The sequence below is a fragment of the Thalassobacterium sedimentorum genome (genome assembly GCF_031127905.1).
In the GTDB taxonomy this organism is placed as follows: domain Bacteria; phylum Verrucomicrobiota; class Verrucomicrobiia; order Opitutales; family Coraliomargaritaceae; genus Thalassobacterium; species Thalassobacterium sedimentorum.
Map to the genome: position 1 here is coordinate 1 of NZ_JARXIC010000003.1, position 57,671 is coordinate 57,671.

Consider the following 57,671-nt stretch of genomic DNA (forward strand, 5'->3'; position numbering starts at 1 on the left):
CTTGCGCCTTCATAAATTACGGCGTCACAGGCCGGCGGGACAGCCTTCACTTTCGCTGCGCTCAAGCGAACCTAACTGGCATGCCAAGCCGTAGTCTTGAGCGCCGCATTTCAATAAAGCTACGGTCCGCCTTCACTTCCGCTGCGCTCAAGCGAAGGCTGGTGCTCCCGGGCAGATTCGAACTGCCATTTGCGGCTTCGGAGACCGCCGCTCTATCCATTGAACTACGGGAGCAAGCACTGAATACTTGCTCAAACCACTCCACAGATGGCATCGGGTCAATGCGAAAACACTTCCAGACTACAGATCCGCATACAACAAATTCTAAGGCGCGTTAAATCAAACCACTTGCGAGTGCCCCTTAAGCTTGCGCGGAATCCACAAATGCTAGCGAGCCATCTGCTTGTAAACGACGATAGTAACACCCTGAGCGAGCCACCCCTGCTTGATTCTTAGTATGACAAGCGCCTTTGCCAGCTGGTGTCACCTTGTAGAGAATGGAGTTTTGCTCACAGTTGACACGAATTTCTTCGATTTTCAAATAATCGCCACTGGTCTTGCCCTTGATCCAAAGTTCATTGCGACTGGTGCTCCAAAATGTAGCCATACCGCACTCACGAGCGGTTTGTAAAGCCAGCTCATTAGCATAGCCCACAATCAAGACCTCTCCCGTTTGCGCATCTTGCGCGATGGCTGGCAGTACGTCAGACTCGCAATTTGCCACTTTACGTAGCTTTGCGAAATCGAGATTGAGAACATTGCCCTCTTCTAATTCTTCATGCGTCATGCCTTCGAGCTAGAGTTATCTGTTTCAAGAGTCGAGTTCTGAATGACCTGAATGAAGTAAATTCATAGGAAAGGTCCTATTTTTCCTTTTCATTACAGAGCATCCGTTCATCTTCTCCGCTTTAGGAAAATTGAAAATTGCCTAACTTAGGCACACAACGAATAAATATTATGCAAACAGAGATCCTCTCCCAAGCAGCGACACAAGCCCGTGGCCTCGCAATCGATGCGATTCACGCCTGTAGCTCTGGCCACCTCGGCCTACCACTCGGCTGCGCCGAAATTGGCGCAGTGCTTTACGGCGCAGGCGGACTGCGCTACAATCCAGCCGCCCCGAAATGGCTGAATCGCGATCGCTTTGTGCTCTCCGCCGGCCACGGTTCAATGTTTCTTTATTCATGGCTACATATTGCAGGCTATGACCTTTCGCTGGATGAAGTGAAAAATTTCCGTCAGCTCGGCTCCGAAACCCCGGGGCACCCTGAATTTGGCGATACCGTGGGCGTTGAGGCCACCACTGGCCCACTCGGCCAAGGCATCGGCAATGCGGTCGGCTATGCACTCTCTGCAAAACGTGCCGCAGCTAAATTTAACACTGCGGAGCATACCATTTTCGATCAACACGTCTTTGCCCTGCACGGCGACGGTTGCCTGCAAGAAGGTGTTGCCAAAGAAGCGATCGCATTTGCAGGTCACAATAAATTAGATAATTTAATTCTGATCTATGATTCCAACGACGTCACCCTCGACGCCATGGCTGATCGTACGCAAAGTGAAGACGCAGCCGCTTATTTCACATCTCAGGGATTTGATACGGTTATCATCGATGGACACGACTTTGCCGCCATCGAAGGCGCAATTGCACAAGCCAAAGGTAACGACAACGGCAAACCCAAAGTAATCATCGCAAAAACCACGATTGGCAAAGGCATCGCCGAAGTCGAAGGCACCTCTGCAGGGCACGGAGAAGGAGGCGCCAAATTTGCCGCCTCCGCACGTAAGGGGCTCGGTCTGCCGGAAGAGACCTTCTACGTATCTGATGCAGTACGCGCCCATTTTGCTGCAGTCGCCCAAGCTGGCGCAAGCGCCTACAAGGAGTGGGAAGCAGTCTTTGCCGCATGGAGCGCAGCGAACCCTGCGCTCGCCTCAGAGCTCAAGGGCGAAGTGCCAAGTGATCTAATCGAGCAAATTCCAGAATTTGAAGCTGGCACCAAAGCTGCAACACGCGCCTCGGGAGGCACGATCATGCAAGCAGTTGCCAAAGCGGTGCCCAACCTAATCAGTGGTTCAGCCGACCTCTATGGCTCCACCAAAAACTACATCAAGGACGGCGGTGATTTTGGCCCCGAGAACTTTGACGGACGCAATATCTGGTTTGGCATTCGCGAACATGGCATGGGTGCCATCTGCAACGGGATCGCCTATGATGGCATTTTCAAAGCCAGTGGCGCGACTTTTCTGGTATTTGCAGACTATATGCGCGGCTCAATTCGCCTCGCATCACTGGCGAAGCTGCCTGTCACTTACATCTTTACCCACGATTCTGTCGGCGTTGGTGAAGATGGCCCCACCCACCAACCTGTGGAAACGGTTAGCGGCCTACGGGTCATCCCGAACCTGGACGTCATTCGCCCAGCGGATGCAGAAGAGACAGCCGGGGCCTTTGCGGCTGCAATGGAACGTGCGGATGGCCCCACCGCCCTCATTCTCACCCGTCAAAACATTCCTGCACAAGACAGCTTAAGTATCAGCGCACGCCGCCAGGGCGTACTTAATGGTGGCTACATCGCCAAAAAGGAAAGCGGCGACTTAAAGCTCATTCTAATGGCAACCGGCTCGGAGCTACAACACGCCATGGGCGCCGCAGAGCAACTCGGCGAAGGTGTGCGCGTGGTGTCGCTACCATGCTTCGAACGCTTCGAGCGCCAAAGTGACGAATACATCGAAAGCGTGCTTCCCAGCAACTGCACAGCACGTGTAGCCGTTGAAGCAGGTGTCTCCAGCACATGGGGCAAATACGTCGGCTTCACCGGCAAGACTGTCTGCATCGACCGCTTTGGGATCTCCGCTCCCGGCGATACTGTAATGGCCCAGCTCGGCATGACTGCCGACAATGTTGCCGCAGTAGCAAAAGAACTACTCTAAATAATAAGCAGTTTTGATTCTAGAACGCCGTCCTAACAAGGGACGGCGTTTTTTTGCAAAAAATAGAAGTACGCTCAATAAACTCACAGCATTTTTAATTGCGAAAGCTGTCTCCGTGGAATGTCTTAGAGCGCACATGTCTATGCCATTGCCCATGCCACTCTATGCCCTATTCGCTAGCCTAGTAATATTCCTTACTGGCTGTAGCGACTCTACAACTACTAAAAGCACGACGAACGACCCTCAGGAGCAAACACATGCCCCACGGCAAGTGTTTCCAGTATCACACGATCCGCAACGACTCGCCAGAACCGGCCCCGACACCTGCATCAATTGCCACGAGCAAGCAGTTTCGGATTGGAAACAAAGTCATCACGCAAAAGCCAATCGCCCCGTCTCCGTCCGTAAAGACGCCACCGCATTTACCCCGACCCGCCGCATCCAAGAATCCGGCGTTACTTATGAGATGGTACAAGTCGAAGACGCTTTTAAACTACGTGTCATCTCAGCAGATGGCGCCACCAGCGAATATGAGCTTGTCGGTGTCATTGGTGAAACTCCGCTGCGTCAATACCTCGCCCACTTACCTGGCGACCGTTTTCAAACAATTAGCGCCACCTACGATGTAATCAACGACAAGTGGGTCGACGTCTTTGCCGGCGAGGATCGAATGCCAGGCGAATGGGGGCACTGGGCAGGACAGGGCATGAACTGGAACGCCAATTGCGCCTACTGCCACACCACCGAATACAACAAGGGCTTCGACTACGAAAACAACCTCTACCAATCAACCTGGATACAACAAGGCATTGCCTGCGCAGAGTGCCACACAGGGCTGGAAGAACACTTAGCTGCAGCACAACACCAAGATTATACCACCGGACTCACTCAGCTCAGCCCCGTGCAAACGAAAGATAACTGTCTGACCTGCCACTCACGAAGAGATCAGCTAACCTCTGACGCCTTCGAACCCGGCGACCACTACGACGATCATTTCTCACTTTCACTCCCCGACCAACCAGGCCTATATTATCCGGACGGTCAAATTCTAGACGAGGTCTTTGTTCACGCCTCTTTTGAAATGAGCCGCATGGGACATGCAGGAGTGACCTGCATGGACTGCCACAACCCACATACCCTGGAACATATCCTTCCAGTAGAAAACAACATGCTTTGCATGCGCTGTCATGAAACCGGGATGCTGGAAGCCCCAATCATAGAACCAGTCAAACACAGTTTTCACGCAGAGGGCAGCACCGGAAACCAATGCGTTGAATGCCACATGTCAGAGACCGTCTATATGCAAGTCGACTGGCGTGCGGATCATGGCTTCCACTCACCGGATCCTTTAATGACCAAAGAACTCGGCATTCCCAATGCCTGCAGCAAATGCCACACCGATCAAACAATCGATTGGGCGGTAGAGCATGCAGAGGCATGGTATGGCGAGAAGCTGGCCGCAAGCCCACAACGCGCCCGCGCTCGTGCGATCAGCAAGGCCTACGCCTATGATCCAGAGGCATTGCCTGCGTTGCTAGAGCTTGCCAAAGAGGAAGTGATCCCTGCATGGCAAGCCACCTACGCAGGATTGATCGCCAACTATTTACCACATCCAGATGCCGAAGCCTACCTGCAGAGCATGCTCGAGCATGAAAGCTCACTCGTACGCGTACGTGCTGCAAATGGCCTCGCCCGCACTGAAGATGGCGGCAATGCACTATTCGATCTGCTCAAAGACGAAAGCCGCTCTGTGCGTATCGCAGCAAGCCGCGGGCTCTCTGCTCGCAACCAAGATGTCGTAGATCCCGTCGCCGCCAAAGAATGGGCCGAATACTTGGGCTTTAACTCCGATCGCCCACAGAGCCTACTCATACAAGCCAATAACGCCACACGTCACAATCAGCCCAAAGATGTCTTAATGTATGTCGAGCGCGCAATCTCTTTAGATCGCCTCAACCCAGAAATGCACCACCAGGGAGCCATCCTCCTCAGCGGAGCGGGCCTCAATAAAGAAGCACGCAAACAACTCTTTGCTGGCTGGGAACTCGCCCCCAAAGACCCGCGCTTCCCCTACTCGCTAGGACTCTTAGCGGCCGAAGCAAACGACCTCGAATCCGCAGCAGGCTACCTCGAAGAAACTGTCGCCATGGCTCCCGACTACTATCGAGCCTGGTATAACCTCTCCTTAGCCTACACCAAATTAAACCGCACAGAAGATGCGCAACGTGCGATGCAAAAAGCTCAGGGCCAATAGAAAGTAGTGGCGACTTCAGTCGCCATTAAAGTCGCAGTGAGAGCAGCAAACAAAGATCGAAAGGCTCCACTGTTGAACCACGCCGGCCCTGCAAGTCTCAAACCTTAGAGCCCTGCGCTCCTGATTCAACGTGACTACCGGGCAAGTAATACCAATTCGAAAGAACTTTGAACCTGGTCGAGATATTTTTGGTAACTTTGGCTCTCAAAACCGGAGAGATCCTCTCGCCCCCAAAACTTAGTTAAATGCGCCCTGCCGGACGCACACAAAAAAACCGACCACTCTATTGAGTGGTCGGTTCGTAGTTAAAGCGTTCGCTTTAGATCGAGCTTAGAGTGCCTCCGGACCAGTCTCGTCGGTGCGGATCCGAGTCGCGCTTTCGACGGGAATGACGAAGACCTTACCATCACCAATCTTGCCAGTTTTTGCGGCCTTAACGATCGCATCGGTCGTCTTTTCCGCGTCGGCATCGTCAACAACGATTTCGACCATAACTTTAGGCAGGAAATCAACAGTGTATTCACTACCACGGTAGATCTCGGTGTGGCCTTTCTGACGACCGAATCCCTTGACTTCCGTGACGGTCATACCTTCGATGCCGATGTCTGCGAGAGCTTCTTTGACCTCTTCTAGTTTGAAGGGCTTAATGACTGCTTTTACCAATTTCATAATTTTTATGTAATCTGTGGTTATTTTTGTTAATTGGCTAGGCGAAACTTAGCGTGAGCTGTTTGCGAAGTCAGGATAGGCTTCTTGACCATGCTCACCGATGTCAAGACCTTCGGCCTCTTCTTCAGGAGATACACGGACACCGATAGTAACTTTCAAGAGACCGAAGACGATCATCGAGAAGATAAAGGCGAAGGCGCCGATGGAAAGTGTTCCGATCAATTGGATTCCAAAGCCTGCAGCATCTCCAAAGAGCGCTACAGCCAGTGTGCCAAAGATACCACAAACACCGTGGACAGAAATCGCCCCGACTGGATCGTCGATCTTAACCTTGTCGAAGAAGATGATCGAGAAGACCACCAGGATACCCGCAATCAAGCCTGTAAGGATGGCAAACTTAGGAGCGATTGCATCGGCACCAGCTGTAATACCAACCAGACCTGCCAGGATACCATTCAAGCCCATGGAAAGATCAGGCTTCTTCAAGAAGATCCAAGAAGTGAAGATGGAACCGAGACCACCTGCCGCTGCAGCAAGTGCCGTAGTGACGAACACCAGCGAAACCAGATAAGGGTCTGCGTTAAGAACGGAACCACCGTTGAATCCGAACCAACCGAGGAAGAGAAGGAAAACACCAATCGTCGCCAGCGGCATGCTGTGACCGAGGATCGGCTTAATGCGACCGTCGACATACTTACCGGCACGTGGTCCGAGGATCAACGCACAAGCCAAAGCAGCGAAACCACCGAAACCGTGAACTAGGGAGGAACCCGCAAAATCGTAGAAACCACGAGCGGACAACCATCCACCACCCCACTGCCAAGAACCAGTGATAGGATAAGCGAAAGTCACCAGTAAAGTGGCAAAGATCATGAAAGAAGAAAGCTTCACGCGCTCAGCAACTGCACCCGAAACGATGGTCGCAGCAGTCGCAGCAAACATTGCTTGGAAGATGAAGTCTGTATACCAAGTGTAGTCAGCATACTCTGAAGTCATCAAATCAACGGACGCGGTAACATCAAACCATGAGCCCATCGCGAAGACACCTGCAGAACCCTCAGCGAATCCAGGATACATTGCGTTAAAGCCCCAAAGCGCATAGGTGATGATACCCATGCTAATGATGAACACATTCTTAAAGAGAATGTTGACCGTATTCTTAGCTTGTCCGAGACCGGACTCAACGGTAGCGAAGCCAAGGTGCATGATAAACACTAAGGCCGCTGAAATCAGCAGCCAAAGGTTGCTAATAGTAAAGAAGGCAGCACCGGGCGTCTCCATAAAAGCCGCATAGGCCTCATCAAATGGAATCGCATCAGCGACAGCTTCGACAGCATCTGCCGCTTCTGCAACCGGTAGCTCCTGTGCGCCGAGCGAGCCGGCCATCAGAAACGCCGAGCTGCCGAGCAACAGAGCGAGAAGGTATTTCTTAATCTTCATTGTATTTTTTTTGTTTAGTCAGGTTGATTGCTTTATTTGGAATTAAGATCGAAGCACCCTTGTAGGGGAGTGATTCGAGCAGGACGCGAAAACGCGAACAACAAAGATTAAGCATCCCACATGCCAATTTACCAAAAAGCCAGAATCAGAACCTAAAATTCACAATAACTTACTAATCAAAAGTCCAAATCTAGCTGAATAACATAGACTTAAAAAATACTGAACAATATTTTCACAAAACAAAAAAGGGCGCATAACTGCGCCCTTTCAAGTGTTTATTATGCCCAAAATAACTCATCCTGGAGGCCACGCCATCGGACGACCGCCCAATAAATGTACATGTAAATGTGGTACAGTCTCACCACCGTTTTTTCCATTATTAATCACGATTCGATAACCACCCACCAACTGTAGCTGTTCAGCCACCGATGACGCCGTTAGCAAGAGATGCCCCAACAAGGCTTGCTGATCCGAATTCGCCTCTGCAATCCGAGGAATCACCTGCTTGGGAACCACCAAAATATGAGTGGGCGCCTGAGGTTCAATATCATGTATCGCTAAACATAGATCGTCTTCGTACTCAATCTTGGCAGGAATTTCGCGATCAATAATTCGTTCGAATAAGGTTTTCATCGGTCTTATGGATTTTGTTGGGTGTAAATGCTCACAAACTCTGACATTAATTCACGCAGTTCTGATTTAATCGTATCCACCTCATTGACATCAGAGCGGGCGGTACGACTCAGCCTAAACGTCGTCGCAACAGTTTTATCCTGATTGCGATCAATAGTAACATGGTCACGCACCTGCAGGATCAGGTCAAATTGTCCTGTCGACACCCGATTGGACGTATCAATCGACAGCACAATTAAAGGGACATTCAGCTCGGGCTTATTTGCAATAAAACTTCGTAGCTCAATATTGCCACGGCGTAACTGCAACTCCATGATATCACTCAAATCAAGACGTTCCATCGCAGTGACCTCAGTCGCAAATGAACCATCAATATTCATATAAAGAAAATTTATACCGCGCAGATGACTTGCATTTTCAACAGCAAACAAGTGCGACTGAAGGCAAACTAGGAGCGGAAGCAAACAAAACAGGTAGCGCATATATCGACAGATTAAACGACGTTACCAGCATTGTAAAGCATGCGCACAGTGAAGCGAGTGAGCAAAATAATACTAATTCGAAAAAAGTTTGCCCCTAATAGATATATCTTTTGTAACCTCGGTTCTCAGAACCGGGGCGATGTTAATCCCTCCCCGAAACAAAGTTTCGAGGCTACGCTAAGGCCAAGCTTATAGATCATATATTCTTAGAAGTGGTATAAGTCTGAGAAGCAACTCACACATCAGGTCTGGACGCGATAATTAATCGCACCTGACTCCCACCTGCCTACCTGCAAGAAATGGGCGGCACTACAACACCACTACCTGAAGACGCGACCCACGGGTTGCCCAGGCACAAGCCAACTCGTCAATCCAATCCCGCACACGTTGATACTGCGCCTCACGGTATTTGGTCCAATACTTGCCAGCCGGACACACTGCCTCTCGTAAACCAGTCACCAATAACAACCCCTCGCGACGGCCTGCTAACTTTTTCATCTCCCCGACGATCGCTTGCCGTATCCAGAGAGGACTAAAATCTTCAAGCCGCGGCACGTGCCAATGAGCAAAGGCAAAATCAGCCACATTTGCAGAGTCGCCAAAATGGAGATCTGCCAATTTATCAACATAATCCCCCAACTGCAAATGTTCCAGATCTTCTGGATGCTCCTGGTATGCGAACTCCAGCGCACGGCGCGCATGCTCCGCCCGCTCCGGGTCCGAGACACGTCCGAGCAATTCATTAAGTGTACGCAATTGCTCCACCGCAGCCGGTTTTGCCTTAGACATTATCAGTTGCTGCTTTTAGCTCGTTAATTTCCTGAGCCAATTCGGCGAGGTCTCGAAAATCTTTATACACTGAGGCATAGCGTACGTAAGCGATTTGATCCAGATGCTTCAAGCGTAGCATGATTTGCTCTCCGATCGCGTGCGCAGGAATCTCATGATCGAACTCTTTCTCCAAAGACGCCAACACATCCGCAATCAGCATTTCAATCTGCATCACATCGATGGGGCGCTTTTCTACAGCCTTTTTAAGGCCCCCCAGCACCTTGCTACGATCAAAGTCTTCCCGTCGCCCATCGCGCTTAACCACTTGCAAATCGGCACGCAGTACTTCCTCGATCGTGGTGAAGCGATAACCACAGTCCAAACACTCACGACGCCGACGGATCGAAGTTTCATTCTTACCCGTTCGGGTGTCGAGCACTTTTGTCTCAATGGAGGCGCATTTTGGACAACGCATAATTATGAAGATAGACGCAATAAAACGACAGGAGTGGAATCATTCAAAAGCCAAGCAAAGAAAACTCAAGAATGACGATGAAAGGTTGACTACTAGATATAGTCAACGAGATATGCAATCCCTATATTTAGTGGCAGCACAGCTCTCAAGAACGAGTCAACTCGTCAGGGACCCAACAGGCAGTCTATTAAAGTTTAAGAAAGTTCTCCAACATCTTCATGCCCTGTTCCGTCGCGAGCGACTCAGGATGAAATTGCACGCCCCAAATCGGTAGCTCCCGATGCGCCAAACCCATAATCTCGCCCTCTGCGGTCTCTGCGGTCACTTCCAGGCAATCTGGTAGACTATCGCGCTCAACCAAGAGTGAATGGTAGCGTGTCGCCTGCATAGGATTCGGCAGGCCTTCAAAAATATCCGTATTGCGGTGGGTCACAGGACTCGTTTTGCCGTGCATCAGCCGGTCAGCCCGCACCACTTTGCCACCAAAATGCTGCCCGATACTCTGATGCCCCAAACACACACCTAGTAAGGGCTTCTTGCCAGCAAATGCCTCAATAATGGCCAGACTGACGCCCGCTTCATTGGGCGAGCAGGGCCCAGGCGAAATCATCACACGATCAGGGTCGAGCGCCAGCGCCTCTTCTACCGTGATCGCATTATTGCGAAAAATCTGCTGTTCCTGCCCGAGCTGGCCAAAATACTGCACCAGATTATAGGTAAAAGAGTCAAAATTATCAATAACAAGAAGCATGATGAAAGCAGAAGCCGCTTCTTCGCGAACTGCAAGCTCACAAGCGAGATGAAATCCGAGCGAGCCATCCCCAGATACTAAACATGCATTGCCGCTAGCCACTCGATAGCGTGGCAACCGCCACTCAACCCGTTGCTACACAAAAAAATCATGAAGCACCCAACACACGCGCAGCCTCCTGCACATCCTTATCACCACGACCGCTCAAGTTACCGATAATGATCTGATCTGATGACATTTCGCGGGCGCGCCGCATGGTGTAAGCGATTCCATGCGATGATTCCAGTGCTGGCACAATACCTTCGATCGCGCATAGATCTTGAAACGCTTGCAAGGCTTCGGCATCAGTTGCGTAACCGAAATCGATGCGGCCCTTTTCCTTATAATAAGCGTGTTCAGGACCAACAGCAGCGTAGTCCAAGCCCGCCGAAACCGAGTGCGTCAAGTCGATCTGCCCTTCAGGATCTTGAAGGATCCAAGTCTTTGCCCCTTGCAAGACTCCCAATTGACCGCCTTCAAAACGAGCGGCGTGATGACCACGCTTAATTTCGCGACCTCCGGCTTCGACTCCAGTTAAGCGCACATTCAGATCCTGTAGGAAAGCGAAAAAGATACCAATCGCATTAGACCCGCCCCCCACACAAGCTGCCACCTCATCAGGAAGTCGCCCTTCTTTCTCCATAATCTGTCGACGACACTCCTCGCCAATGACACGATGAAAGTCACGCACCATCATTGGGAACGGGTGCGAGCCAAGTGCAGAGCCAATAATGTAATGTGTAGTACGCACATTAGTCACCCAATCGCGCATAGCTTCATTGACTGCTTCTTTCAGCGTTTTTTGCCCAGCAGAGACGCCTCGCACTTCCGCACCACAGAGCCGCATACGATATACATTGAGCGCTTGGCGACGCATATCTTCCTCACCCATATAAATCACACACTCAAAGCCCAACTTCGCGCACATCGCTGCCGTGGCGATCCCATGCTGCCCAGCTCCGGTTTCAGCAATAATACGTGTTTTCCCCATACGTTTCGCCAACAAAGCCTGCCCCAATGCATTATTAATCTTATGCGCTCCAGTGTGTAAGAGATCTTCGCGTTTAAGATAAATCTTGGCCCCACCACAGTGCTGCGTCAGACGATCGGCGAAATATAGGTTCGTAGGACGTCCCGCAAACTCCCGCAACTGGAAGTCGAGCGCTCGCTGAAACTCGGGGTCCTTGCGGGCCGACTCATAAGCCTCGGTCAACTCGAACAATGGCGTCATTAAAGTCTCAGGCACATACATACCGCCATAAGCGCCGAAATGGCCGCGCGCATCGGGGAGACTAAGTGGATCGACTTCAAGTTCTGACATGGCTGTGTGCATCATTAAATACGGCTGCGCAGAACAGAGTTTGTCAAGCAGTCAAGTGCGAGAAGGCAAGACCAAGCACTCAGATAAATTACCCTCACACAGCTTGAGCCCTGCTCGAAAGGTCATTTTAAAGTTTCTTAAACTGTCCCTTATAGCGCCGGGTAAGTTTCTGCATCCAGTCCACAGCCTCAGGCTCAACTTGAAACCCAATAAAATGTAAACGTGGCTGTATCCCATACTCGCGTGTCAACTCACGCAAGCTGCGCTCAAGTTCCTCCCAAGGCACATCGCCCTGCCGCGGTATATTACGCTGAAAATCGCCATCCGAAATAAGAAATATGACATCCGGCTCCATCTGAAAAGCCACCGTCAAAGCCCCCTGTATCCCGTCTGCAGCGTGAGGCAATTGAGTGGACAGCGACTGACTACGTACTTTTTCAGTCATCCACACCTTAGCTGCTCGCTTATTACGCGCCCCGCCGGCGATCATATAATCTCGAAATGAGCCTATACTTCTGGAAAAAGGCACCAGGGCAAATTGAGTATTGGCATTCAAACCATCGATCAGCACCTCCAATTCTCGAATAAAGCGTGTGGTGCTTACCCCCGCCTTGCTAGCCTTATTCCAAACACTGGCGCTATTATCGAATAGAATCAGGATGCGCTCCCCAGTGTCCTCAATTCCAAAAAGCGACGCGGATGAGCTCCCGGTCTGCAGCCCCTGCAAGGCCCCCAACACCCCGGACTGCCCCAGCAAGGAGTCGGACTGCAACGCCGCTGGATTGCGCTCAATGGGATTAAAATCGCTCTTGGGCAACTGCGGAAGTGATGGCATTGCATCTGGCAATAATGCCTGCGCACGAATACGCTCAAGTTGCATCGCAGAACTGGCGGCATTTTGAAATTCGGCCAGCGCCACCTTGTGCTCCAGCTCCTTTTGCGGCAGATATATTTTCTTTCGTGCCACAAACTCAGGGTCGGATTTAAACTCTGGTACCAAGACCACCACAAAGACTGCCAAAAAAAGTAGAGCGACCTGAATCAACAGTGCCAAAGCCAGCGGCCCGAGCTTCGAACGTCTCGGTGCAGATTCGAGTGGACTATGTGCAGGAGCCATAGGCATATGGCCGTCATATATACAATGCGCGTAGCGTATTGCAAATATGGAATCAATGACTCTCACTGCCTCTGTCGTTTTGACCTCTCTCGTACAATGCAACCACCTCCCAAAATATGGCAATGGCCCAATGTGCTGGCATTTGACGCCGCACTCATTGCCGCGCTCTGGCTGATGACTCTGGAGCGCATGCATCATCTGGAACTAGGCTGGAAGGTGCATACCGTACTGGCACTGTCGGTCTGGCTCACTTATTTGGCCGACCGACTCTGCGATGTCAAATCCCGCAATACGGCCAACTTACTCTCTGTGCGGCATCGTTTCTCAAAATATTATACGCCGCAACTTTGGCGCCTGTGGTTTATCGTGCTCATCATCAACCTGGCAATGGCCACACAACTAACCTGGACTCAGCAAAAACACGGTGCGCAACTACTGGCCGTGTGCCTGGTATACACCCTTCTAAATCAAAAGTTATCACGCCGCTTTTTTCCAAAAGAAAGCTGCGTCGCGCTCATCTACGCAGGTGGAGTCGCGGTCTTCTTACCTCAAGCGATCCCTTGGGGATTCTTTGAAGCGTTCGCATTTTTATGTCTTCTGAATTGCCTCATGATCGGAGCCAAAGAAAGACAAATCGACTCAAAGATGCAGGTGCACTCTCTGGCCACTGTAGTCACCGAACGTTACCTAACACCACTGGCTTTATGTGCAGCCGGTTTATCACTCTGGAGCGAAATTGATCTGGCATACGAATTAGCCTTTAGCTTCATACTAATCGCGCTAATCCACGGCCTGCGTCAAAGGATCTCCATCGAAGGGTTTCGCGTATTATTAGACGCCTCCCTACTGATTGCACCCGCACTCTCATTGGGAATTCGATAAGTGTGCAGCTCTGCTGCGGAATCACTTGAGGCTGGGTGTGTTCGTTAAATATCGCTCATGGCGCGCCAATTGCTCATCCAATGAACTCGCCACTACCACCGATGTGGCAAAAAACATGATAATGGCATTGCTCAAGGCATCGCTGGTAGCGGAAGATTGTATTCGCTTGGAAAAATCCTGATTTAAACCCTCCAGTACCCCGTAAAGCTCCTTGAGATGCTTCAGCTCCCAATCCGCCTCCTCACCTTTGAGTTGCTTAAAATACTGCTGAATTAAATAAGAGCCCACTGTTCGGTGCAAGGTCTCGCGGGTGCTACAAAAAGGAATATGAAAACTAGCCATCGCTCCCAATTCCTTCAAAACGGGACAGCCACTAGTGGCCATCATTAATCCCATTAACGAATTAATTCCCACCTGTAAGTCGCACTCTTCGAAATAACAACGCTCTGCGGTGGTGACTGTCACTTTTACTTGCTCTGTGGATTGATTATCCGCAAAGGCCTCGATCACCTCGTTAATCCGAGTCGCTGCCGGACAATAAGCGCAATCGCTTTCCTTCAGCGGACAACATTCACACTGACGATGACTTAATCGTGCCCACTCAGGATGCGCATCGTCATTAACCTGCCCAGGGCTGGTCGCGACATCAAATTCAATTTTACGGTCCTCAAGTTCAAAGTGATAGACAACATTTTCGGAATCCATGGCGACAACTGTGAACACAGAGTGAGAGAGGTCGACTCCGAATCACATTATATATGTATTAACAAAAAAACTGTATACGCATATCGAACATGCAATGTTTATGCCAATAACCACGTAGCCGCACATTTAGCGGCCGCGGCGAATTTCAGATCCCTTAAATTGCACCCGCACACGATAAATTAATTTAATACGCGTCTTGATTTTAAAAGTCTTGGGGTCGATCGAATCAGGCACCTCTTCGCGATGAACATCGACAATCGCGTGATAACCTCGCTCCGAGAAAATATCTATCAGCATAGCCAGCGCATCGGGATCATGCAGCACCTGATCCTCAGTATTCACGACTGCAGTGCCTGAAATCGCATGACGTTCAATGATCGGAATAAAATCCCGTTTAATCAGCTCGACGACTTGATTGAACAGTGCCTCCTGCCGCTCCACATACGCATCCAAACGATCCACCAAGTCCTGCCGGGCATGCTTGGAAATCGACATCGCGACCGGAATATTCGAAATGCGGTCGTAGGTGGCCTCATCCAATTCCAGCGAGCCCTGATAGCGCAGCTCGTCATCGATGCGCTGACGCACCACTTCCAGTGATCCATGTGCATTGATAAAGTGATAGAAGAAAATCTCACGCAGATCCTTCAAAGCACCATAAGTTTTCTCTTTAAACGTACGATATCGATTCAGTGCAGCCTCCGGATCGAGATCAGTTGGTCGCAGCTCTTCCAGCTCGCCGACGCCAGATTCAATCACCTCTTCGTTATGCGCCTGCGCCTCCATACCACGGTTGAGCTGGCGCTTCACACTCTCTTTCTCATCAATGAACAAGACCACGATGTGAAAATGCGGCTTCTTAAACTGCTCGGAATACAAGGTCTCCTTAAATTTATTGCGCAGATCAATCAGCTTCTGATACAGCAACTTCACGCACTCGACCTGCACCTTGGTGCGTGGAAAACCATCCACCACCGCGCCAGTCTTATATACCGGATCAAGCAACTTACGCAGCATGATTTCAATCACATCGCGGTCCCCAACCAGCATCCCCGCATCCTTCATCTTTTGCGCTTCAGGACTTTTCAATAAGCTACTCACTACCAAGGGCGGTGCCGTCAAATCGCGGTACTGCATGATGAAATCTGTATTGGTCCCCTTACCAGCACCTGGCGCACCATTGAGCCAGAATATCTCCTTTGGGAAACACAGGTTCTCCTCACCCAGCTCGTCCTCAAGACTTGCCCAAACGGAATTAAAAATAATCTGCGCGTCTTTGACCTCAAGGTCTTGAACTTTGCTTTCAGTGGATTTGCTTTCGGCGTGGGCCATATCGGAAGCCATATGAATATTAGTCAGAAGTAGTGGAAAAACTTTAGGAGTGTCGAAATCTCTAGAGGAGATCAAGCCCCATTCGGTGATTCTGGCCATGGAGCACGTGTAATGGAAGGCTCTTGCGTGCGTGGACGGCAAATGCGCTCGGTCGCCCCCTCAAAATCCTCCTCTCCGGAAAGAATATCAATTTCAAGACGTAAATAATACACAGGCACCGGTGGCCTAATGTCATCAAACAGGCGAACTGCATCCTTCTCAGTAGTCACAATCATGTCCAAATCTGCCTGACCGGCTTTACGATATAAGCGCTCAATTTCATAGCGTGTGAAACGATGATGATCCAAAAAGCGTTGATTGTATCGAATCTCAGCACCAAAGGCCCGCAGCATACTTTCAAAGCTCTCCGGCGAGGCAATACCACTAAAGGCTCCAATCTTCGCCCCCTGCAAGGTCTCCAACGGCAGACGCGCCCCCCCATCCACCGCCTGCAAATATTGCGGTTTATGTGCGCACTCAATAATTTCAGCCTTCGGATTATGTTCACGAATCAGCTCCAGTAGAGCCTCATCGCGCGTGCCATCCGATTTGGTCAAAAAAATATAACTGGCGCGCGACAAGTGCTTAATCGGCTCACGCAAGATACCCCGCGGCAGCAAGTGCTGGTTACCAAACGGATTAGTTTTATCCACCAGCAGGAGATTAAGTCGGCCTTTTAAGGGCAAATATTGAAAACCATCATCCAAAATAAGTGTATCACATCCGAAACGACGAATCGCAAACGAGCCCGCCTTGACTCGATTCTTATCACAGAGCACTACCACGCCCGGCAAATTCTTGGCTAGCATATACGGCTCATCTCCCGCCACCTCGGAATCTAGCAATACCGTTTCTCCGTCACTCACGATTTTAGGCGGTGCTTCTTCCCCATGCGACAACTTACGCCATAGTTTTTTGGGCAACGGTTCCTTCTTACTCTTATAACCACGACTAAGGATGGCCACTTTACGACCTCGCTCAGTTAAGGTACGCGCAATTTTTTCGACAACCGGCGTTTTGCCAGTACCACCCACAGTAAGGTTCCCCACGACCACGACCATGCAGCCAAGCGGTTTATTCCGTAAAATGCGATGCTCGTAGAGATACCAGCGCAATTGCACCATGCCACTAAACAAATAGGAGAGGCAGTGGAGGAAGGTCGCCATGACCTCAGCCCCCCGTCCATGCCGGCGATCATAGATCACATCGGCTGTAAACTGGGCAAAATCATCCGCTGCTCGAGCGAGCTTATAACGGATTCTACGGAGTGAAGGCATAGGGCAAAAAAGTCGATTGTTAGTGAAAAGGCGAATCTCAAAAACCAGAAAGAAGGTTGACGCCAGATTTAATCGCCGCTTTCTCTCGAAAAAACAGCAAGCCTCCGTGATCTGCGGAGGCTTCAACGCATCTATAGTTTATGAAATATTTAATCATCGCCGAGAAACCTTCAGTCGCCACCGACCTATCTAAAGCCCTCAGCAAAGAACTTGGTAAATTTACCAAGAAGGGCAAATCGCGTGATGCAACTTATTTCGAAAGCGATCAAGCTGCCATCACTTCTGCGGTGGGGCACCTGGTCGAGCTCAAAATGCCAACCGGGCCCAATGGCAAAAACCTACCGTGGAAGTTCGACGTCCTCCCAGCCATCCCTGCAAAATTTGAACTGCAACCCATCGAACAAAGCGCTGGCCGCCTGAAGCATGTGCTGAGCCTAGCCAAGAAAAAAGAGTTCGACGTCATCGTCAACGCATGTGACGCCGGCCGCGAAGGTGAACTCATCTTCCAATACATAATGGACATCGGCAATATTAAGAAGCCAGTCAAGCGCCTCTGGATGCAGTCGATGACCACAGGAGCGATCCAAGAAGCTTGGGCACAACTCCGCGATGGCGAACAAATGTCCAACCTGGCTGACGCCGCCAAATGCCGCTCTGAGTCAGATTGGCTGGTGGGGCTAAATTCAACCCGTGCCCTGACCTGCTTCCGTTCCCGCCACGGGGGCTTCAACATCACCGCCGCCGGACGCGTGCAGACCCCGACCCTCGCCATCCTGGCCAAGCGTGAACGCGAAATTCAAGCCTTTATCCCAGAAGATTATTGGGAGGTCCACGCGGACTTCGCAGTCGCAAATGGCAACTACCCGGGCAAGTGGGTGGATCTGAACTGGAAAAAAAATCCGGAACAGCCCCACGGCCGCGCCGAACGTATCTGGGACAAAGAAACTGCCAGCACCATCCGCGAACGCTGCGTCGGCAAGCCAGGTATCGTCACCGAAGAAAAAAAGCCCACTAAACAGATCGCACCACAACTCTACGATCTCACCACGCTGCAACGCGAAGCCCCCTTTACTGCAAAAAACACCCTGGGGCTCGCTCAAGCACTCTACGAGCGCCACAAGATGCTCACTTATCCACGAACCGACTCACGCTACCTGCCGGAAGATTATATCAGTAAAGTCCACGAGACGATGCGTGAACTCGCCAGCTCCAATCATTCGGTCGCAGAATGGGCCGCGAATGCCATCGAAGAAGATCGAGTCAACTTCAATAAGCGTATTTTTAACAACGCCAAGGTATCCGATCACTTTGCAATCATCCCGACCGGTCGTGTCGTCAAACTCAACGAACAAGAGTCCAAACTCTATGACATGGTCGTCAAGCGCTTCATCGCGGTCTTCTTCCCACATGCCGAATTCGAAGTCACCAAACGCCTAACTACCATCGACCATGGCACCGATAAAGATACCTTTTTGACCAATGGCAAAACATTGACCAAGCCAGGTTGGCTCGCAGTTTACGGTCGCGTCGCCGGAGTCGCCACCACTAAAGACGAATTGGTCGCGGTCAACGATGGCGAAAGCGCTCAAACCGACTCCATCGAAGTCGAAGACAAAGCCACCAACCCACCTGCCCGCTACACTGAATCCACCCTGCTGGCAGCAATGGAAGGGGCCGGAAAACTTATCGACGACGACGAACTACGCGAGGCCATGGCCGAACGTGGCCTCGGCACTCCCGCGACACGTGCGGCCACCATCGAGGGGCTCCTACGCCAGAAATATATCGCCCGCGAAGGTCGCGACTTAAACGTCTCCGGCAAAGGTCTGCGCCTGATCGAACTCTGCGAGGAAATGGATATTAAAGCCCTCAGCTCGCCTTCCATGACGGGCGACTGGGAAGCCAAACTCAACAAGATGGAGAAGGGCGAAATTAAGCGCGACGCCTTCATGCAAGAGATCAACACCTTCACCGCCGATGTGGTCGAAAAGGCACGCTCGCATATGGAGACACTGGTCAACCGTGTCTTCCCCGATCTAGAATGCCCATGCCCCGCCTGCGGCGCTCCACGACTCAAGCAAACTGACGCCACCTACGAGTGTCGTGAGCAAGAATGCGACTTTCGTATCTCTAAACACATCGCAGGACGCCGATTAAGCGAAGACGAAGCCAAAGAACTCTTCACCACCAAAGCCTTGCCAGAAATTGACGGCTTTGTATCCCGCTTTAACAAACCCTTTAGCGCCGCCCTGAAACTTGCGCAAACCGTGTCTAAAACCGGAAAACTGGGAAAATGGAAAACTGAATTTGTCTTCGAAGACGAAGAGGCCCTTTCAGCTGAAGAACTCAAAGATGACCAAATCATCCAGACCTTCATAATGAAGAATGGCACCGAAGCCAAACTCTACGCGACGGATAAAGCCTACCATCTACCAGAGCTGAAGACCAAAGACTCCCCAGATGGATTCCGCCTCGGAAAAGTCATCTTACAGAAGGAGCTGCAGCCTGCAGACGTGGAAAAACTCTTTACAGAGGGCAAGACGCCATTACTCGACGGCTTTATATCCAAGCGTACCAAACGCCCCTTTAAAGCGCACCTAACGCTTGATTTTGACAGCGGCAAAATTGGTTTTGAGTTTGCTCCCCGCGCAGCGAAAAAAGCGGCAAAAAAAGCGGCCAACTAGCGGAACACTACAATCACTGGATGTGCCCGCCTCGTAGATGTAAGCGGGCACATCACACTACTTAAATCCAAAGAGCTTTTTAATCGTAATGATCGTGCCGGAAGCAATTGTCGGCGTCGGCCCGGCAAGGTCCAACACACGACGGCAACTCTGAGCCTCGAGTAAGGTCGGATTGTAAGCGATCACCTTCACATCCCCCGCCTGACCTTTCAATTGATCCTCCGCAAACCGAGGGGTCCACTCCTTGGGCACCCCATATTGAGTGAATGCAATATCCCAAGCCACCACCGCCCGACCAACAAAGGGCTTCGTAACCAACGAAGGATAGTCCTCCACAAAACCAGGAACCTTGTCACTATATACCCGAATCCGGGCAAAGGCAGGTAAACGGTGCAAATGCTCATATAGGTTCTTGACCTCCCCATGACGGATCGACCGATAAAACGCAAGCGGATCGATACTCACCAGGTTCATACCATTCCAGCTACCATGCTGATTCTTACTGCCAAATTTCTGACGATCATACCATGCCTGAAAATCGCGGGTTAATCGAAAGCCAATTTCAAAATGCACATGTGCACGACTACGCGGAATCGTGTAAGTCGCCGAACGTCCCATAATCCCCAAAACTGTTCCCGCCTCGACCCGTGCTCCCGGAACAATGCCATCCGACACACTTGCCAGATGCGCATAAAGTGTATGATAGCTAGGTACTTCCCGATCATGCTCGACCACCACGTAGCGCCCATAACTGCTATGCCCCGCGACACGGCTAGTGTGCACCACCTTACCAGGCAACACGGCATAAACTGGATCGAGCGCTTCACCACGCCGATCACGCTCCACTGGAAACAAATCAAGTCCCTCGTGAAAACGACTACCACTATTGCGCACACAACCGAACAATCCCGACTCCGCCACCCCCGATACAGTGGGCTGAATGAAGCTCTCGATAGACTCTCCATTCTGAAAGGCTGGATTGGGGGTCGGCCAGATCAAATTTGCATTGGCAAAAAGCGGCACAAGCAAAGCTAGCAGCAGAAAAAACTGTTGTATCTTCATAGCATGAAGCACTCAAAAGCGCTAAAGTATTCCTATTTCTTCGACTGAATTTCTGCCAGAGTGGCCTTCATGTCCAGCACCAGCTGCCCCAACTCCTCATCGTCCACCTCTACGAAGGTATAAAAATTACCATCCCCAATCGCGCCATCGATGCGCCGTGCCCCAACCGCATTTCCATTCACGGTGAGTACAATGCGCGAGCCCATATTGGCTACAGAAGCACGATATAAATCGCGCGCACCTTGCCCACTGACCTGCAGCAATAAGGCCATGCCCATCTCCACCTTAACCATCTCCACATTGAGAATATCAAACTCTGTCACCACTGGATTCGCTTGAATACTAATCACCGTGCCACTCACCGGCAAAGTCAGCGTATCGCCTCCCATCGCTCCGTAATTGACGCCGCGCGTTTCCACCATCAGACGCGGCACACTTAGATTTTCGAGCTCAGTTTCTTTGTCACATCCAACAAATAAACCGAGGCTACTCAGCAAAAATAAATAGAAGAAAGTAATAGGACGCATAATATATATGTATTGTTAAAGGATAATATCACCAATGGTGTCTTGAATTTTCAGCATCAGTTCCATCGAAACATCTACGATGGGTACTTTAAATTCACGCTTCGTTTTGACGTGTAAATAAGTTTGCTCGCCCGAAGTTTGACGATCCCCAATTGCGCGCAGCACACGCTTTCGTTCTAGCATAAGCGAGAGCAAATGTTTCAAGACATCCGCCTCCTCCTGTGCCTGTGCTGGCTCATTATCATAGAGTGAAAAAAAGAAATCTTCTGCCGAGGCCATCGTCTCGCGCGCACTGACACTATCATCATCCGGATCTTTGACCACCCGGGACCAACGCCCCAGCACCGCCCCCGGCAACTCAAAAACTTCGCTCTCATCAGGCCGTAAATCAGCACGCCCAAGTTCTCCTGCCGCATCATCTTTATAAATCAAACACAGCACTCGATCCCCGGGGATAAAGGGCTCTCCACTTAGAGTCGACTTGCGAGCGATTGTTTTAAATTGCCATTCCATAACTACAGAAAAGATAAGCCCGACAGACTGCGTTCCTCCGGACATCTTGCAACTAAAACCCTATAAACAAATTTCGCCCTACACCGGCGGATTCCTTTCGATTATCCTTGCAGGCCAGCCACAGCGGCTAAACCTAGGAACTCACTATGCCAAGAACTATCGCCATCGGAGACGTGCACGGCTGTGCCGATGAATTCGAAGAACTCCTCCAAGCTCTCGAGCTGAAACCAGATGATCGAATCATTCAGGTTGGCGACCTAGTCAACCGTGGCCCAGACAGCCATCGCGCAATTGAACTTGCCCGTAAATACGAGGTGGAAGCCATACTTGGCAACCATGAGCTACGCCTATTGACCGCCAGAAACCAAGAGAAATCCAGTTTACTGAAAGATTACGACCGCGAAACCATTTGCCAACTCACGGAAGAAGACTGGCTCTACCTCGAAGCCATGCCTAGCGTGCTCTACAGCGCACGCATTGAAACGGTCTTCGTGCACGGAGGCTTTCTCCCAAACATCCCATGGCAGAAGCAGGCAATCGAAACCATTACTTCTATCCAAGTCATTGACAAAAAGGGCAATGCAGCCAAACGCTCTGATGCGCCGGACGCCCCGCCATGGGCAGATAGTTGGCGAGGCTCCCCCTTTGTTGTTTACGGACATACCCCACGGCCCAATGTACTGGAACGCCCGGGCTCCATCGGTATCGACACCGGCTGCGTTTATGGCGGTCACCTGACAGCTTATATCATAGAAGATCAATCTCTAGTACAAGTTCGCGCCCGCCAAGCCTACGCTCACAGCAAACGCCTCCCGGATCCAATCTAATAAAACACATTCATTTATTCAGGTAATCTCTATAATCATAAATTCTCCTATGTCCGATCCCATTAACCATCTAGGCCTCCTGCTCATCGATTATCAGGATATCTTCCTCAACACGATCCCCGATCGCGAACAGCTACTGCAACGCACCCATTTCGCACTCAAAGCTGCTGAATTACTGGGCCTATCCATTGCAGTCACAGAACAACTCCCCGGCAAATTAGGCCCCACCACCGAAACCCTTAGCAGCACTTGGGAGATCAATACACCAGTTTTTGAAAAGAGTGCATTTTCAGCATTAGAAGCCGAAGGCCTCCAGCGCTGGATTGAAACCAATCAAATCGAGCATCTACTCATCGCTGGCATCGAAACCCCGATCTGCGTGTACCAAACAGCCATCCAAGCCCTCGGGGAAGACATTGGCGTCACACTGCTTAGCGATTGCATTAGCGAACGCCGCCCACAGGACCGAAAACCCGTGCTGGAGCAATTACTAGCAATGGACGCCCACGTGCTCCCCAGCGAAACGATCTTCTACAGCCTAATGGGCAGTGCCGGACATCCAAAATTCCGCGCCTACACCCAATTGGTCAAGGCTGGCTAACACGGGAACTGCGTTACATTCGCAGCTGCTATGAACCACTCGTCCCATTTACATGCGATACCGCCTCACGTCGCTGTGGATTATCCGCCCGCAGTGCAGCAACTGCAATCACCCCGGACACGATTGCGGCAAAGCCAAACCCTGCCCGATAGGCACCTAGAAATAGCTCTGCCAAACTAAACAAAAACGGCCCCACCGCACTGGCCACCACGATCACCGTCATAAACAGACCGGAAATAGCTCCCAAGTGAGCACGCCCAAAAAAACGCGGATACACGATCGAAGACAGACCACCAAAACAACCGCCAGCCACACCCAGCCCTAAAATATGGAGCCAGCTAATGGACGGATACGCCCCCATCGCCAATGCGATATAACCAAGCATCGCAGAAATCGCCATCACACACAGCAGATACTTGATTCGCACAAAAGCTTGATCGGTCAACCACGCGATTGCAAAACCTGAAATCACACCGACCACCGCCGAAGGCATGAAGAGACCTAATATATAGTTGGTCGATACGCCCAGCTCAGCTCCAATCGCTATGATATGAAAGGCGTAAGCTGTGATTACCAGGCTGTTTAGCCCAAACATCAGTGTAAACACCCAAAAAGAAAAAGTCCCCCGTGCTTCCGATAAGGTATAATCACGATATATTAACGAGTCTAAATTCTCTCTCTGCACCTTCCCCACAAAATTTCCATCCATTTGCAGACCACACTCCTCAGGATTATCACGCGCAAAGATCCAAAATAAAATAGACAGCACTCCCAACAATCCCAGCCCCATCACCTGCCAAGCGCCCTGCCAACCAAATGCGCGAATCAAATACTCAAACCCCATGGGAGCCCCGGAAAACATAAAAGATACCACTGCCCCACTCCAAGCAGTCACAGCCCCTCGCCTACGATTAAACCACTTCCCAAGCATCGCACGTGAACTGAGCGTCACCATGCCCTGTCCGGTAAATCGCAACAAGGCAAAGCCAACCACCAACACCACGCAGGGAGCCAACCACGGTCGAAGCCCCAATAGTGGCAGACGACTCAGCCAACTCGAGAAAAACTCAACAAAACTTAGGCCTAACAATACAAAGCCCAAGGCGGCGACAGAATACACCAAAGAGCGTCGCGCGCCACATCGATCGAAGAAACGTCCCCCGGCTGGTAACCACGCTGCACTCAATAAAGTGCCCAGCATATACGTCACACTCAACTGCATGGTACTCAAATGCAGAGCATCCGCCAGGCGGGCAGTAAACACACTCACCCCAATCGTCTGTCCTGGCATGCTCACCGAAATGCCCAGCGTCGCAAATACAACGATAACCCACCCGTAAAAGAACGGCCACCGCTTTGGCCGCAAGGGAAAATCAGGGTGCCAGAATTTGGTGGTGGTTTTAGAAAAATCGCTCATAGCTAAAGACAGCCATACCAATTCACTCACCCCACCTGCAAGTCAGCAAGCAGATACTGTCCAATAACTCTGCGAGACGCTCGCCCTGTGCATCACTAAAAGAAGGTCATTTGCCTGGACTTAAGTGACTCATCCGACTGTGAGCTGGCCTTCAAGCGTTGCACACGCTCCTGTGCGCGCCTCGCACGATCTGCCTCAATTTCAGCGGAGCGAAGCTGCGCCAGCGCCTCCTTTCGAATACTCTTAGCCGCTCGCTCAAGATCGGATATAGTCGACTTTAAATCGATCATTTCAAATTTCAAATTCCCCGCAATCGCATACTCAATTCCCTCCGTTAGACCTTTAGTCACAAAGCCGTAGGCAATGTCCTGCTTGGCAGCTCTCAACGCATCACGAATCGGCAACAAATGCGCCTTATGATAGGCAGCAAGATCACGCAAGCGAGCTAAGCCGAGTTTTTCACTCAGGCCCCGCTTATCCATATCACAAATGGCTTCGATCCGCAGTAAGCCATCTAAATCATCATTATGATACGCTGTCTGCATCTCGTGCCACCGCTGCTCACGCACCACTTCTTCCAACTTTGAATGATCTGGATGAAGCCGCTTAGCTAGCTGTCGATAACATGATTTCAGCCGAGCATCATGCTGAGCCTTGCGCGAACTTTCCGCCTGGTGCTTCTCTGCCACACCATCCTTCGACCGGCGCTCACTATAAAATCGATCGTAAAAATCTTGTTTCGTATCCTCATCGATTCGAGGCTCACCAGCTGTGTCATCCGCGTCATTGGCCTTAGCTGTAACATGAGGAGGCACATAGCTATGAAGCATACCAGCTTTCTTAAGTCGAAACAATTGCTGATATAAAGCTGGCACGGCCTCCATAGATTCATATGCGCAACGCGATAAGTGATGCAGTATAAACTGATAAGCATTCACCTCCTCATGTAGTTCACGCACCTGAGTTATAGTGGCACCATGCGTACCGTGTAACCAAAGTTGAAATGCGCGACGATCATCTTCAAAACTGGAGAGCAAGGCCTGCTTCTTAGTCAATTCTTTGCGTAAACGCTTACAGGCCGACAATGCCTGCCTCACATACGGAGCTTGATCCACCACCAACAACTCGGCACCTGTTTCCTGCTCCGAGGAACTCGGTGAATGCAACCTATACGAATGAGAGCTCGGACCTAATACCATCGCACGCAGCGTGCAAGCCATACGCCCTGCTTCAATTTAAAAATGGTTTCCAACTGTTATCGATACAAGCAGACATCCAAGACTCAGAATACTAACGAACTTCCGCGACTACGAATTCGCTTAAATCAAATTTTCTACAAAGAAGTAAAAAGAGTCCATTGCAGACTCGACCAGAACCAGTATTAGTCACATCTTAATCTTCATTATGGAAACTTATCAAGTGACTCACCTAGCGAACAAGTCGCGTTTTGAAATTCGTATTGGCACATTGGTCGCCAAACTCGAATATCAGATAACAAACGGTAACATGACGATACATCATACTTTTGTCCCCACAGAACTACGCGGGCAAAAATTAGCTGAAAAATTAGCCGCAGCAGCACTCGAATTCGCACGACAATCCAGGCTAAAAGTAGTCCCTCAATGCAGCTATATTGAAGCATATATCAGGCGTAATCATCCTCAAAGCGGTCAAATCATTTCATAATTTTCTGTAAAACGCTGCCAAGCCATACAGATCAACAAGCAGCCAAAATAATCCCGCCAGTTGTCTACACTATAAGTAAAGACGCGCCTTTGAGCAAAGCTCACCTGAGTCTTCGGTGCCTGTATTACTATCAGAATCGCAGGCACATAAACACGATCCGTATTGCATCGTTAGTACGTACTCATTTTAAAAGAAAACTCCATTCTACACCTAAGATGAGTATCCACATTTTAACGAAGACCCCAGACATTCTGGAGCAACTCACGCAATTGCTGGCAGGCGGGCAACAACCCTTCCATTTTTACGATGACTTGGAAGCACTGATCCTCATACTCCCAAAACTAAAAAAAACTGATAAGGTTTTCTACGACCTACAATTAGAACCAGTGTTAATGGCTTTCGATGCACTGCGATTTGGAAGCAAAAAAACAAATTTGATTGCTTTCGAACAACTCACCGAAGGCTCAAAAAATTCCAATTGCCCCAAAACAGCCAAGCACTACTTTGTATTATCAGACGATTTACATAAATCCAGCGTGCGCTTAAAACAGGTATTGCACGAAGTCGATGTACTCACGATCAAGAAGAAGCGCGCTCGCAAAAAGCTTGCACAGAAAAAGACCGCAGCCGCTACCTCCAGTGACAATCAACGAGCCACCCCACCGATTACACTCTCACGCTACCTAACCGCCAAGAGCGATGCCATGCAGCAACTGCTTGTCAGAATCACCGAATTAGTCAAAGAGCCAAAATTTATTTTCTTAACAGGCGAGGACGGTGCCGACTTTGAACTCACCGCACACGAACTCAACTTCCGCACCAACGGTGATCAAAGCCCACTTTATATCGCCGACCCCATGCGGGTCGAAGTCGACGAAATAAAACGCAAACTTTGCTCACAAGATCAAACCGCTTATTGCTATTTAGGACTCTCCTACGAATTAGGTGCACTCACAATTGCACGTCTGACTCAATACCTGGACCACTTAAGTGTCGCCGACATTCAAGAGCCTAGGCCATGTTTCATCCTAGGCCATGTAGAAGACTCCGAAGCCTACCTAGAGGACGAAGTAAAGGCACTTCTAAATAATTTCCGAAAACTCGGTGAAGTCATCGAGATTCCAACCATGGCAGAACGCAAAGATGACGTAAGTCTCATCGCACAGTCGATTTTCACAACACTGAGAACCGCCCACCCCTTTCTAATGACTCGTATGCTGAGCCGAGGAGCCATTGAATATCTCGAGGGACAATGCACTACAATGAGCTACTCGAGCCTGGTCCGTATCATTCGCAACTCCATGTCGCTCACCGAGCGCGATACCCTGACTGAAAATGAACTCAAAAGCTTTGGCGACGATAGCCCCACCACGTCACACTTAATCGAAAGTCTCGCCGACGAAAAATATTTCAAGAGCCAGACTGGTGCCGCTTAACACACAGCCCCTCATCTCAAAAGAAATCGGCTCACTCTGACATAAGAACCGGTTTGCTCTGAAGTCCACAGTGGACATAGTACACTGATTTAGCAGACCACTCGCAGGCCTGCTTTAATTCTATTCACTCCAAACTATGAAGACTCTACAATACCTCGCCTATGCCTACTGCGCCATCATGGGCATCAACCTCTCTGCTCAGAGTTCTGTTTGGCAGGTGTCCGAGGGCGCACACAGCGTTTATATCGCCGGCACGTGTCACATACTCAGAGCTAGCGACTATCCACTGCCAGTCGAATACGATTCCGCCTACAAAGCCGCTGACAGCCTGGTATTTGAAGTCCCCCCAGAGGATCTCAACGATCCAGCCTTTGCCATGCGTCTGATGACAGCAGGCGTCTATCAGGACGGCCGCACGCTAAAGAGCGTGCTTAACGATGAAGCCTACACCGCCCTAGCCGAAGAATGCCGCCAAGCTAATATGCCGATTGAAATGATCCAAAGCATGAAGCCGGGCATGGCCGTCATGATGCTAACAGTGCAGAAACTCATGCAAGCGGGCGTGTCACAAGCGGGTGTCGACCTACACTACGCCCAGCAAGCCAAAGTGGATCAGAAGCCGATCGCATCGCTTGAAACGACGGAGTTCCAACTCCAACTCATCACTAGTCTGGGCGAGGGCATCGAAAGCGAAATGGTGCTCTACAGTCTAAAGGACTTAGAACGCATCAACGAACTCTTCGAGCAAATGATCGAAGCTTGGCGCATAGGAAATATGGATACAATTGAACAACTCTTTGTCGATGACATGCTACAGTATCCAGAAATCTATAACACCATGCTCAAGGACCGCAACGCCCGCTGGTTACCACAAATTGAAGCCATGTTAGAAACCGAGCCCACCGAATTAGTTCTAGTCGGCCTCGCCCACATGGCCGGCAGCGATGGCCTGATTAAACTCTTAACAGCCAAGGGTTATACCGTCACGCAGCTAAATGCGGACTAAATACTACCTTTAAGCATTTGAACAGATGCACTTAAAGAATTGTGCAGGTCTGCGTATCGTAAAAATCCAAGCAAGCGGAAATAGCACCCACCGCGACAGTGCAAGCCGTCTCCAGGCGCAGCACATGTGCCCCTAAATGAGCTAACTTCCAACCGTTCTTACGAAAGGTATCACGCTCATTGGGCGACCAACCGCGCTCGGGACCCAAGGCGATTACGGCGCTACGCAAGCCCGGGGATAATTGCTGCGGCAAAGGCCCAGCCGCTTCGTAATTATCCAATGCGATGTGCGCGCCCTCACCTTGTAAAAAAGAAATCGCGGACTGCAAATCGGTGTGCATGCCAACCTCAGGCACATGCGTGCCGAAAGATTGCTCCGTGCCGAGGCGCAAGCGCTCTTTCCATTCATCGCTCGTCCATAAACTGCTTTGCGCGTATGAAGGCTCACCACGTTCGGCCTCAAAGAAGTGCAAATCCTGCACCCCCATACTCGCGGCCTCAAAGAGTATACGCTTAGCGGTATGCGGGCGCGGCAAACCGAGTAAGAGACGAATCGGCAAGGGCTTCGGCGCGGCTTCCGTGCCAATCACACGCAAACTGATCGCACCATCGGCCTCCACCAAGGTCACCTCGGCTCGAGCACGCAGACCATTGATAAAGCCTATAAAGACCTTAGTGCCCACACGGGCACGCAGGACTTTAAAGATGTGCTGCCCGCGAGGATCACCTGCCTCCAGCCGCCTGGTTTCGAAGGGAGTATCAAAGAGGATGAGATTCATTAATGGCTACCGACGACGACCAAAACGGCTGCTGCCTGAATTACGCTTGCGGCGACGTGGCTTTTCAGCCGTTGAAGTGCGGATGATTGGCTCATGAAAGTAGTTAAAGCCTTCCAACTTCAACTGCGGAATCTGCATATCAATAAACTTCTCGATTGCGTCCAACTTGGCTTGCTCATCAGGCGCAACGATTGTCGCTGCATCGCCTTCACGCTGCGCACGGCCGGTGCGGCCGATGCGGTGCACATAATCTTCGGCATGCTCCGGCACATCGTAATTAATAACGTGGGTGACGTTGGCGATATCCAGACCGCGCGACGCAATATCCGTCGCAATCAAAATCTTAATCTTGCCGTCCTTAAACTGCTGCAGTGCTTTAGTGCGCGCCTTTTGCGGCAGATTCGAGTGCATCGCCGCGCAACTCAAGCCACGCTCTTGCAACCAGCGTGTGATGCGGTCGGCGCCCACCTTCATACGACAGAAAATGATCATGCTATCGATTTCCATTTGATCGATCAGTGCGATCAGCAGGTCAAATTTCTGCATGGCTCCCACCGGATAAATGACATGCTTCACCGTCTCTGCAGGTGTGAGCTTAATACCAATGGTCACGTCAACGGGATCTTTTAAGCCCTTAGCGACTAAGCGCTTAATATCCTCCGATACAGTTGCCGAAAAGAGTAATGTTTGCCGGTTCTTATTGCACAGCTTCATGATGCGCTGCACATCGTCGATAAAGCCCATATCGAGCATACGATCAACCTCATCCAGCACCAAGACTTCGATGGACTTGAGGTCAAAGTTCTTTTGCTGAATGTGGTCCAGCAAACGCCCGGGCGTCGCGATCACGACATCGGCGCCCGCCTTGATCTCATCAATTTGCTTACCATAGCCCACACCACCGTGGATCAGGCAGCACTTAGGCGCACAGTATTTGCCATACGAATCAAACTGGTCCTCCACCTGTGCCGCCAGCTCACGTGTGGGGCCCAAAATCAAGCAACGCGGTGCGGCGCCTTCGCGGTGCCCGCCGAGGCGATGCAGAATCGGCAGCGCATAGGCGGCCGTTTTACCTGTGCCTGTCTGCGCGGAGCCGATTACATCGCGCCCTTCGAGAATGTGTGGGATCGCGCCCGCTTGAATAGGTGTCGGCTCTGTAAAGCCGAATTCGTCGATAGATTTAAGGATAGACTCGTCGAGTCCAAGTTCGTGAAACGTCATAATTATTTTGCTGTGGGTGAAATGCCCGGCCAACATAATAACGCATCCGGGTCCGATATAAATCCGAGCTATTTTACGCGAAAAGCGGTAATTACTCAGAAAGGAAGTCGCAAACACTGCCTGCATTTCATTGAAGATCAAGGAGAAAGCGTAAGCGCCTAAAAAGGGCGAAAGAAGACGTAGGGGCGTCACTCGTGACGCCCGCCGAGCTTGAGCGCCGAGCCTGGGTGCGTCGGTCTTCATAAATGAAGCCCCGACATTTCGCAACAGTTTATAATACTCACAGCTAAAAAGGGAAGCCGATCGAAAAATGTAGCGCGCCGTCCGAATCGGAATCTCTGGGATTCAAATTGTGCCCATACTCCAAACGCAAGGGCCCCACCACTGTCTGATACCGAAGTCCAAATCCGATGGAGCTCAAGACCTCCCGCTCGCGATCGAAAAAGCCGTCGCGGGCATTCAAAACAGAATCAAAAAAGAACACGGTCGAAAGCTGAGAGTAAATACGCTGCTCCAACTCTAAATTAAGCAAGAGATAACTCTCTGAGCCCACTTCATCGCCCCCGGAATCCCTGGGGGAAGCGCCACCTTCGACGTAACCACGCACTGAATTTTCCCCACCCGAGAAAAAGCGCTCATTAAATGGAATATTATCCTCGGCCGCGCCGGTAGTAAAAATCGTGCCTCCTTGCAGTCCGGCATGGAGCAGTATGCTCTCACTCAACGAAGTATGGTAGCTGCCCCCCAGCTCTAACTTTTGAAAGTTCACGCTTCCGCCCAGCCATTGTCCCGCAGTTTCTAAGCTGGCATATAAGCTATAGCCGGAACTGGGCGCTAAAAAGTCATCACGTCGGTCCAGCGATGCTTTAAAAGTCACACTCGCCACTGTAGCGTCTTCTTCCGATTCAAAACTAACTAGATCCAGACGATCAGCATTCTCTTGCGAAAAACCATACTCGACCGCCAGGCGCAGCCCCGTATCCGACAATTGCATAGAAGTGCCAACGGCCATCCCTTGGGCACGTCGATCAAAAGAAAGCTCTTCCCGATAATTGTATTCAGCATTCAGATACGTCGTCAACTCGGTCCCTAAAAACTGGGGAATCGAATAGGTGGCCTCGCCGAGTGTCGATTTGAAGCTCTGTTTCACTTCGACCTCGTAACGGTGCGCGCGCCCCCAGGGGCTGCGGTGCTCCCAGCGAAAACCTAGCCGGGCCTGTTCATAACTACCCCAACCTGCTCGCAGCTGTAGCTCCTTACGCTGACTCGGGCTGAGCGCATACACCACCGAGCGGGCATCGCCGCTAGTCGGCTCCAGCTGCAGACCGACTTCTTGAAAAATCCCTAAGCCCATCAATTGACGCCGCGCCTCACTCACTGCAATTAAATCCAGCGGCTCGCCTGCCTTTAATTCAACCTGTCGCTTCAAAACAGAACGTTTTGTAGCCGCATCACCGTCGAACTCAATTTGCTGAAGCGTGACAGCCGGCCCGTAGTCCACACGATAGCGCAGATGGCGAAGTATCACACCTGCCTGCTCTTCAGAATCAGCCACAATCTCACTGCTGACTGTCGCATCCGGATAGCCTGCGCGATAAGCTTCGTTACGAAGCGCCGCACGCTCGGCCTGTTCCCATTCGCGGGTGAACACCACTCCCTGCGCAGGCTCTTTGCGCACCTCATCCTCACTACCTGCGCGCGTAATCACGATCTCTAACTCACCAATTTGATATAAGGGCCCCTGCTCAATCTTGAGCTCTACCTGAACGGCCCCGCTCACTGGATCAATGTCAATCTGCTGGTTCACTACTTGCGCGGAGCGATAGCCTAAGTCATCCAAAGCTCGCAGCAGTCGCCCCTGCCGACGCTCAAAATTCTCGTAGGTGAAAACGCGTGCTTTCTTGCCGGAAAACAAGACACCTCCGGGAATAAAAAAGCGCTCCACTTGTTTCGCTTCGATCGCATGCACTCCATCGACCACAACTGTATCGTAGTATGACAACACTCCGGGAGTGATGATAAATTCAACCGCCTCCGCGACAAAATCGACTTCAAGTTGAATGGCATAATCTCCCTGCCAATAAACAGAGCGCTCGGTATCCCCCACACGCATCCGCCCCTCGATCGTGGGCTCTAGATAGCCCTTTCGCTTCATTTGCTCCAACAATAAGAATGCACTGTCTTCCAAGATGGCGGCATCCAAATCAATCGTCACATCTGACTCGACATTATTCAAGAATGACAAGCGTGCATCCATGCTTCGATCTTGAAAAAATCCCAAGCCAGACACCGTGAGATTACTCTGCCCCATTAAAGTGCTGCCCCACAACAGAGCCAAAATTGCAATCGGTAGTAGCCGCCTCATCGCTTAAATAGACTCCAAATTAAATCCAGGTTATACGCATCATACACATCGTAGCCTCCCTCCAGAAACACATCTTCCGATAACTCATAGCGAACCCCGACTGTATTCCGACCGCTACGGCTGGTCTCCTCGCCGACATCGACCGTCAAACGATCAGAAAACTGTTCATCCATTCCGCCCGCACCCAGCAAGCCTTGCCCCAGATACAGCCCGACCGAACCGACACCGCCGCCAGAAGTGCTACCAGTCGTCAGCAGTCTCACGATTGAGGCATTCGAGAGTGTCGGCGTGGATTGAAATTGCACATGTGGATCCTCCAGGGTCTGCGTCACATCCATCGTAATGATGTACGAGGCTTTTTGCGCAATACCGTTGAAACTTAACTGCACCGTATTCGGTTGGCCTGGCTCGATATAAGCTTCGCCGCTAGTGAGTCGCATTCTGGCACCGGGAAAGCGTAGCTCTCCATCCACGGTCCGCACCGTCCCGATCAATAAGGGTTCTGCAAAAGTGCCTCCCAAGTCAAAGTTGGCCGTTAACTGCGTGCGAAAATAGGGACTGCGCACCCGCATAAACGAATCTCCGGCGATTTTAAGATCAAAGCGCCAGTCTGCAATCGCCGGCTCACGAATCGAAAAATAGGGAGGCTTTGACTGCGGTCCACTTTCCACGCTCGGTGCGAGCGGATCAAATTCCACCAGCATGGTGCTCGAGCGTAAGTTTAAATTACCCTGAACGATCGCGCTCTCGTCATGATTGGTATGGCTGGCCTGCACATCCAAATCACTGCGCAAAATCATATCTGTGGTTCGTACAAAAGGCACATTCAGCCCGTGCACGTGAAACTCCCACAGCGGACGATCCAGATCGCCTGCATCCAACCAACCGGTAAAGCTCACTGGACTGCCCCCCACTTGCGCCGAAGCCTCTTTTGCCGTAAAGCGACGTTCCGCCAACTCTAGCTCGCCACGGATCAAATCCACCGAAGGTAATGATTCTGTCGGGCGCAGGGCGAAGTCTTGAAAGGATAAACGCCCCGTCAAATTCCAATCGGGCTGCAGGTCTAAGGAACCGCTCACACGTCCGCTACGCCGCATGATCGGGGGCAAATAATCCACCCAGTTTTCGGCTTGCCAATCCCTCAGCTCGATTCGCCCACTTCCTGCCGAGAGCCATGCCTTGCGAGCCTCCAAGCTCCCGGTGAGTGCAGTGATCAGCCCCGCGGTCGGCACGCTCAAGCGCCCCGTCACCTCACTCTGATTCACGATAAATTTGAACTGCTCAATTTGAACACGATCAGCTTCAGCCCGCGCCACAATTTCAATATGATCAATCTCCGGGACGTTCTCCAACGATGTTTCCAAACTGGCAATCGACACTTCCAGCACCCCCGTAGGCTGCTCCATCCGGCCGCCCACTTGCATGTTCAACGCCGCCTGACTAAGCTTCAAACCGAAATGCTGCGACAACCATTTTGCAAAGCTGGGCGTCACGGAACCGGTCAAACTCGCGGCCAAATCTCCGCGATCTAATACCGTCCAAAATGCTTCACCCGCCACTGGCAATTGCAACCGCACAGGCGCGCGGATCGAACCTTGTAGCAAGGGAGCCTCCGCAAATTGCAACTGCACGGTATCCGCGACGAGACCTTCGGGGCTCAACTCAAGCTCGACATCTACACGCAGGGGCAGCTCCTCGCCAACGGCTCGCGTTTCCAAGTGCACCCCCAAGGACCCCAACAAATGCGGCCGCAAATCTGAAATGGACAGCTCCACCGATTCGATGGTGAGCGAGGGCAAGTCTCGATCCACCCAACGCCCCAAGCGTTGTAATGTAACATTGCGCAAGCCTAGCTCCAAGCCCGTGGCCGGATTCCAGCCAGCTTCGATATCTAACTCTGGCCCCTGCAAGTGAAAGCGCTCAGCTATAAATCGCGATTCTGGAAAATCCGCATCCCCGGAATATCGATAGCTAAAATGTGCGGGCGCCTGCAGCTCTAGTGTCGGACGCACGGGGTCCACCCACACGAAGCGACTGAGATCCAGCGACACACGTCCCTCCTCAAGCCGAGTCACGAAGGATGCCTCGATCACCGCACCCGCGGCTGTCGCCGAGCCAGCCACAGTCCATTGTTGCCAACCCTCACTCTGATAGCTCCCCGACAAGCTGATGGGCGTCACGCCCGGATACTCCACCGTGAGTGGCTCCAAGTCCCCCACAATCATAGGGCGCTGCCAGTCTCCACCAATCCGCCCACGGGTCTTTAACCCATCCGAAAGCGCAAGCGGAGCCACCATCGTATTCAGCCACTCTGAAGCGAGCGCGACACTGTATTCGAAATCAAGCGACAGGGTGGACAGGTCAACCTGCCCGCTCAAGTCCACCACCCCCGCATCCGACGCCAAGGGCTGCAGCACGGCCTCATCCACCCGCAAGACGGAACCTTCCCAGCGCCCCGCCACATCCACCTGTGCCACCTGATAGCGATCGTAAATCAAGTCCTTGGCATTTAAATTGAACAGCACGTTCGGCCCCGCACTCAACGAGGGCGCCACACTCAGACTGGCCTCGATCTGGCCGCCTGCAGGCAAGAAGGCCTGCTGTGATAAGTCGACACTGGCATGAAATTCAGCCCGCTCAGCCACACTGCCATCAGCTAGATTCATTTCCAAAGGCTGACGTAAACGCAACTGCCCCCAGCCCGCAGCCACTTGCAGTACCTCCACCCGCAAGCGTTCTAAATCACCCGAAAACTCCATGCCCCCCGTCATTGTAATCGAGTCCTGATCTCGCGCCTGCACCACACCCTCAAGTTGTAGCCTGCCCATATATCGCCCAGCTTCCCAACGAAAATCAACGCCTGTCAGCGCTCCGCCTTGCCATTGCATGGCCACCGCAGAGGGAAACCATTCAGGATCGATCGCAAACCGCTCCGACTGAAGTGCTGCCCGCACCGGCAACCGCTCCCCCTCCGAAAACGAAACCAAGCCCACGGCTCGCTCCCCCGCGCGACGAAATTCAAAACTCACATCCAACTCTTCCGGACGAGGCTCCAGTGATAAGTCCAACTCTAGTCCCGCAGCGGGAGCCGTCACCAGTGCCGTCCAGTCCGCGTTCGGCTCCAACGCAGCCCGCAGCTCCACCTGATCCAGCAAGTCTGGCAAGCGCACCGACTCAACGACCGCGGCCAGTTGCCAATCACTCAACGTCAACCTAGGCAGCTCGAATATCGCGGCTCCATCCGACGCGTGGACCTGTAAATCATTCAACTTCAGCGGAGGCAGCCATTGCCCATAGGTCCGCAAGGCCTCACGCGCTTGCCGCACCGCGGAAACCACATCCACCGGCTCCGACTCGGCCGGCTCCGCGGATGAGCCCTCGCTCAACTCAACCCGCAAAGTATCCACCTCCAACAAAGAGGCAGACGAAAAATCTCCGCCCAAGCGTTCCCACAAATATTGCTGCAGCGAAGGCACCTCCAAGCGCCCCAGCGAGCAGCGAAACGAATCCCTAGCATAGCCCAGCTCCGTAAATAACAGCCGCCCCGACTCCAAACGCTGCACCGAGCGCACCTCCACATCCCCCCAACGCAGCAAGGTGGGCATAGCGCGAGGGAGCCACCAAATACTGGTGACCCATAAAGCGCAGAGACCAACCAAACCATAAACCAACAGCCGAACCAGTATGCGTATGTAGCGAAATTTCCTCACAAAGACCCAAAGACTAAACAGAGCGCATAATAGCTCAACTTGTTTCACCGGATTTTAAGTTCGGTCAAATTAACTCAATGCCTAAAAAAACGACATCCACCCACACACTAAGCTTGTGAACACAACACATCCCGCGCTAGCATTTGCCTCATGAGTTCGACCTACCGAGGACGCATTGCACCCACACCGACTGGCTATCTGCACTTGGGCCATGCACGCACCTTTTGGATCGCAATGGAACGCGCCAGAGAAGCCCGCGGTCAACTCATCTTCCGCGATGAGAATCTGGATCCACAACGCTGCAAACCAGAATTCTCCCAAGGAGCCATCGCAGACCTGCGCTGGTTTGGCTGCGACTGGGACGAAGGCCCCGATGTGGGCGGCCCCACCGGCCCCTACCGCCAGAGCGAGCGTCACGCATTGTTCCTGCAAGCATGGGCGCGCTTAAAAGACGCCGGCTACATTTACCCCTGCGATAAATCACGCAAAGATGTCGCCCGCGCCGCACAAGCCCCCCACCCCGAAGAAGAGGCCAGCGAGCCCATCTACCCCGAAAGCTGGCGCCCACCACTCGGCACCGGTCAGGCGGCCGACAGCCCCGGCGACACCAATTGGCGCTTTCGCGTGCCCGACGAACGATGCATCGAGTTCGACGATGGTCGCCTAGGCCCCTGCGCCTTTACCTGCTTGCGCGACTTCGGCGACTTCCTCGTCTGGCGAAAAGACGGCGTGCCCGCCTATGAGCTCGCAGTGGTGGTCGACGATGCCGCCATGCAAATCAGCGAAGTCGTGCGTGGCGAAGACCTACTCATCTCCACCGCCCGACAGCTGCTGCTCTACCAGGCCCTCGGCCTAAAAGCCCCCGAGTTCTACCACACTCCCCTGCTCTGCGATACCACCGGACAAAGACTCGCCAAGCGCAACCGCTCCCTCACACTGCGCGAATTAAAAGCCGCCGGACATCAACCCGCAAACCTGCGCACCTCCGATGACTGGTGGTCGGGACTCGAAGACTCCATCTGAATATGCAAGAAGAACTGCAACAACTCGAAGAGCTTAAAAACAAACTGATCCTCTACTTTGTAGAAAACGGCATGCGCCTATTCATGGCCGTGCTGATTCTCATCCTAGGCATTTGGATAGGGAAACGCGTCGCCAATCTCATCCTTAAAATCTGCGAAAAGAAAGAGCTCGACCCCACACTCGCGCGCTTCTTCGCGGGCGCCACAAAAGTCATCATCATCTCCTTCGCGCTGATCATGGCACTCAGCAAGGCAAACATTGAAATCACCCCCCTGATCGCCCTCATCGGTGCCAGCGCCTTCGGTTTAAGCCTAGCAGTCCAAGGCCCCATTTCCAACTACGGCGCCGGCGTCGTGCTGATTATCACCCGCCCCTTTGTCGTTGGCGACACACTCACACTCAATGGACTCTGCGGCATCGTCGATAGCGTCAACCTCGGCAACACCCAGTTAATCAACGAAGACGAAGAACGCATCACCATACCCAACCGCAAGGTATTAGGCGAAATTTTCACCAACTCCTACGAGTTCAAAGTAGTCGAAGCCGTCGTGGGCATTGATTATAGCGCCGATCCCGAACAAGCGATCCAATGCATCGCCACAGCCGTCAAAAAAATCGAAGGCATCGCGCCCGAGCGCGAGCCCGACGTCGGGATCGAAGACTTCGGCGACTCCGCGATCAACATCGGCTACCGCGTCTGGGTGCCCACCCAAACCTACCACCAAACCCGCTACCAAATCAACCTAGCCGTCTTCCGTGCATTAAAAGATGCAAAGATCAACATCCCCTTCCCACAGCGCGATGTTCACCTGATCCCCTCAGAGCCCAAGGAGGGTTAAAGCGGGACCAGCAGTTAGGTAGGACGGTCCGGACACAACCGTCGTCCCGATACAGGCGCATCTGCCTATAATAACGATTCATACCGCTCAGGTGCGCTGTTTTGAACCATGAAAGTCGACATGATGCCTCTTTTGTACTTGTCTTGAAAGATGCCTACTTCTCTGAAACAACAATCCCAAGCTACAGCCTATCTGACGCACAAATATTCGACAATGCAAACGCAACTCCGAATGGAAGTATACAATCAGACGCAAGTAAATTTGCCACCTTCTTAGATGCTCGCGTGCCTCTTCCTAGGATCATCGATATAGAAAGAAGATAAAATGAAACTGCCCATTTACCAAATTGACGCATTCGCCCCAAGAACCTTTCAGGGGAATCCAGCAGCTGTATGCCCTTTAGAGGCCTGGCTACCGGATGAAATACTGCAAGCGATTGCGGAAGAGAATAATTTGGCTGAAACAGCATTCTATGTTGAAAAAGAGAGCGCTTATGAGCTTCGCTGGTTCACACCGACGAAGGAGGTGGATCTCTGCGGACATGCGACACTCGCGGCAGCTCATGTCATATTCGAAAATAACGGTCTAAATAGGAATGAAATCACTTTTCACTCAAAGAGTGGCCTACTTGGCGTGACTAAATGCGGTGAGCTTCTAGAACTCGATTTCCCGATTCAAGCAGGAGTTCCCTGTGAACCCCCAGCTGCATTAATCGAAGGCTTGGGAAAAGTGCCTTCTCAGTGCTTCAAAGGGATGGATTACATGGCGGTTTACAAAGATGAAGCGACGATTCGTTCCCTGTCTCCTGATTTCACAAAACTACGCGAATTAAACCTACGCGGAGTGATCGTCACTGCCCCGGGAAAATCTTCTGACTTTGTGAGTCGCTTTTTCGCACCCAATTTTGGAATCAACGAAGATCCAGTCACAGGCTCGGCCCACTGCGCCATGACGCCCTACTGGGCTGACAGATTAGGAAAATCAGATATGATGGCAACACAGCTCTCAAGGAGGACTGGCCAACTTCGATGCAGGCTCAGCAAGGACAGGGTACTGATCGCCGGAAAAACAATAGCTTATCTGAAAGGTGACATAGAACTGAATCGCGATTGAGACTAAGTCCACATGCCACACATCCTCAGCGCCCAAGTGGCGCCCCAGCGCTCAGCTCCGACGCGCCAGTCATTGATACTATCACAATGATAGAAAATGCACCAAGTTTATCACCATCGATAACCACGGGCGCGAGCCGCCATTCGGAAGACATTCGATGGTAATCAGGGAGGGATTTGTTCCAAGCGAAGCGACAAGACCGAACGCGCAACGGATCGAACCACCCATAGGGTAAAAAGCACTTCCTATTGAGCGGAGCGAATGGTACTCAGGGAGGGATTTGAACCCTCACGCCCTTGCGGGCACCACGACCTGAACGTGGCGTGTCTGCCGTTCCACCACCTGAGCATCTTTCGAGGGTTCGTATTTCGTTGATTAAATGAAGGCTGTCAATGATTTCAGCTCGAAAATTACTGGAAGATTACGGGAACAATGTCACTGCATCTCAAAAACGAGCGCGGTGGTATTATCTTTGCCGTCTGTTTGAACAGCCTCAGACACCAGACGCTGAGCCACGTCTGCCGGCGCATTTTTGGGCGGGTTACGAATTAAACGTTTCATTCCGCTATCCCAGAGCCCCTCAACTAGCCCATCTGAACAGATAAGAAAAGCATCCCCGGCATCATAACCCACCGCCCCAAACTGCGGGCTCAAATTCTGATTCTTCCCCCCCAGCACCTGCTGCAGGGCGTTACGCCCAGGGTGGCTTCGCGCCTGTAATTCCCTCAATTTTCCTTGGCGCTGCTGCCAACCAACATGCGTATGGTCATGACTAACCTGCTGAATGCCTCCCGACGCGGGCAAATGATAGATACGACTATCGCCGACATGGCCAAAGTACACCCACCCCGGACGCACCCAACAGAGACTCAATGTCGCTCCCATGCCGCGCAATTCTTCGTAGCAAAAGCCCATATGTGTGAGCTCTCGGTGAATCTGGTCAAACAGCTCGCCGAGCACGTCTTGAAAACCAACGTCGATTCCGCCAGCCGCCGTACGAAAGGCTTGTGGCAGCAGGTTAGTGATTTTATCCACGGCAATCTGGCTAGCAAACTCTCCAGCGTTGGCGCCTCCCATGCCATCACTGACCGCGAAAATATAGTCATTTTCGATCAACTCCGCATCGCCAAATTTGCCAAGTCGCCGCACTCCTTCACCATTAATTGCTAAGGCTAAAAAGGCGTCTTCGTTGTTTTTGCGATAACGCCCAACATCAGTCAACCCTGACCAACGTATCGCGCTCGCCTCTTGATACGCCTGCTCACTCATCGCCCATTTGCTCCGTTCCACGATTCCACTGACTCCGATCAGCGACCGACTCCATTTTAGGTGATGGCGGATACCCGGGAACCAAAATCGTCGCAAACTCGAAATCAATCACACAAAATCGGCCTAATTGCGCGCTATAAGTGATGTTACGAACCTCGGCATCATCGTGTCGCACGCCATACTGCTCCAATTCGTGAAAAACCTGCTGCTTCTTTCTATCACTGATGCGATCCACGCGCGCCCCACAGTTAGAGGTCACTAAATACAGTTTGGCGTCATCCTTTTCGACGATTTTAGGCACGAAAGTACAACCGTGCTGATCCAAGAACTGCAATACCCTCACCTCATTCTCATAACGCTCGCGAGCTTGCGGTCCTTTAAAGGTTTTATGCACTCGCCCATCATAACCGATATGAACGACCGCTCTGGCTGTATTTTTGGCTTCTTCCATTATTAAAAAAAATTTCAGGGTTTCTCTTGTGCAATGGCAAGATTTCAACAGAAATCTTGCAAGGTTCTATTCATAGAGCGTAAAAAATAAAACACGCGGAGGCAATGGCACGCATTCTGCTAAAATATAATTTCCGCAGGTGGCGCATTTTCTACCACCCGCTGAAACTCAACAGTCAATCAACAACCTGACATAACACAGTAATAGCTATGGCTAAAATCAAACTCGAATACCTCTGGCTGGATGGTTACACACCAGTTCCTAATCTCCGCGGCAAGACCTGCGTCAAAGAAGGCGACGTAGACACTTGGTCACTCGAAGACTGCCCACTTTGGGGCTTCGATGGCAGCTCCACGCAGCAAGCCGAAGGTAGCAGCTCTGACTGCATCCTCAAGCCTGTCGGCCTCTACCCCGACAGCACACGTAAAAATGCATTTTTGGTAATGTGTGAAGTTCTGCTTCCAGACGGCACTCCACACCCATCCAACGCCCGCGCAACGATCCAAGAAGACCAAGGTCTTTGGGTCGGCCTCGAGCAAGAATATTTCCTAATCCAGGACGGTCGCGCATTGGGCTGGCCAGAAAATGGCTTCCCTGCTCCTCAGGGCGACTACTACTGTGGCGCAGGTTACTCTTCTGTGGGTGACATCGCTCGCAGCATCGTTGAGGAACACCTCGACCTCTGCCTCGATGCAGGCATCAACCATGAAGGTATCAACGCTGAAGTGGCTAAAGGCCAATGGGAATTTCAGATTTTCGGCAAGGGCGCCTACAAGGCTTGTGACCAAGTTTGGGTCGCTCGCTACATCCTACAGCGCCTCTGCGAAAAGTATGGTGTCGACGTAGAATACCACTGCAAGCCTTACACAGGCGACTGGAATGGCTCTGGTATGCACTGCAATTTCTCCACAGAATATATGCGTGAAACTGGCGGCAAGGAGTATTTCCTCAAGCTGATGGACAAGTTCGAAGAGTATAAGGACGAGCACATCGCTGCTTACGGTCCCGACAACCACATGCGCCTCACAGGTCTCCACGAAACCCAATCAATCGACAAGTTCTCTTGGGGCGTTGCCGACCGTGGTGCTTCGATCCGCGTGCCACACAGCTTCGTCAAAGACGACGCTTACAAGGGCTACCTCGAAGACCGCCGTCCAAACTCGCAAGGTGACCCTTACCAAATCGTCTCCCGCGTCTCCAAAACAGTCGCTGAAGTCGAAGCTGAATACAAATAAGGCGTTTACACCTCTGGTAGGCCCTATGCAGCTGAAAAGCGAGACTGGGAACAGAGTTTTAAAAGCCCAAATCATTATCATCAACGCCACTCCTCTGGAGTGGCGTTTTTTTGGCTTCCGCTCGCTGGCCAGCCTGAGCATAACGCGAAACTGCAGCCCGACGCGCACCCCAAAGCCTCTTTTAAGTGACGCAAGGCATTCCTTCAGATTAAGAATAGCGAAGCAAAACGATTAGAAAAACCATACACTTCATTACCTGTGCTTATAAAAAAAGGCTCGAAAGCATCGGTAAAACTAGAATATACGCTTAGGCAAAAACATAAAATCCATGTAAAAAGGACTCGAAACGTAACACTCTCCCGATCCCTACAATGCTCACCCCCTTACCTGCAAATCTCGAGATCCTACATGATCGTGACGCGCTCATCATTCGACGAAAGTGGTTTTCAGTATTCGCCTTCTTTCTCGCATTGTTCACCCTAATCTGGAACGGCTTCATGGTAGTATGGATGACGATTGCGCTCAAAAATGGTGCCTGGCCCATGGCTGCCTTCGGCTCGATCCATGCGATGGTGGGCATCTTTCTCGCCTATTTCTGCGTCGCGAGCTTTGTCAACAAAACCGACATCAGCATCGACCCCAACTACCTAAAGGTCCGACACTACCCATTACCTTGGCGCGGCGCAAAGAAGCTGCGTGTTCATGAGATTCAGCAGCTCTATTGCAAAGAGCACATCCACCGTAGCAAAAATGGCATGAATATCAGCTACCACTTACTTGCGATCACCAATAACCGGCGGGAGCAGAAATTACTAAGTGGACTTCAGGAGGCCAGCCAAGCGCAATTCATCGAGCGCGAAATTGAAAATATCCTAGGCCTCAAGGACATTCCCGTCGCTGGTGAACATCGTAAATAATCCACTCGATCCAACAAGATGACAGCATTCGAAAGCAGAGCCTGGCTCCTCGAGGGGGCGAGGAAAAGTATCCCCGGCATGCTCCATTGGGACGGAGATGCCCTGACTTTTGTCGCCTGTGGGCCGGGTAAGTTTAGTGAACACGACATCCAGATGCTGGCGGATCGCTTCGCCATGCCGGACGGAACATGCGCCGCGATTCTAAAAGAACAGCCGAGCCCCCTGCTACGCGCCAGCAAGGGCGAGATCAGCGGCTACAAAATGCCCTGGTATTATTTCAAGGGCGGCATTCACATCACTCTCCGCAATCAAAGCTACAAGTTTTCCTTCATCCGTCCGCAAAACACGGTCGAGCCAAGCTATTATTTAGAAGATCAATACCGCTGGGCAGGAGGCGCAGGTCAGGAAGACGTCGATGTGCTCGGCGGCAAAGCAGCAGGTGCACAATGGAAGCAATTGCTGGAGAAGATTCTGGCATGACTACGTAAGCCCGCGAAGGAAAATCGCCCTGTGGCATTTCAATTTTAATATGTTTAGACGATCTCAATTTCTATTAGCTATCTGCACGCTGATTTTGTGCAGCCTACATGGTCAGGCACAAGAGCCCGCGACTGAAGGCACACGCTACGCCACCGGCATGGTCTTCAATGAGCAGACCTATCGCAGCATCCCGTATAAGGCGCCCGTCACAGAGGAGACGTATGCCAATTTACCGCCCTCGGTTTCCTTGGAAAAATACTGCCCGACTCCTGGCAATCAGGGGCCGCACGGCACCTGCACCGCCTTTGCCTCCGCATACCATATGCGCACCATGCTCTACGCGATTGAGCACGGCTTAACCTCAAAGGCACAGATCAACGCCAACATCTTTTCGCCCTCCTTTATTTATGAGCAGATCCGGCTCGTCACACCGGATCCCAATTGTAAGGAAGGCACCGACATCGCGCAGGCACTCCAGCTCATGCTTACCGTCGGGGCCGCCAAAATTAAGGACGTCCCCTACCAGTGCTCGATCGGCATCGATTCGAACGACATGCTGAAAGCCACCGAATTTCCCTTGGTGGACTACCAAGTGCTCTTCTACGTGAATAACAAACCAGACAATGAATTCAAAGTGCGCTCGATCAAGAAAGCACTCTCTGAAGGGTCTCCAGTATTGATCGGTTTCACGGTCTATCCCTCCTTCCATCGACGTGGCCACAGCGTCTGGACACGTCAACCCGGCGACCTCGAAGCCTCCGACAGTCACGGGGCGCACGCCATGGCCATCGTCGGCTACGACGACAACAAGCACGGTGGCGCCTTTCGCATCATCAACAGTTGGGGCACTGGCTGGGGCGATGGCGGCTATATCTGGGTGCCCTATGAACATTTTGCGCCTGCCTGCTTTGCGGCCATTCAGGCCTATGGTAAGCAACCCAAAGCACAGCCGTATCAGAAGAATACCATTCGCCCGCCCGAAATCCCGCTCTTGCTAGCAGGCAGTGTCGCCTTTCAAGAACGCGACGGCACCCCGATGCCCGCGATTAAAATCGTCGAAGACGGCAAGTCGGCTTCGGGCAATCGCTACCAAGGCTATCGTCTGGCACGCGCCTATCAATCCGGCACGCGCTTCCGCTTCTTTGTGACGACCAATTCACGCGCCTACCTGTATGCATTCGCCACCGATCTGACTGGTAAAATCACTAAAATCCTACCCTTCGACGACAACATGTCGCCGATGATCGGGCGAGACAGCACCATCGCCTTTCCCTCCGAGCGGAAAGTCATCCGTATGGATAACGAACCCGGCACCGACTATCTACTCATGCTTTATTCTGACGAACCGCTCAATGTGCCCTCTCTAATCGAATCCATAGAATCCAAAACGGGCACCTTGTCAGTCAAAGTAAACCAAGCCCTGGGCCCCCGGCTAATTGACCAAAAATACATTAAATACGATTCCGACGGCATTGGCTTCGCCGTGCAGGAAAACACCCGCGGCCATGTCGTCCCGCTCATGGTCGAGATCCTGCATAACTAAACCGAAACACACGCCATGGCTTTAATAACCAGCCCAGAGCTTACTCCAATGTGAAGCTCGAAATATGCCTTCCGCCCACAGCTGCAACCCGACTAACGACTACCATCTATGCGCTTCCTACCTTATTTCTTTTTACTGCTAGGAGTCTCCCTTGCCAACGCCTGGCAGACTGAACCATCCTTGAGGCCTACAAAAAGTCCAGACGATCAAATACTCATCGATACAAGCTCAGACCAGATAAGTCTTTTTGAACGAGAGACTTTAGAGCGCAAATTCGTCATCGAAGGCAGCTTCAATCCACGTTTATTTTCACCCGATGGGCGCATACTAATCTATTCCAACCCGAAACTGGGCCTATTTTCCCTCAATCTGGAAACTGGCCAAACTCGCAATCTAAGCAACACTCCCTACATCACTGCGATCGCCATCTCAGAAGATGGCAGCCAACTGATCAGCACCTCAGCATGGCCTGACACATACGCGAGTGAGTCGATCCAAGTGCATCGTATCGCGACGGATGGTCAAAGCCCACCCGAGTTGCTGTCGGAAATAAAGCCAGACACACTCAAATGGTATGATCAGAGAGCGTTTCTAATTTCTAAAAATGCGGATAAAGCGATCCTTGTGGCGCAAGAATATGGTCCAACCAATGATATATACGATCCAAAGGAATACGGTGATTATGTCTTCACGGAGATTTCTCTGATCGATGGTTCCAGCCAGCGCTTGTCGTCCTTGAGCAAGGATAAAGACTTAGGCTATTTCACGGGAGGCCGATGGGTAGACGAGACACGCACCACACTCGAAGAAACAGGCGGCTACTACTTATTGCTCGATCCATACGCGGGCAAAATAATACGCAGAATCGATCTCCCTAATGTCAGTTTTCTCTTTCACACGGAGGGGCAAATCCTGGCACGACGCACGGTTGAAGAAGAGGGCTCCGAAAAATATTTCCATGACTATTTGCAAAGCGGCAGCTTGAAAACCATCCGCAACGTCGAAGTCCAAAAAGACGACCGCGGCCATTGGCCATCTCCTGAGGAGTCCGCCGAGCCTCCAATCGATTTCCCCCAAGCCCCCCAGGCTTTTACTTACGACAACCTCGCCTTTCACCCAAGCAAGCCTGAGTTTTTCGCAATGGATATAGACGAAAACGTCTATTTTTACCGCGCCACACGCTCCGGCCTTCAATTTCAAGCACGGGGCCAGCAGGCCTTCTGGGCTCAGCACAGCCCCGACGGAGAACAAGTCTTTTTCGAACGGCTCTACGACGCTCCGACCGAGCAAGTTGCCACTGCAAAATTCCCATCAAATGAGGGCATCACCTATCAGGAACCGCCTCTTAAAAATGCGGACCCCGTCTACGCCTCGCCACCGCTCGTCTCCCCAAGTGGGAAATGGCTCATCAAGATCAATAATCGGGCCGCGACACTGCACAAGTTTGGCGAGCCCCCAATCGTCAGCACTTTGAGCAGTCACAATGGGAATTATAATGCCCCTCAACAAGAGTATCGTTTTGCATCCGACGAGAAGGCGCTCTACCGCATAATATACAATTACTCATGGGAGGGGGATAGCCTCGTAGGCTTGCCATTCCTCGAGGCTCTCGCCTTCGATCCGAGCGACAATTATCCGGCAGAAAAATGGTCCATTGAGTTACCGGAAAGAACACCGGTCTGGCTCGACCCGGTAGTCGGACCTTCAGTCCGGATGCTCGATATAAGCTCTGGCAAGCGACTCTCTTTTGACTCTCAAACGGGCGCACTCACGTCGACTTCCGTAACAGGATTCGACCCCGACCTATTTTTAACTAGCATCACGGACACCGAGTTCAGCCCATCGGGCGAGCAACTGTTTCTCGCATGCGGAAAAAACTTAATCACAGTCTCTCAAGATGAGCAGGGAGCTCACTTAAAAGCCCAAAGCCTCGCCAGCGAAATACAATCACTCCACCGCTATGGCGATCAACGGCACCTCGTTGCCCAACTCAGCACCGGCCCTCTGGTATTCCTCGACATGGATAGACCGGATTTACCGATCACCTTAACACTCAAGATTTATGGAAGTGAAAGCGGAGCGTTTCTAGCCTATACTCCAAATGGACAATTCGATGCCACCAGCTCCATCATGGATAGTGGCTTCCTAGTTCAAGGCACTCGCCCCATCCCACTAAACACGATAGCCGCACGCAGTCATGAGCCGGGACTAATGGCCAAAACCCTTGGCGAAAATGCTGTCGCGGCCGACGAATCCCTACAGGAATACATACAGCCCCCCTCCATTACCGCAAAGGACTATTGGGAATCGGCCATGAGTCGAAAAATAATATTCCACTCTGTCAGCCAGCAATATGGACTCGACGAAGTCACCCTTTACCAGAATGGCAAACTGATCGACAGCATCTCCGGCGAGGAGAAATCCGAACTGAGAGGCGAATTCAAAGTCGATCTGCTTCTCGAAGAGAATCGCTTCGAACTCGTCGCCATCAACACAGAAGGAGTCAGTCGCCGGTCCGAGCTCATCGTAGTCAACCCACCAGAAGCTCTGATAGAGGAAGCACGCGCCGCCCAGCGGCCGGCAGAGTTACACATCCTCGCAGTCGGCGTCGACCAGTATCGCAACTCCGAATACAACCTCAATTATGCAGAAGCCGATGCGAGCGCCATCCTCGATAAAATCGAAACGGCCAACCGCGATCTTTTTGCCAAGATCCATCAACATCATCTTAAAAGTTCAGCGGCGACTCGTAGCGGCATTCTCCAAGCCTTCGAAACCGTGCGAGCGACTGCGCTGCCCCATGACGTCTTCGTCTTCTATTTTGCCGGGCACGGTGTCATGTCGAAAGAGAATAACCAGTTCTACCTCGTCCCTCACGACGTGACACGAATCTATGGCGACAGTCAGAGCCTCACGGAGAACGGGATCTCTGCGGACCAGCTTCGGAATATTTCAGCCTCGATTAAAGCGCAGAAGCAGCTCTTCGTCCTCGATGCCTGTAACTCCGGCGGTGCTCTCCAGGCTTTCACCCAACGTGGAGCCAGTCAGGAAAAAGCGGTCGCGCAACTGGCCCGAGCCACAGGCACCCACTGGATTACGGCATCAGCAGATGATCAGTTTGCCACAGAATTTGCCGACCTCGGCCATGGCGCTTTCACCTACACCCTCCTCAAAGCAATCGATGGCGAAGCGGATTCGGGCGACCGGCGCGTGACTGTAAACGAGCTCAAGGCCTACCTGGAGTCAGAATTGCCCGAAATTACAAAGAAGCACAAAGGTTCACCACAATATCCTGCCAGCTACGGCTCCGGTCAGGACTTCCCCATCGCTCTACTACCTTAATTTAACCGACAAATGAACAAAACTTTAAAGTTATGGATCAGTTCACTGCTCATTGGATCCTGCGTATTTGCTCAATACGAAGATCTCTTCAATAACCCTGAATTGATCGAGAAGTCAGAATTTTCAGAGAAACCGAAAGCTGACGCGCCAGCTCCTGAAGTGGTCGAAGCGCAACCGCTCCTTCATCTACTCAGCCCCTCACCGCACCGTGAGCCACTAAGCGGCATCGATGTATCGCCCGACGGGCGCTATGCCCTCACCTACTCCAATCAAGTGCTCAAAATCTGGGATATAGAGCATCGCGCCGCCATCGCAGACTACACGCTGGATAGTGAGAAGCTGCGCATACAATATGCCCGGTTCCGAAGTGATTCCAAGGAAGTCTGGCTGATGACAACTGGTCAAAGATTGGAGGCTTACGGCTTTGATTTTAAAAAGAGAACCGCGGTGATTTCAATGTATGGTTTTCCACAGACCTCCATGGTCATGAGTCATGACCGAACCGCATTAATCGGCGCCAGTTATTATAACAAAAAAAACAGACTGAATATCGAACGTCTCGATTTAAACACGAAAGAACGGACAAAACTAGTCGACGCCCTGATCTTGACTGACTACGGGGTGCCCTTGACCGAGGATCTGAAAATGACTGACTTCACGGTCGACCAAGCGGGTGAATTCGCGACCGTTCGCTTCAAGGCTCAAGTGCCGACACTACTACTCAACCTGAAAACCAAGGAAGTAGCGGCAACGATACCTTGGGATAAGGGAGTCATCGGCTTCCTACCGGATGGTCGATTATTAGCGCATACTTTTGATGGCCAACAAAACAAATATAGTCACTTCAATCCAGTCACCTTCGAAGTTAAGCAGCTCTTTACCCATCCATCTTCGACTGCTATCAGCCCCGTATTACCAGAACGCTTGGATGATCCAATAATTATAAGAGAAGGTGCGGATTCCCTTATCTTTTATGACCTGGAAAGTAATCAAAAGACCGACAATCTAGCAATTGCAGGACGTATTGCTGATGCTCTGACAACAATCCGCGTCCAAGGGCAGAAACGCTACCTCATCGCTCAGCATTCAACAAATAAAAACCAAAATTCAACCGCTTTAACCTACCTCACGACAATCAACAGCGCCAATCAAAGCTATGGCTCCGATTGGCAAATCAGCACCTTCCAGCCAAAGGATCTCACGGCGAGTTTGACCGACTTCCGCTTCCTCATGCACAACGGGAGGAGCCTCCGGGAAATCACCCTCACCGAGTCAGGCCTGCCGACAAAAGAGTTGAATATCGAAGGTATTCACCCTGCGACTACGATTTCCTACTTCGATCAGTCATCCAATCAGTGGCTTTTGTTGGGCAAGAATACCTCGGCTATTTATAAAGCCGATGAAACGACCGGAGTGTATACGGATAAAAAAGTGATTCAGGGCGGCAGTCGTGACTCAGCCAAGACTTATCACTTCGACCTCTCAAGAGATGGCCGGATGCTGGCGCGCTATCACCAGTTAGCAGTCACCGTCACGGATCTAAACTCAAATCGAGTAGTGCGTGAGATCAAAGTGCCTTCCAGTTACGCAATCAGCGACGATGTATACCAGCGCGTAGCACTTTCGCCTGATGGCAGTCACGTCGCTTTTGCTTACTCAATGAATAGCGAAGCAGGAACCATCGATACCGTAGCATGCTATAATGTTGCCAGTGGTAAGCTGGAGTGGACTCAAACCGCAGACAAGGCCTACGAGCGCATCGACAGCCTCAGTTTCAGCCCCGACGGACGTTTTTTATACCTATACGGGCCATCAAACAAAGCGAGTGGGACAAACTCATTGAGTGCGCGCTTTGTGAGCACAGGTGAACTAAACCAAGCCTATAGTTGGTGGGGTAACTCTCAAATCGTTTACAACGCCTCCTCGACCCTCGCTGCCTATTTCACGAGTAATCAGGTCCATGTGATGGCGCTCCCTTCAGGAAAGATAGTGGGCTCGGCACCTCTGGAATTAAGACCGGAAAAACTAAGTTTTATCGGATCAGATAATTTCTTAATCGCTCAATCTGCGACCGATGAAACCATCCGCTTAATCGACATTCGAGAGAACGAAGTCGTGGCAGAGATGAAGCTGTTTGAAGATCCCAACAAGTGGTTGGCAGTGCACCCGCAAACAGGCCTCTTCGCCTCAGATACATCCGTGCAGCAAGAACTCAAATTTATACAAGGCGAGGCGATCACCCCACTCGCGTCTTACTTTGATGAACTGTATCGACCACGCCTACTGGGATCATTAGTCAAAGGTCTCTCCCCAAAGCCACGCATCGCGATTACCGATTTAAAATATGCGCCCAAGTTAACGCTAAAAATCGATGGTCCCTCGACACGCGGCCTTTCAGTCGAAGATGAGTTTGAAACGTTCGAATTACCCAGCTCAAAGGTCACACTTTCTTTGCATGCCACCTGTATTGGTTCACCGGTTACAGACTTACGCATTTACCAGAATGGGAAACTCGTCTCCGGCGCAACCCGCGGGCTCTTCGTAGAAGATGACGATACCTACGTTGAAGAAGAAAACTTCACAAAATCTCTAACACAAACATTTGAATTAACACCGGGCAAAAACCGCTTCCGAGCGATCGCGATCAATGAACAAGGCTCCGAATCGATTCCCGATGAAGTAATTGTTTACGCAAAGGATTCCGGACAAGAAGTTGAGCAAGGTGGCATTGCACTACACCTATTAGTTATCGGCATCAATCAGTATCAAAATTCGAAATACAACTTAAACTACGCACTCAATGATGCCCAATCCGTGCAAGCGGTGCTTGAATCATCGTATAGTGGACTCTTTTCCCGCAAGAACCTCTACACCCTCTTTGACAGTGATGCAACGCGTGAAAACATAGTAGCCACCCTCGAAGCGATCAAAGCCGAAGCAGAGCCGCGAGACGCTTTTATCTTCTACTATGCCGGACACGGAGTCGTTTCGACCGATGAGAACCCGGAGTTCTTCCTCGCGCCTCATGAAATTCGCCAACTATACGGCGAGCGCCGTATGCTACAGGACATAGCTGTATCCAGTCAGGACTTACTCACCTACTCCCGCGACATCGCCGCACAAAAGCAACTCTTCATCCTCGACGCCTGTCAATCTGCCGGAGCTCTCAAAACCGTCGCCGTGCGCGGAGCTTCCGAAGAAAAAGCCATCGCACAGCTCGCCCGCAGCACGGGCACTCACTGGTTGACTGCCACGGGGAGCGATCAGTTTGCCACCGAGTTCGACAAGCTCGGGCACGGAGCGTTCACCTACACACTCCTCGAGGGTCTCAAAGGAGCGGCCGATAGCGGCGACGGCATCGTCAGCGTCAACGAGCTAAAAGCTTACATCGAAGCCCGAGTCCCGGAAGTGACTGCCGAGCACAAAGGCGAAGCCCAATACCCGGCTAGCTACGGCTATGGTCAGGACTTCCCGATTGTCATACCATAAAAGGAGGCCACGGCTCATCCTTATATAACCTCACTGGTGCGGCGAACACTCAAGACGCGGATTCGGCGCAAGCCTCCGGGCGTCGGCCATTCTATATCGTCACCTTCTTCATAACCAAGCAAGCCCGCGCCAATCGGCGTAAGCACCGAAAGTCGCCCTTGATCGAAGTCCGCCTGCGAGGGCAAAGTCAAGGTATAGGCCTCACGTTCACCCGTTTCCAGGTCTTCAATCTCCACCTGACTATTGAGCCCGATCGCTTCGTCAGGAACCTCATCCGCTTCCAAGACAATGGCTCGCGTTAATTCCGCTCGCAAGCGAAAGACAGTGTCGACCTTTGCGCTCAGTCCGCGCAAGAGGTGAGATAAGACACGATGATCTTCTTTAGAAAGATAAATGTTATTTTTGCTCATAATTGAATCAGTTTCTAATGGTTATATAATTGTTTACTTGGACACGCGCTCTAAAGCGCTTTCGAGACGCCACAGGTGCTCATCACTCAGCTCCAACTGAGTCGCTGAAACAGAGGTATGCACATGCCCCGAATGATTACATCCGATAATTACTGAAGTCACATTTGGATGACGTAGCACCCATGCCAGTGCAACCTGTGCGGGTGTCGCGTTCAACTCTTGCCCAACACTCTCGAGCGCGGCGACCACAGAGAAGCCACGCGCATCCGCATAGCGTTCCGCCAACTTTTGTGCACGCGCGGACACATGTAAGCCTTTACTGCGTCCGTACTTACCAGTCAAGAAGCCACCAGCTAGTGGCGACTCCGCGAGTATGCCAACCCGATACTCACGAGCGAGCGCGCTGACATCGGTATAAAAATTGCCTTGGTCCAACAAAGAGAACTTCTGCTGCAGCGATTCGAAGCGACAGCCACGCAAACGATCAGCACGGCTCAAAGTTTCCATAAATCGCCAAGCAGGGAAGCCTGCCGTCCCCGCATAGCGTATTTTACCGGCACGCGTCAGGTTTTCCAAGCCAGTCAATAATTCATCAATGGGACGAACCGCTCCCTTATTAGGCAAAAAGCAATCTCCCCACTCACAAACTAACAAGTCGAGATGAGACACGCCGAGACGACGCAAGGAAGCCTCGCACTGTTCGCGAACTAATCGATCCAAGGACTGTCCCGGTGACTGCAACTGTCCCGAAAACACCATCCGAGTCGACAGCACACAGTGCTGTCGCACACTCGGACGCTGACGCAACCAGGCTCCCAGCGTCTGCTCCGAATGTGTCACTAAGTTTTGAGTCGATGCGACCGTAGAGGTCTGAATAAAATTACCTCCGAGCTCACGATACGTGTCCAGTAAGTTAAAAGATGATGCGGCATCATTAAGCCACCCGAATTGCAAAGCTCCAAGACAGAGCTCGGACACCGACATACCGGTACGACCGAATTTTCTTTGATTCATAAGATGAAAGGGCTAAAAAGTTAACGCCGCAATGAATTGACAAGTAACAAGACTACTGCGACAAACGTAGGAACGAATAGACATGCTACAATTCCCAATCAACGAAGCGCAACACGGCACTTCGCACTCATATTTGTTCTAAGCTCCCCGACCTTGGCTGTTAGATGAGACTTAAGAAATCAAATTCGCTCACACACACGCAGCAACAAGGCCGGGCAAACCTGGAAAGATACCAGGCGCTCCTTGTCCCTTCTTAAATAACTGCTGTCGCATGTGCTTCATCAATACACCATGATCGTGTAATAATATTTTTTGTCAAGCACCTCAGCTTACATTTGCTACGCTTTTCGATGACTGCCCTTGACTCTGACACCGTTTCAGACAAATACTACTGATAGATGAAAACGGAAATCACATCCATCAAACTGGTTCGTGGAACGAACCCATTGATCTTCCTGAATTAAAGGCGGGGTCGACACTCGATGGGCAGCGAGCTGATTATAATTCAGCCACCAATCCAACTTCGAACTTCCGCCGATAAAAAGAACCACTCCAAAGCTAGGAAACTCAGCTTTTATATCTAGTCGCGCCTAGTGCGGACAAGCCTCGCAACAGAGAGAGGGTTCCAAGTCCTGAATGCACACTGCTAATGTGCAAATACCAATCACATCCACGATGTGCCGCGCGCGTACGCCATTCAACCACACACACGTTCAACCTAGAATAGATGACACAATGAAAACAGTATTACACCTAGAAGATCAAACATGCCCACAACCTCCCGTCATGCGCACATTTGCCGCGAAACAAATGCTGCCTTTAGTCAAAAAGGACCCGCGCCTTACTTCAATACGGTTAAGAATCCACAAGCTCCCAGGTCGCAGCGCTAGCGACGTTTATAAAATCAGAGCCACCACCTCTGGTCCTTGCCCCACCAAACGAGCCTCAGTCCACGCAGTCACAGTGCGCAGTGCGCTCCAATCCATCAGGACAAAAATGAATCGCCGCCTCATCCGCCAAGCCACAACTCGCTCGCACCACTCGATCGGCATACAACTCAAAGCATAAATAAAAATGAACTTCAGTGATTTTGATCTCATCGCATGGGTATTGATTCCCGTGCTCATCTTTTTCGCACGTCTGGTCGATGTCACACTCGCGACGCTGCGGCACATACTCGTCTTTCGCGGGATGAAGAAGGTCGTCCCTTTTCTGGCCTTCATTGAGATCCTAATCTGGACCTTAGCCATCACACAAGTCATGGAGAATCTCTCGAATACGGCTGCCTTGCTCGCATGGGCGCTGGGATTTTCGGTGGGCACCTACCTAGGCATGATTATCGAAGAACGACTGGCACTCGGGCACCAACTGGTGCGAGTCATTCATCAAAAAATGCCTTCGGACTTCATCGAGTCGCTCAAGGAGAGTGGTTACGGCGTCACCTCCCTAGGCGCCCATGGCGCTTTCGGGCAAGTGGACATCTCACTGATCGTCTCACCCCGCAAACGACTCGGACAGTTACTCAAGATGCTCAACCAAATGACGCCGCAACCCTTCTACACGGTCGAAGACGTGCGAACGGTCGGCGCAGGGGCAGGCCCGACTTTGCCAGCTAACAGCTTTGCACTCGCGGGGGCTCTAAAAAAGAAATAATACGGTTTTCGCAGAATTTCTCTGTGAAAACTGTTTTAGATCAAGATCCCCAGTCTGCTGCAGTGGTAAAGTGAAGCCTCAATGAGCCAAACGACTCCACCGACCTATCGCCAACTGCTTGCAGCGGGCGAACCTTTCCGACTGCTATTCCCGCTCGGCGTCCTGTTCGGACTCACGGGCGTGTTGCTGTGGCCAGCCTACGTATGGGGCGGCATGGACACCTATCCCGTGCTGATCCACACGCGCATCATGATCGAGTGCTTCCTGGCCGCGTTCGTGATCGGCTTCCTCGGCACCGCCTTACCGCGCCTACTGGATGTGCCCAAGGTGCACGGGCGCGAAGCAATGTTCTACGCGGCGGGGCTGACACTCAGCTTTGCACTGCATCTAATATCCAAGCATACTTTGGGCGACCTACTCTTTCTCCTGACCTTCGGCAGCTTTGTAGCATCCTTGGCAGTTCGGGCGCGCGCACGCAAAGATGTGCCACCGCCCGCCTTCGTCCTCGTCTTAATTGGACTTCTGTGCGCACTGGCCGGCACGGTCAGTTTCTTACTCGCGGCGGTCTGGAGGGGCGGCCCCGAATACCAACTCTATCAAGCCGGCCGCTTATTATTATATCAAGGCTTCTTACTCTTCCCGATCATGGGGGTGGGCGCATTTCTGCTGCCGCGTTTCTTTGATTTACCCAATCAACAAAACTTCCCCGAGTCGCTCACACCTCCCCCAGGATGGTGGCGCAGCGCCAGCTTTGCCTTGGGCTGCGGACTGCTAGGACTGCTCAGCTTCGCGCTCGAATACTTCCAATATTTGTCCATCGCCTACCTACTGCGCGCAAGCGCCCTACTGCTCTACTTTTGGCGTGAGGTGCCCGTGCATAAAGCGAAATTCCGCAACGGAAGCCTGGCTATGTCGCTGCGCGTAGCGCTGTTCTCCATTCCGCTAGGCTACATCGCAATGGCGCTAGTCCCCGCACGGCAAATCACTTTGTTGCACATCGTATTTATAACAGGCTTCAGCTTGCTCACATTGACAGTGGCCACACGAGTCATTTTCGGACACGGGGGCCGCTCGGAACTGTTCCCTCGCACCTTATGGAGCATTCGTGCCTTGGTCGCGCTGATCGTGCTGGCGATGGCCACCCGTGTCAGCGCGGACTGGATGCCTGACGTGCGGCTCACTCATTACGCCTACGCCGCATTGGCATGGGCAGCAGCCGTCATCATTTGGGCCATCCGCGTGCTACCGGGCGTGCGCCAGCCAGACGATTGAGCTCAACGCGTCGCTTCACCGTGAATTAAAAACTCACGCAAGCCCGCTACATTGAGGAAGGAAATACGTTTCCCCTCAATGGATATGAGCGCGGCCTCACGTAGTCGTGCGAAGACACGGGATAAGGTTTCACTCGTGATCCCCAATTGGCTGGCGAGTAAGTGTTTGGCCAGTGGCAATGTAATTTGCGGCGGGACCACCATGGTCTCACCGTGGGACTCCAGTTCGCGTAGTAGCCATTGCGCCACACGGGACTCGGCTTGTTTGAGTTTCAAGCCTTCGACCGTTTCCACCAGATAGCGCAGGTGTGAGCTCATGGAGGCCAGCACGCACATCGCCAAATCAGGATCGCGCTGAATCTCGGCGCGAAAAAAGTCCGTGGGAATCAAGATCACTTGGCTGGCCTCCGTCGCTTTAGCCGAGGCAGGATAGGTGTTATCACCAGCGATCACCACCTCCCCCAGACTTTCGCCAGGATAGAACACACGGATCACTTGCTCGCGCCCCGACTCGGTGACTTTGTGCACATTAATCGCGCCATGATGGATCACATAAAAGCCATCGACCCGTTGGCCTTCGTGAAAGAGATAATTATCTTTCGGCACTTTTTGCAAATGACAGCCACTCGCCAAGGATTCCAAAACCGCACCTGACAAGCCGGAAAACATCG

General features: G+C 51.6%; 48 protein-coding genes and 2 tRNA genes (1 of these 50 running past the window's edge). 20 read left to right on the top strand and 30 right to left on the bottom strand.

Going from position 1 to position 57,671, the window contains the following annotated elements; all coding sequences use genetic code 11:
• Nucleotides 1-159: 159 nt before the first annotated feature.
• A tRNA-Arg gene (locus QEH59_RS02200) sits at nucleotides 160-234 on the bottom strand.
• Nucleotides 235-361: 127 nt separating this feature from the next.
• A complete protein-coding gene (locus tag QEH59_RS02205) occupies nucleotides 362-787 on the bottom strand; it encodes a phosphoribosyl-AMP cyclohydrolase (protein ID WP_308983727.1) in 426 nt (141 codons plus the stop codon).
• A gap of 170 nt (nucleotides 788-957) precedes the next feature.
• Here QEH59_RS02205 and tkt point away from each other — a divergent pair, with 170 nt between their 5' ends.
• Complete coding sequence (tkt, locus tag QEH59_RS02210; RefSeq protein WP_308983728.1) at nucleotides 958-2,931, top strand: transketolase; 1,974 nt, start codon at nucleotides 958-960, stop codon at nucleotides 2,929-2,931.
• Nucleotides 2,932-3,067: 136 nt separating this feature from the next.
• Nucleotides 3,068-5,185: a multiheme c-type cytochrome gene (locus QEH59_RS02215; protein ID WP_308983729.1), complete on the top strand. Its 2,118-nt coding sequence runs from the start codon at nucleotides 3,068-3,070 to the stop codon at nucleotides 5,183-5,185.
• A gap of 330 nt (nucleotides 5,186-5,515) precedes the next feature.
• Here QEH59_RS02215 and QEH59_RS02220 read toward each other — a convergent pair whose 3' ends face one another.
• From QEH59_RS02220 to QEH59_RS02260, 9 genes are all read right to left on the bottom strand, one after another.
• Entirely contained in the window at nucleotides 5,516-5,854 is a 339-nt protein-coding gene (locus tag QEH59_RS02220; protein ID WP_308983730.1) for a P-II family nitrogen regulator, read from the bottom strand.
• 48 nt (nucleotides 5,855-5,902) lie between these two features.
• The gene (locus QEH59_RS02225; protein ID WP_308983731.1) at nucleotides 5,903-7,294 is read right to left on the bottom strand and encodes an ammonium transporter; all 1,392 of its coding nucleotides are present in this window, start codon (nucleotides 7,292-7,294) and stop codon (nucleotides 5,903-5,905) included.
• A 294-nt stretch (nucleotides 7,295-7,588) separates the two neighbouring features.
• On the bottom strand, nucleotides 7,589-7,927 hold the full coding sequence (locus QEH59_RS02230; protein ID WP_308983732.1) for a histidine triad nucleotide-binding protein: 339 nt from the start codon (nucleotides 7,925-7,927) through the stop codon (nucleotides 7,589-7,591).
• Nucleotides 7,928-7,932: 5 nt separating this feature from the next.
• Nucleotides 7,933-8,307 (bottom strand): hypothetical protein, encoded by a 375-nt coding sequence (locus QEH59_RS02235; RefSeq protein ID WP_308983733.1) that lies wholly within the window; start codon nucleotides 8,305-8,307, stop codon nucleotides 7,933-7,935.
• Between the two features lie 411 nt (nucleotides 8,308-8,718).
• Complete coding sequence (locus QEH59_RS02240; RefSeq protein ID WP_308983734.1) at nucleotides 8,719-9,198, bottom strand: hypothetical protein; 480 nt, start codon at nucleotides 9,196-9,198, stop codon at nucleotides 8,719-8,721.
• The gene (nrdR, locus tag QEH59_RS02245; RefSeq protein ID WP_308983735.1) at nucleotides 9,191-9,655 is read right to left on the bottom strand and encodes a transcriptional regulator NrdR; all 465 of its coding nucleotides are present in this window, start codon (nucleotides 9,653-9,655) and stop codon (nucleotides 9,191-9,193) included. Before nrdR ends, QEH59_RS02240 begins: the two co-directional genes overlap by 8 nt.
• A 187-nt stretch (nucleotides 9,656-9,842) precedes the next feature.
• The gene (locus QEH59_RS02250) at nucleotides 9,843-10,406 is read right to left on the bottom strand and encodes an anthranilate synthase component II (protein WP_308983736.1); all 564 of its coding nucleotides are present in this window, start codon (nucleotides 10,404-10,406) and stop codon (nucleotides 9,843-9,845) included.
• A 148-nt stretch (nucleotides 10,407-10,554) separates the two neighbouring features.
• Nucleotides 10,555-11,766 (bottom strand): tryptophan synthase subunit beta, encoded by a 1,212-nt coding sequence (trpB, locus tag QEH59_RS02255; RefSeq protein WP_308983737.1) that lies wholly within the window; start codon nucleotides 11,764-11,766, stop codon nucleotides 10,555-10,557.
• A gap of 127 nt (nucleotides 11,767-11,893) precedes the next feature.
• The gene (locus tag QEH59_RS02260) at nucleotides 11,894-12,883 is read right to left on the bottom strand and encodes a vWA domain-containing protein (protein WP_308983738.1); all 990 of its coding nucleotides are present in this window, start codon (nucleotides 12,881-12,883) and stop codon (nucleotides 11,894-11,896) included.
• Nucleotides 12,884-12,979: 96 nt separating this feature from the next.
• On the opposite strand from QEH59_RS02260, the gene QEH59_RS02265 reads away from it, so the two are divergent.
• On the top strand, nucleotides 12,980-13,765 hold the full coding sequence (locus tag QEH59_RS02265) for a hypothetical protein (RefSeq protein WP_308983739.1): 786 nt from the start codon (nucleotides 12,980-12,982) through the stop codon (nucleotides 13,763-13,765).
• Nucleotides 13,766-13,786: 21 nt separating this feature from the next.
• On the opposite strand, the gene QEH59_RS02270 is transcribed toward QEH59_RS02265, so the two are convergent.
• From QEH59_RS02270 to lpxK, 3 genes are all read right to left on the bottom strand, one after another.
• Nucleotides 13,787-14,470, bottom strand: coding sequence for a DUF6901 family protein (locus QEH59_RS02270; protein ID WP_308983740.1), 684 nt, complete (start codon nucleotides 14,468-14,470; stop codon nucleotides 13,787-13,789).
• A 126-nt stretch (nucleotides 14,471-14,596) separates the two neighbouring features.
• Complete coding sequence (locus QEH59_RS02275) at nucleotides 14,597-15,901, bottom strand: nucleoside monophosphate kinase (protein WP_308983741.1); 1,305 nt, start codon at nucleotides 15,899-15,901, stop codon at nucleotides 14,597-14,599.
• Nucleotides 15,874-17,118, bottom strand: a complete 1,245-nt coding sequence (lpxK, locus tag QEH59_RS02280) for a tetraacyldisaccharide 4'-kinase (RefSeq protein WP_308983742.1) — start codon at nucleotides 17,116-17,118, stop codon at nucleotides 15,874-15,876. Before lpxK ends, QEH59_RS02275 begins: the two co-directional genes overlap by 28 nt.
• A gap of 140 nt (nucleotides 17,119-17,258) precedes the next feature.
• On the opposite strand from lpxK, the gene topB reads away from it, so the two are divergent.
• Nucleotides 17,259-19,802, top strand: a complete 2,544-nt coding sequence (gene topB / locus QEH59_RS02285) for a DNA topoisomerase III (protein WP_308983743.1) — start codon at nucleotides 17,259-17,261, stop codon at nucleotides 19,800-19,802.
• 57 nt (nucleotides 19,803-19,859) lie between these two features.
• On the opposite strand, the gene QEH59_RS02290 is transcribed toward topB, so the two are convergent.
• The 3 genes from QEH59_RS02290 to QEH59_RS02300 are packed head-to-tail and all read right to left on the bottom strand — an operon-like array spanning nucleotide 19,860 to nucleotide 21,904.
• Nucleotides 19,860-20,864, bottom strand: a complete 1,005-nt coding sequence (locus QEH59_RS02290) for a murein hydrolase activator EnvC family protein (protein ID WP_308983744.1) — start codon at nucleotides 20,862-20,864, stop codon at nucleotides 19,860-19,862.
• A 32-nt stretch (nucleotides 20,865-20,896) separates the two neighbouring features.
• Nucleotides 20,897-21,391 carry a hypothetical protein gene (locus QEH59_RS02295; RefSeq protein ID WP_308983745.1) on the bottom strand — a complete coding sequence of 165 codons (495 nt, stop codon included), beginning with the start codon at nucleotides 21,389-21,391 and terminating at the stop codon, nucleotides 20,897-20,899.
• Between the two features lie 15 nt (nucleotides 21,392-21,406).
• Complete coding sequence (locus QEH59_RS02300) at nucleotides 21,407-21,904, bottom strand: hypothetical protein (protein WP_308983746.1); 498 nt, start codon at nucleotides 21,902-21,904, stop codon at nucleotides 21,407-21,409.
• Between the two features lie 146 nt (nucleotides 21,905-22,050).
• Here QEH59_RS02300 and QEH59_RS02305 point away from each other — a divergent pair, with 146 nt between their 5' ends.
• Nucleotides 22,051-22,731: a metallophosphoesterase gene (locus QEH59_RS02305; protein ID WP_308983747.1), complete on the top strand. Its 681-nt coding sequence runs from the start codon at nucleotides 22,051-22,053 to the stop codon at nucleotides 22,729-22,731.
• Nucleotides 22,732-22,780: 49 nt separating this feature from the next.
• On the top strand, nucleotides 22,781-23,332 hold the full coding sequence (locus QEH59_RS02310) for an isochorismatase family protein (RefSeq protein WP_308983748.1): 552 nt from the start codon (nucleotides 22,781-22,783) through the stop codon (nucleotides 23,330-23,332).
• A 28-nt stretch (nucleotides 23,333-23,360) separates the two neighbouring features.
• Here QEH59_RS02310 and QEH59_RS02315 read toward each other — a convergent pair whose 3' ends face one another.
• Nucleotides 23,361-24,749, bottom strand: coding sequence for an MFS transporter (locus QEH59_RS02315; RefSeq protein WP_308983749.1), 1,389 nt, complete (start codon nucleotides 24,747-24,749; stop codon nucleotides 23,361-23,363).
• A 95-nt stretch (nucleotides 24,750-24,844) separates the two neighbouring features.
• Nucleotides 24,845-25,969 (bottom strand): J domain-containing protein, encoded by a 1,125-nt coding sequence (locus QEH59_RS02320; protein WP_308983750.1) that lies wholly within the window; start codon nucleotides 25,967-25,969, stop codon nucleotides 24,845-24,847.
• Nucleotides 25,970-26,153: 184 nt separating this feature from the next.
• Here QEH59_RS02320 and QEH59_RS02325 point away from each other — a divergent pair, with 184 nt between their 5' ends.
• The 3 genes from QEH59_RS02325 to QEH59_RS02335 all read left to right on the top strand — a co-directional run bounded on the left by QEH59_RS02325 (nucleotide 26,154) and on the right by QEH59_RS02335 (nucleotide 28,877).
• Nucleotides 26,154-26,435 (top strand): GNAT family N-acetyltransferase, encoded by a 282-nt coding sequence (locus QEH59_RS02325; protein ID WP_308983751.1) that lies wholly within the window; start codon nucleotides 26,154-26,156, stop codon nucleotides 26,433-26,435.
• A gap of 215 nt (nucleotides 26,436-26,650) precedes the next feature.
• Nucleotides 26,651-27,871 (top strand): hypothetical protein, encoded by a 1,221-nt coding sequence (locus QEH59_RS02330; protein ID WP_308983752.1) that lies wholly within the window; start codon nucleotides 26,651-26,653, stop codon nucleotides 27,869-27,871.
• A 136-nt stretch (nucleotides 27,872-28,007) separates the two neighbouring features.
• Entirely contained in the window at nucleotides 28,008-28,877 is an 870-nt protein-coding gene (locus QEH59_RS02335; RefSeq protein WP_308983753.1) for a TraB/GumN family protein, read from the top strand.
• A 31-nt stretch (nucleotides 28,878-28,908) separates the two neighbouring features.
• Here QEH59_RS02335 and QEH59_RS02340 read toward each other — a convergent pair whose 3' ends face one another.
• The 4 genes from QEH59_RS02340 to QEH59_RS02355 all read right to left on the bottom strand — a co-directional run bounded on the left by QEH59_RS02340 (nucleotide 28,909) and on the right by QEH59_RS02355 (nucleotide 36,951).
• Nucleotides 28,909-29,655, bottom strand: coding sequence for an RsmE family RNA methyltransferase (locus tag QEH59_RS02340; RefSeq protein ID WP_308983754.1), 747 nt, complete (start codon nucleotides 29,653-29,655; stop codon nucleotides 28,909-28,911).
• A 6-nt stretch (nucleotides 29,656-29,661) separates the two neighbouring features.
• Nucleotides 29,662-30,876, bottom strand: a complete 1,215-nt coding sequence (locus QEH59_RS02345) for a DEAD/DEAH box helicase (protein WP_308948005.1) — start codon at nucleotides 30,874-30,876, stop codon at nucleotides 29,662-29,664.
• 286 nt (nucleotides 30,877-31,162) lie between these two features.
• Nucleotides 31,163-33,241 (bottom strand): BamA/OMP85 family outer membrane protein, encoded by a 2,079-nt coding sequence (locus QEH59_RS02350; protein ID WP_308983755.1) that lies wholly within the window; start codon nucleotides 33,239-33,241, stop codon nucleotides 31,163-31,165.
• Complete coding sequence (locus tag QEH59_RS02355) at nucleotides 33,238-36,951, bottom strand: translocation/assembly module TamB domain-containing protein (protein ID WP_308983756.1); 3,714 nt, start codon at nucleotides 36,949-36,951, stop codon at nucleotides 33,238-33,240. Before QEH59_RS02355 ends, QEH59_RS02350 begins: the two co-directional genes overlap by 4 nt.
• Before the next feature lie 150 nt (nucleotides 36,952-37,101).
• On the opposite strand from QEH59_RS02355, the gene gluQRS reads away from it, so the two are divergent.
• The 3 genes from gluQRS (at nucleotide 37,102) to QEH59_RS02370 (ending at nucleotide 39,926) form a co-directional block, all read left to right on the top strand.
• A complete protein-coding gene (gene gluQRS / locus QEH59_RS02360; RefSeq protein WP_308983757.1) occupies nucleotides 37,102-37,974 on the top strand; it encodes a tRNA glutamyl-Q(34) synthetase GluQRS in 873 nt (290 codons plus the stop codon).
• 2 nt (nucleotides 37,975-37,976) lie between these two features.
• Nucleotides 37,977-38,813, top strand: coding sequence for a mechanosensitive ion channel family protein (locus tag QEH59_RS02365; RefSeq protein WP_308983758.1), 837 nt, complete (start codon nucleotides 37,977-37,979; stop codon nucleotides 38,811-38,813).
• A 324-nt stretch (nucleotides 38,814-39,137) separates the two neighbouring features.
• Entirely contained in the window at nucleotides 39,138-39,926 is a 789-nt protein-coding gene (locus QEH59_RS02370) for a PhzF family phenazine biosynthesis protein (protein ID WP_308983759.1), read from the top strand.
• Nucleotides 39,927-40,188: 262 nt separating this feature from the next.
• Here the strand turns inward: QEH59_RS02370 and QEH59_RS02375 are convergent.
• The 3 genes from QEH59_RS02375 to QEH59_RS02385 all read right to left on the bottom strand — a co-directional run bounded on the left by QEH59_RS02375 (nucleotide 40,189) and on the right by QEH59_RS02385 (nucleotide 41,646).
• A tRNA-Leu gene (locus QEH59_RS02375) sits at nucleotides 40,189-40,274 on the bottom strand.
• A gap of 87 nt (nucleotides 40,275-40,361) precedes the next feature.
• Nucleotides 40,362-41,216: a PP2C family protein-serine/threonine phosphatase gene (locus QEH59_RS02380; RefSeq protein WP_308983760.1), complete on the bottom strand. Its 855-nt coding sequence runs from the start codon at nucleotides 41,214-41,216 to the stop codon at nucleotides 40,362-40,364.
• Nucleotides 41,188-41,646 (bottom strand): protein kinase family protein, encoded by a 459-nt coding sequence (locus tag QEH59_RS02385; RefSeq protein WP_308983761.1) that lies wholly within the window; start codon nucleotides 41,644-41,646, stop codon nucleotides 41,188-41,190. Before QEH59_RS02385 ends, QEH59_RS02380 begins: the two co-directional genes overlap by 29 nt.
• A gap of 209 nt (nucleotides 41,647-41,855) precedes the next feature.
• Here QEH59_RS02385 and QEH59_RS02390 point away from each other — a divergent pair, with 209 nt between their 5' ends.
• The 6 genes from QEH59_RS02390 to QEH59_RS02415 all read left to right on the top strand — a co-directional run bounded on the left by QEH59_RS02390 (nucleotide 41,856) and on the right by QEH59_RS02415 (nucleotide 52,652).
• Nucleotides 41,856-42,881 carry a glutamine synthetase beta-grasp domain-containing protein gene (locus QEH59_RS02390; protein ID WP_308983762.1) on the top strand — a complete coding sequence of 342 codons (1,026 nt, stop codon included), beginning with the start codon at nucleotides 41,856-41,858 and terminating at the stop codon, nucleotides 42,879-42,881.
• Nucleotides 42,882-43,252: 371 nt separating this feature from the next.
• Nucleotides 43,253-43,798: a hypothetical protein gene (locus QEH59_RS02395; protein ID WP_308983763.1), complete on the top strand. Its 546-nt coding sequence runs from the start codon at nucleotides 43,253-43,255 to the stop codon at nucleotides 43,796-43,798.
• A gap of 78 nt (nucleotides 43,799-43,876) precedes the next feature.
• Complete coding sequence (locus QEH59_RS02400) at nucleotides 43,877-44,278, top strand: hypothetical protein (RefSeq protein ID WP_308983764.1); 402 nt, start codon at nucleotides 43,877-43,879, stop codon at nucleotides 44,276-44,278.
• A 49-nt stretch (nucleotides 44,279-44,327) separates the two neighbouring features.
• Nucleotides 44,328-45,821, top strand: a complete 1,494-nt coding sequence (locus QEH59_RS02405; protein WP_308983765.1) for a C1 family peptidase — start codon at nucleotides 44,328-44,330, stop codon at nucleotides 45,819-45,821.
• A gap of 108 nt (nucleotides 45,822-45,929) precedes the next feature.
• The gene (locus QEH59_RS02410; RefSeq protein WP_308983766.1) at nucleotides 45,930-49,163 is read left to right on the top strand and encodes a caspase family protein; all 3,234 of its coding nucleotides are present in this window, start codon (nucleotides 45,930-45,932) and stop codon (nucleotides 49,161-49,163) included.
• 12 nt (nucleotides 49,164-49,175) lie between these two features.
• Nucleotides 49,176-52,652 (top strand): caspase family protein, encoded by a 3,477-nt coding sequence (locus tag QEH59_RS02415; protein ID WP_308983767.1) that lies wholly within the window; start codon nucleotides 49,176-49,178, stop codon nucleotides 52,650-52,652.
• A gap of 20 nt (nucleotides 52,653-52,672) precedes the next feature.
• On the opposite strand, the gene QEH59_RS02420 is transcribed toward QEH59_RS02415, so the two are convergent.
• The 3 genes from QEH59_RS02420 to QEH59_RS02430 form a co-directional block, all read right to left on the bottom strand.
• Nucleotides 52,673-53,062, bottom strand: coding sequence for a GreA/GreB family elongation factor (locus tag QEH59_RS02420; protein ID WP_308983768.1), 390 nt, complete (start codon nucleotides 53,060-53,062; stop codon nucleotides 52,673-52,675).
• A 33-nt stretch (nucleotides 53,063-53,095) separates the two neighbouring features.
• Complete coding sequence (locus QEH59_RS02425; RefSeq protein WP_308983769.1) at nucleotides 53,096-54,076, bottom strand: aldo/keto reductase; 981 nt, start codon at nucleotides 54,074-54,076, stop codon at nucleotides 53,096-53,098.
• 896 nt (nucleotides 54,077-54,972) lie between these two features.
• Complete coding sequence (locus QEH59_RS02430; RefSeq protein WP_308983770.1) at nucleotides 54,973-55,128, bottom strand: hypothetical protein; 156 nt, start codon at nucleotides 55,126-55,128, stop codon at nucleotides 54,973-54,975.
• A 22-nt stretch (nucleotides 55,129-55,150) separates the two neighbouring features.
• On the opposite strand from QEH59_RS02430, the gene QEH59_RS02435 reads away from it, so the two are divergent.
• Nucleotides 55,151-55,729: a DUF2179 domain-containing protein gene (locus QEH59_RS02435; RefSeq protein ID WP_308983771.1), complete on the top strand. Its 579-nt coding sequence runs from the start codon at nucleotides 55,151-55,153 to the stop codon at nucleotides 55,727-55,729.
• Nucleotides 55,730-55,810: 81 nt separating this feature from the next.
• Nucleotides 55,811-57,001 (top strand): NnrS family protein, encoded by a 1,191-nt coding sequence (locus QEH59_RS02440; protein ID WP_308983772.1) that lies wholly within the window; start codon nucleotides 55,811-55,813, stop codon nucleotides 56,999-57,001.
• 2 nt (nucleotides 57,002-57,003) lie between these two features.
• On the opposite strand, the gene QEH59_RS02445 is transcribed toward QEH59_RS02440, so the two are convergent.
• Nucleotides 57,004-57,671, bottom strand: partial view of a Crp/Fnr family transcriptional regulator gene (locus QEH59_RS02445; RefSeq protein WP_308983773.1) — the 3' portion only. It continues 73 nt past the right edge of the window; only the last 668 of its 741 coding nucleotides appear in the window; its start codon lies beyond the right edge, outside the window; its stop codon occupies nucleotides 57,004-57,006.

Bases quoted from the DNA above. Each gene is read 5' to 3' on its own strand.
- QEH59_RS02205 (WP_308983727.1), bottom strand. From the start codon at position 787: ATGACGCATGAAGAATTAGAAGAGGGCAATGTTCTCAATCTCGATTTC.
- tkt (WP_308983728.1), top strand. From the start codon at position 958: ATGCAAACAGAGATCCTCTCCCAAGCAGCGACACAAGCCCGTGGCCTC.
- QEH59_RS02215 (WP_308983729.1), top strand. From the start codon at position 3,068: ATGTCTATGCCATTGCCCATGCCACTCTATGCCCTATTCGCTAGCCTA.
- QEH59_RS02220 (WP_308983730.1), bottom strand. From the start codon at position 5,854: ATGAAATTGGTAAAAGCAGTCATTAAGCCCTTCAAACTAGAAGAGGTC.
- QEH59_RS02225 (WP_308983731.1), bottom strand. From the start codon at position 7,294: ATGAAGATTAAGAAATACCTTCTCGCTCTGTTGCTCGGCAGCTCGGCG.
- QEH59_RS02230 (WP_308983732.1), bottom strand. From the start codon at position 7,927: ATGAAAACCTTATTCGAACGAATTATTGATCGCGAAATTCCTGCCAAG.
- QEH59_RS02235 (WP_308983733.1), bottom strand. From the start codon at position 8,307: ATGAATATTGATGGTTCATTTGCGACTGAGGTCACTGCGATGGAACGT.
- QEH59_RS02240 (WP_308983734.1), bottom strand. From the start codon at position 9,198: ATGTCTAAGGCAAAACCGGCTGCGGTGGAGCAATTGCGTACACTTAAT.
- nrdR (WP_308983735.1), bottom strand. From the start codon at position 9,655: ATGCGTTGTCCAAAATGCGCCTCCATTGAGACAAAAGTGCTCGACACC.
- QEH59_RS02250 (WP_308983736.1), bottom strand. From the start codon at position 10,406: ATGCTTCTTGTTATTGATAATTTTGACTCTTTTACCTATAATCTGGTG.
- trpB (WP_308983737.1), bottom strand. From the start codon at position 11,766: ATGTCAGAACTTGAAGTCGATCCACTTAGTCTCCCCGATGCGCGCGGC.
- QEH59_RS02260 (WP_308983738.1), bottom strand. From the start codon at position 12,883: ATGGCTCCTGCACATAGTCCACTCGAATCTGCACCGAGACGTTCGAAG.
- QEH59_RS02265 (WP_308983739.1), top strand. From the start codon at position 12,980: ATGCAACCACCTCCCAAAATATGGCAATGGCCCAATGTGCTGGCATTT.
- QEH59_RS02270 (WP_308983740.1), bottom strand. From the start codon at position 14,470: ATGGATTCCGAAAATGTTGTCTATCACTTTGAACTTGAGGACCGTAAA.
- QEH59_RS02275 (WP_308983741.1), bottom strand. From the start codon at position 15,901: ATGGCCAGAATCACCGAATGGGGCTTGATCTCCTCTAGAGATTTCGAC.
- lpxK (WP_308983742.1), bottom strand. From the start codon at position 17,118: ATGCCTTCACTCCGTAGAATCCGTTATAAGCTCGCTCGAGCAGCGGAT.
- topB (WP_308983743.1), top strand. From the start codon at position 17,259: ATGAAATATTTAATCATCGCCGAGAAACCTTCAGTCGCCACCGACCTA.
- QEH59_RS02290 (WP_308983744.1), bottom strand. From the start codon at position 20,864: ATGAAGATACAACAGTTTTTTCTGCTGCTAGCTTTGCTTGTGCCGCTT.
- QEH59_RS02295 (WP_308983745.1), bottom strand. From the start codon at position 21,391: ATGCGTCCTATTACTTTCTTCTATTTATTTTTGCTGAGTAGCCTCGGT.
- QEH59_RS02300 (WP_308983746.1), bottom strand. From the start codon at position 21,904: ATGGAATGGCAATTTAAAACAATCGCTCGCAAGTCGACTCTAAGTGGA.
- QEH59_RS02305 (WP_308983747.1), top strand. From the start codon at position 22,051: ATGCCAAGAACTATCGCCATCGGAGACGTGCACGGCTGTGCCGATGAA.
- QEH59_RS02310 (WP_308983748.1), top strand. From the start codon at position 22,781: ATGTCCGATCCCATTAACCATCTAGGCCTCCTGCTCATCGATTATCAG.
- QEH59_RS02315 (WP_308983749.1), bottom strand. From the start codon at position 24,749: ATGAGCGATTTTTCTAAAACCACCACCAAATTCTGGCACCCTGATTTT.
- QEH59_RS02320 (WP_308983750.1), bottom strand. From the start codon at position 25,969: ATGGCTTGCACGCTGCGTGCGATGGTATTAGGTCCGAGCTCTCATTCG.
- QEH59_RS02325 (WP_308983751.1), top strand. From the start codon at position 26,154: ATGGAAACTTATCAAGTGACTCACCTAGCGAACAAGTCGCGTTTTGAA.
- QEH59_RS02330 (WP_308983752.1), top strand. From the start codon at position 26,651: ATGAGTATCCACATTTTAACGAAGACCCCAGACATTCTGGAGCAACTC.
- QEH59_RS02335 (WP_308983753.1), top strand. From the start codon at position 28,008: ATGAAGACTCTACAATACCTCGCCTATGCCTACTGCGCCATCATGGGC.
- QEH59_RS02340 (WP_308983754.1), bottom strand. From the start codon at position 29,655: ATGAATCTCATCCTCTTTGATACTCCCTTCGAAACCAGGCGGCTGGAG.
- QEH59_RS02345 (WP_308948005.1), bottom strand. From the start codon at position 30,876: ATGACGTTTCACGAACTTGGACTCGACGAGTCTATCCTTAAATCTATC.
- QEH59_RS02350 (WP_308983755.1), bottom strand. From the start codon at position 33,241: ATGAGGCGGCTACTACCGATTGCAATTTTGGCTCTGTTGTGGGGCAGC.
- gluQRS (WP_308983757.1), top strand. From the start codon at position 37,102: ATGAGTTCGACCTACCGAGGACGCATTGCACCCACACCGACTGGCTAT.
- QEH59_RS02365 (WP_308983758.1), top strand. From the start codon at position 37,977: ATGCAAGAAGAACTGCAACAACTCGAAGAGCTTAAAAACAAACTGATC.
- QEH59_RS02370 (WP_308983759.1), top strand. From the start codon at position 39,138: ATGAAACTGCCCATTTACCAAATTGACGCATTCGCCCCAAGAACCTTT.
- QEH59_RS02385 (WP_308983761.1), bottom strand. From the start codon at position 41,646: ATGGAAGAAGCCAAAAATACAGCCAGAGCGGTCGTTCATATCGGTTAT.
- QEH59_RS02390 (WP_308983762.1), top strand. From the start codon at position 41,856: ATGGCTAAAATCAAACTCGAATACCTCTGGCTGGATGGTTACACACCA.
- QEH59_RS02395 (WP_308983763.1), top strand. From the start codon at position 43,253: ATGCTCACCCCCTTACCTGCAAATCTCGAGATCCTACATGATCGTGAC.
- QEH59_RS02400 (WP_308983764.1), top strand. From the start codon at position 43,877: ATGCTCCATTGGGACGGAGATGCCCTGACTTTTGTCGCCTGTGGGCCG.
- QEH59_RS02405 (WP_308983765.1), top strand. From the start codon at position 44,328: ATGTTTAGACGATCTCAATTTCTATTAGCTATCTGCACGCTGATTTTG.
- QEH59_RS02410 (WP_308983766.1), top strand. From the start codon at position 45,930: ATGCGCTTCCTACCTTATTTCTTTTTACTGCTAGGAGTCTCCCTTGCC.
- QEH59_RS02415 (WP_308983767.1), top strand. From the start codon at position 49,176: ATGAACAAAACTTTAAAGTTATGGATCAGTTCACTGCTCATTGGATCC.
- QEH59_RS02420 (WP_308983768.1), bottom strand. From the start codon at position 53,062: ATGAGCAAAAATAACATTTATCTTTCTAAAGAAGATCATCGTGTCTTA.
- QEH59_RS02425 (WP_308983769.1), bottom strand. From the start codon at position 54,076: ATGAATCAAAGAAAATTCGGTCGTACCGGTATGTCGGTGTCCGAGCTC.
- QEH59_RS02430 (WP_308983770.1), bottom strand. From the start codon at position 55,128: ATGCCGATCGAGTGGTGCGAGCGAGTTGTGGCTTGGCGGATGAGGCGG.
- QEH59_RS02435 (WP_308983771.1), top strand. From the start codon at position 55,151: ATGAACTTCAGTGATTTTGATCTCATCGCATGGGTATTGATTCCCGTG.
- QEH59_RS02440 (WP_308983772.1), top strand. From the start codon at position 55,811: ATGAGCCAAACGACTCCACCGACCTATCGCCAACTGCTTGCAGCGGGC.